Annotated in this window: 46 protein-coding genes and 2 pseudogenes (1 of these 48 cut by a window edge); 18 read left to right on the forward strand and 30 right to left on the reverse strand. The window is 70.5% G+C overall.

Translation table 11 applies throughout. From position 1 onward, the window contains the following. The 3 genes from AN216_RS06065 to hemG form a co-directional block, all read right to left on the reverse strand. Nucleotides 1-690: ABC transporter ATP-binding protein (locus AN216_RS06065; RefSeq protein WP_070195560.1), on the reverse strand; the 690-nt coding region annotated here is incomplete at its 3' end. 89 nt (nucleotides 691-779) lie between these two features. Next, complete coding sequence (gene hemQ / locus AN216_RS06070; protein ID WP_070195561.1) at nucleotides 780-1,496, reverse strand: hydrogen peroxide-dependent heme synthase; 717 nt, start codon at nucleotides 1,494-1,496, stop codon at nucleotides 780-782. Nucleotides 1,497-1,500: 4 nt separating this feature from the next. Continuing rightward, nucleotides 1,501-3,003 (reverse strand): protoporphyrinogen oxidase, encoded by a 1,503-nt coding sequence (gene hemG / locus AN216_RS06075; RefSeq protein ID WP_070195562.1) that lies wholly within the window; start codon nucleotides 3,001-3,003, stop codon nucleotides 1,501-1,503. A gap of 153 nt (nucleotides 3,004-3,156) precedes the next feature. Here hemG and AN216_RS06080 point away from each other — a divergent pair, with 153 nt between their 5' ends. Then, nucleotides 3,157-3,792: a LysE family translocator gene (locus AN216_RS06080; protein WP_070195563.1), complete on the forward strand. Its 636-nt coding sequence runs from the start codon at nucleotides 3,157-3,159 to the stop codon at nucleotides 3,790-3,792. Nucleotides 3,793-3,923: 131 nt separating this feature from the next. Here AN216_RS06080 and hemE read toward each other — a convergent pair whose 3' ends face one another. Further along, nucleotides 3,924-4,988 carry a uroporphyrinogen decarboxylase gene (hemE, locus tag AN216_RS06085; protein WP_070195564.1) on the reverse strand — a complete coding sequence of 355 codons (1,065 nt, stop codon included), beginning with the start codon at nucleotides 4,986-4,988 and terminating at the stop codon, nucleotides 3,924-3,926. An 85-nt stretch (nucleotides 4,989-5,073) separates the two neighbouring features. On the opposite strand from hemE, the gene AN216_RS06090 reads away from it, so the two are divergent. From AN216_RS06090 to AN216_RS06110, 5 genes are all read left to right on the forward strand, one after another. After that, nucleotides 5,074-5,772 (forward strand): DUF3000 domain-containing protein, encoded by a 699-nt coding sequence (locus AN216_RS06090; protein ID WP_070195565.1) that lies wholly within the window; start codon nucleotides 5,074-5,076, stop codon nucleotides 5,770-5,772. A gap of 222 nt (nucleotides 5,773-5,994) precedes the next feature. Beyond that, nucleotides 5,995-6,666, forward strand: a complete 672-nt coding sequence (locus AN216_RS06095) for a helix-turn-helix transcriptional regulator (protein WP_070195566.1) — start codon at nucleotides 5,995-5,997, stop codon at nucleotides 6,664-6,666. Between the two features lie 281 nt (nucleotides 6,667-6,947). Continuing rightward, a complete protein-coding gene (locus AN216_RS06100; RefSeq protein ID WP_070195567.1) occupies nucleotides 6,948-8,222 on the forward strand; it encodes an HRDC domain-containing protein in 1,275 nt (424 codons plus the stop codon). A gap of 141 nt (nucleotides 8,223-8,363) precedes the next feature. Continuing rightward, nucleotides 8,364-9,578: a thiolase family protein gene (locus AN216_RS06105; RefSeq protein WP_070195568.1), complete on the forward strand. Its 1,215-nt coding sequence runs from the start codon at nucleotides 8,364-8,366 to the stop codon at nucleotides 9,576-9,578. Then, on the forward strand, nucleotides 9,575-11,704 hold the full coding sequence (locus AN216_RS06110; protein WP_070195569.1) for a 3-hydroxyacyl-CoA dehydrogenase NAD-binding domain-containing protein: 2,130 nt from the start codon (nucleotides 9,575-9,577) through the stop codon (nucleotides 11,702-11,704). The genes AN216_RS06105 and AN216_RS06110 overlap by 4 nt, the downstream gene beginning before the upstream one ends. A 142-nt stretch (nucleotides 11,705-11,846) precedes the next feature. Here AN216_RS06110 and dxs read toward each other — a convergent pair whose 3' ends face one another. The 9 genes from dxs to acnA all read right to left on the reverse strand — a co-directional run bounded on the left by dxs (nucleotide 11,847) and on the right by acnA (nucleotide 25,836). Continuing rightward, nucleotides 11,847-13,763 carry a 1-deoxy-D-xylulose-5-phosphate synthase gene (gene dxs / locus AN216_RS06115; protein WP_070195570.1) on the reverse strand — a complete coding sequence of 639 codons (1,917 nt, stop codon included), beginning with the start codon at nucleotides 13,761-13,763 and terminating at the stop codon, nucleotides 11,847-11,849. A 305-nt stretch (nucleotides 13,764-14,068) separates the two neighbouring features. Beyond that, nucleotides 14,069-15,433 carry a sugar ABC transporter permease gene (locus AN216_RS06120; RefSeq protein WP_079166317.1) on the reverse strand — a complete coding sequence of 455 codons (1,365 nt, stop codon included), beginning with the start codon at nucleotides 15,431-15,433 and terminating at the stop codon, nucleotides 14,069-14,071. Next, nucleotides 15,430-16,209 (reverse strand): ATP-binding cassette domain-containing protein, encoded by a 780-nt coding sequence (locus AN216_RS06125; protein WP_070195571.1) that lies wholly within the window; start codon nucleotides 16,207-16,209, stop codon nucleotides 15,430-15,432. The genes AN216_RS06120 and AN216_RS06125 overlap by 4 nt, the downstream gene beginning before the upstream one ends. A gap of 179 nt (nucleotides 16,210-16,388) precedes the next feature. Then, nucleotides 16,389-17,483 (reverse strand): sugar ABC transporter substrate-binding protein, encoded by a 1,095-nt coding sequence (locus tag AN216_RS06130; RefSeq protein WP_070195572.1) that lies wholly within the window; start codon nucleotides 17,481-17,483, stop codon nucleotides 16,389-16,391. Between the two features lie 279 nt (nucleotides 17,484-17,762). After that, a complete protein-coding gene (locus tag AN216_RS06135) occupies nucleotides 17,763-18,956 on the reverse strand; it encodes an ROK family transcriptional regulator (RefSeq protein ID WP_070195573.1) in 1,194 nt (397 codons plus the stop codon). Nucleotides 18,957-19,260: 304 nt separating this feature from the next. Then, the gene (locus tag AN216_RS06140; RefSeq protein WP_244502344.1) at nucleotides 19,261-20,190 is read right to left on the reverse strand and encodes a carbohydrate ABC transporter permease; all 930 of its coding nucleotides are present in this window, start codon (nucleotides 20,188-20,190) and stop codon (nucleotides 19,261-19,263) included. Between the two features lie 19 nt (nucleotides 20,191-20,209). Further along, entirely contained in the window at nucleotides 20,210-21,310 is a 1,101-nt protein-coding gene (locus AN216_RS06145) for a carbohydrate ABC transporter permease (protein ID WP_244502345.1), read from the reverse strand. 37 nt (nucleotides 21,311-21,347) lie between these two features. Next, the gene (gene ngcE / locus AN216_RS06150) at nucleotides 21,348-22,769 is read right to left on the reverse strand and encodes an N-acetylglucosamine/diacetylchitobiose ABC transporter substrate-binding protein (protein WP_070195575.1); all 1,422 of its coding nucleotides are present in this window, start codon (nucleotides 22,767-22,769) and stop codon (nucleotides 21,348-21,350) included. A 349-nt stretch (nucleotides 22,770-23,118) separates the two neighbouring features. After that, complete coding sequence (gene acnA, locus AN216_RS06155; protein ID WP_070195576.1) at nucleotides 23,119-25,836, reverse strand: aconitate hydratase AcnA; 2,718 nt, start codon at nucleotides 25,834-25,836, stop codon at nucleotides 23,119-23,121. A 451-nt stretch (nucleotides 25,837-26,287) separates the two neighbouring features. Between acnA and AN216_RS06160 the strand changes: the two genes are divergently transcribed. Beyond that, on the forward strand, nucleotides 26,288-26,896 hold the full coding sequence (locus AN216_RS06160) for a hypothetical protein (protein ID WP_070195577.1): 609 nt from the start codon (nucleotides 26,288-26,290) through the stop codon (nucleotides 26,894-26,896). An 89-nt stretch (nucleotides 26,897-26,985) separates the two neighbouring features. Further along, on the forward strand, nucleotides 26,986-28,515 hold the full coding sequence (locus AN216_RS06165) for a helix-turn-helix domain-containing protein (protein WP_070195578.1): 1,530 nt from the start codon (nucleotides 26,986-26,988) through the stop codon (nucleotides 28,513-28,515). A 24-nt stretch (nucleotides 28,516-28,539) separates the two neighbouring features. On the opposite strand, the gene AN216_RS06170 is transcribed toward AN216_RS06165, so the two are convergent. The 3 genes and pseudogenes from AN216_RS06170 to AN216_RS06180 form a co-directional block, all read right to left on the reverse strand. Then, nucleotides 28,540-28,953, reverse strand: a complete 414-nt coding sequence (locus AN216_RS06170) for a P-loop NTPase family protein (protein WP_070195579.1) — start codon at nucleotides 28,951-28,953, stop codon at nucleotides 28,540-28,542. A 306-nt stretch (nucleotides 28,954-29,259) separates the two neighbouring features. Further along, nucleotides 29,260-29,457 (reverse strand): DUF397 domain-containing protein, encoded by a 198-nt coding sequence (locus tag AN216_RS06175; RefSeq protein ID WP_070195580.1) that lies wholly within the window; start codon nucleotides 29,455-29,457, stop codon nucleotides 29,260-29,262. Next, a pseudogene (locus tag AN216_RS06180) lies at nucleotides 29,454-30,282 on the reverse strand (helix-turn-helix domain-containing protein). Before AN216_RS06180 ends, AN216_RS06175 begins: the two are co-directional and overlap by 4 nt. A 243-nt stretch (nucleotides 30,283-30,525) precedes the next feature. On the opposite strand from AN216_RS06180, the gene AN216_RS06185 reads away from it, so the two are divergent. Both AN216_RS06185 and AN216_RS06190 read left to right on the forward strand, forming a co-directional pair. Continuing rightward, on the forward strand, nucleotides 30,526-31,164 hold the full coding sequence (locus tag AN216_RS06185) for an ATP-binding protein (protein ID WP_079166319.1): 639 nt from the start codon (nucleotides 30,526-30,528) through the stop codon (nucleotides 31,162-31,164). Nucleotides 31,165-31,418: 254 nt separating this feature from the next. Continuing rightward, nucleotides 31,419-31,826, forward strand: coding sequence for a VOC family protein (locus AN216_RS06190; protein ID WP_070195581.1), 408 nt, complete (start codon nucleotides 31,419-31,421; stop codon nucleotides 31,824-31,826). Between the two features lie 259 nt (nucleotides 31,827-32,085). On the opposite strand, the gene AN216_RS06195 is transcribed toward AN216_RS06190, so the two are convergent. Beyond that, a complete protein-coding gene (locus AN216_RS06195; protein WP_070195582.1) occupies nucleotides 32,086-32,484 on the reverse strand; it encodes a RidA family protein in 399 nt (132 codons plus the stop codon). Then, nucleotides 32,481-33,617: an acyl-CoA dehydrogenase family protein gene (locus AN216_RS06200; RefSeq protein ID WP_070195583.1), complete on the reverse strand. Its 1,137-nt coding sequence runs from the start codon at nucleotides 33,615-33,617 to the stop codon at nucleotides 32,481-32,483. The genes AN216_RS06195 and AN216_RS06200 overlap by 4 nt, the downstream gene beginning before the upstream one ends. Before the next feature lie 129 nt (nucleotides 33,618-33,746). Between AN216_RS06200 and AN216_RS06205 the strand changes: the two genes are divergently transcribed. The 4 genes from AN216_RS06205 to AN216_RS06220 all read left to right on the forward strand — a co-directional run bounded on the left by AN216_RS06205 (nucleotide 33,747) and on the right by AN216_RS06220 (nucleotide 38,468). Continuing rightward, nucleotides 33,747-35,465, forward strand: a complete 1,719-nt coding sequence (locus AN216_RS06205; protein WP_070195584.1) for an AMP-binding protein — start codon at nucleotides 33,747-33,749, stop codon at nucleotides 35,463-35,465. A 9-nt stretch (nucleotides 35,466-35,474) separates the two neighbouring features. Then, nucleotides 35,475-36,317: a PaaX family transcriptional regulator gene (locus tag AN216_RS06210; protein ID WP_070195585.1), complete on the forward strand. Its 843-nt coding sequence runs from the start codon at nucleotides 35,475-35,477 to the stop codon at nucleotides 36,315-36,317. A gap of 29 nt (nucleotides 36,318-36,346) precedes the next feature. Beyond that, a complete protein-coding gene (locus AN216_RS06215; RefSeq protein WP_275522171.1) occupies nucleotides 36,347-36,604 on the forward strand; it encodes a DUF3099 domain-containing protein in 258 nt (85 codons plus the stop codon). Between the two features lie 484 nt (nucleotides 36,605-37,088). Then, a complete protein-coding gene (locus tag AN216_RS06220; RefSeq protein WP_070195768.1) occupies nucleotides 37,089-38,468 on the forward strand; it encodes an MFS transporter in 1,380 nt (459 codons plus the stop codon). A 121-nt stretch (nucleotides 38,469-38,589) separates the two neighbouring features. On the opposite strand, the gene AN216_RS06225 is transcribed toward AN216_RS06220, so the two are convergent. Beyond that, a complete protein-coding gene (locus tag AN216_RS06225; protein WP_070195587.1) occupies nucleotides 38,590-40,059 on the reverse strand; it encodes an FAD-dependent monooxygenase in 1,470 nt (489 codons plus the stop codon). A gap of 66 nt (nucleotides 40,060-40,125) precedes the next feature. On the opposite strand from AN216_RS06225, the gene AN216_RS06230 reads away from it, so the two are divergent. Both AN216_RS06230 and AN216_RS06235 read left to right on the forward strand, forming a co-directional pair. Then, the gene (locus tag AN216_RS06230) at nucleotides 40,126-40,749 is read left to right on the forward strand and encodes a TetR/AcrR family transcriptional regulator C-terminal domain-containing protein (protein WP_070195588.1); all 624 of its coding nucleotides are present in this window, start codon (nucleotides 40,126-40,128) and stop codon (nucleotides 40,747-40,749) included. Between the two features lie 178 nt (nucleotides 40,750-40,927). Continuing rightward, entirely contained in the window at nucleotides 40,928-41,344 is a 417-nt protein-coding gene (locus AN216_RS06235) for a hypothetical protein (protein ID WP_070195589.1), read from the forward strand. Nucleotides 41,345-41,435: 91 nt separating this feature from the next. Here AN216_RS06235 and AN216_RS06240 read toward each other — a convergent pair whose 3' ends face one another. Then, nucleotides 41,436-43,712: a bifunctional salicylyl-CoA 5-hydroxylase/oxidoreductase gene (locus tag AN216_RS06240; RefSeq protein WP_070195590.1), complete on the reverse strand. Its 2,277-nt coding sequence runs from the start codon at nucleotides 43,710-43,712 to the stop codon at nucleotides 41,436-41,438. Further along, the gene (locus AN216_RS06245; protein WP_070195591.1) at nucleotides 43,709-44,557 is read right to left on the reverse strand and encodes an enoyl-CoA hydratase family protein; all 849 of its coding nucleotides are present in this window, start codon (nucleotides 44,555-44,557) and stop codon (nucleotides 43,709-43,711) included. The genes AN216_RS06240 and AN216_RS06245 overlap by 4 nt, the downstream gene beginning before the upstream one ends. Before the next feature lie 621 nt (nucleotides 44,558-45,178). On the opposite strand from AN216_RS06245, the gene ygiD reads away from it, so the two are divergent. Next, nucleotides 45,179-46,048, forward strand: coding sequence for a 4,5-DOPA-extradiol-dioxygenase (gene ygiD, locus AN216_RS06260; protein ID WP_212732675.1), 870 nt, complete (start codon nucleotides 45,179-45,181; stop codon nucleotides 46,046-46,048). A gap of 133 nt (nucleotides 46,049-46,181) precedes the next feature. Here ygiD and AN216_RS06265 read toward each other — a convergent pair whose 3' ends face one another. From AN216_RS06265 to AN216_RS06310, 9 genes and pseudogenes are all read right to left on the reverse strand, one after another. Further along, nucleotides 46,182-46,535 carry a nuclear transport factor 2 family protein gene (locus tag AN216_RS06265; protein ID WP_212732676.1) on the reverse strand — a complete coding sequence of 118 codons (354 nt, stop codon included), beginning with the start codon at nucleotides 46,533-46,535 and terminating at the stop codon, nucleotides 46,182-46,184. A 502-nt stretch (nucleotides 46,536-47,037) separates the two neighbouring features. After that, nucleotides 47,038-48,048 carry an ornithine carbamoyltransferase gene (argF, locus tag AN216_RS06270; protein WP_070195596.1) on the reverse strand — a complete coding sequence of 337 codons (1,011 nt, stop codon included), beginning with the start codon at nucleotides 48,046-48,048 and terminating at the stop codon, nucleotides 47,038-47,040. A 112-nt stretch (nucleotides 48,049-48,160) separates the two neighbouring features. Then, complete coding sequence (locus AN216_RS06275; RefSeq protein ID WP_070195597.1) at nucleotides 48,161-49,387, reverse strand: arginine deiminase; 1,227 nt, start codon at nucleotides 49,385-49,387, stop codon at nucleotides 48,161-48,163. 81 nt (nucleotides 49,388-49,468) lie between these two features. After that, nucleotides 49,469-52,267: a polynucleotide kinase-phosphatase gene (locus tag AN216_RS06280; RefSeq protein ID WP_070195598.1), complete on the reverse strand. Its 2,799-nt coding sequence runs from the start codon at nucleotides 52,265-52,267 to the stop codon at nucleotides 49,469-49,471. Beyond that, nucleotides 52,264-53,948 (reverse strand): annotated as a pseudogene (locus tag AN216_RS06290) (3' terminal RNA ribose 2'-O-methyltransferase Hen1). Before AN216_RS06290 ends, AN216_RS06280 begins: the two are co-directional and overlap by 4 nt. Before the next feature lie 207 nt (nucleotides 53,949-54,155). Further along, on the reverse strand, nucleotides 54,156-55,061 hold the full coding sequence (gene mmuM / locus AN216_RS06295) for a homocysteine S-methyltransferase (protein WP_070195599.1): 906 nt from the start codon (nucleotides 55,059-55,061) through the stop codon (nucleotides 54,156-54,158). Beyond that, a complete protein-coding gene (locus tag AN216_RS06300) occupies nucleotides 55,058-55,978 on the reverse strand; it encodes an LLM class F420-dependent oxidoreductase (RefSeq protein ID WP_070195600.1) in 921 nt (306 codons plus the stop codon). The genes mmuM and AN216_RS06300 overlap by 4 nt, the downstream gene beginning before the upstream one ends. Nucleotides 55,979-56,063: 85 nt before the next feature. After that, complete coding sequence (locus AN216_RS06305) at nucleotides 56,064-56,522, reverse strand: DUF6099 family protein (protein WP_070195601.1); 459 nt, start codon at nucleotides 56,520-56,522, stop codon at nucleotides 56,064-56,066. 106 nt (nucleotides 56,523-56,628) lie between these two features. After that, nucleotides 56,629-57,009 carry a nucleotide pyrophosphohydrolase gene (locus AN216_RS06310; RefSeq protein WP_244502346.1) on the reverse strand — a complete coding sequence of 127 codons (381 nt, stop codon included), beginning with the start codon at nucleotides 57,007-57,009 and terminating at the stop codon, nucleotides 56,629-56,631. 126 nt (nucleotides 57,010-57,135) lie between these two features. On the opposite strand from AN216_RS06310, the gene AN216_RS06315 reads away from it, so the two are divergent. Continuing rightward, nucleotides 57,136-57,671, forward strand: partial view of an ATP-dependent Clp protease ATP-binding subunit gene (locus AN216_RS06315; RefSeq protein ID WP_170843045.1) — the beginning only. Its footprint extends 2,017 nt past the window's final position; only the first 536 of its 2,553 coding nucleotides appear in the window; its start codon is at nucleotides 57,136-57,138; its stop codon lies beyond the right edge, outside the window.

Below are 57,671 nucleotides of genomic sequence, written 5' to 3' on the forward strand. Positions count from 1 at the left end.
GGCCCCCGGCGGGCCGGAGACGGTGACCTGGACCCGCGGGCCGGCGGGTCCGCCGTCCGGGCCGTCCGTGCCGGTCGACTCGACGTGGAGTCGGCCGTCCGCCACCCGCCAGCTCTGGCCCACGGAATCGGCCAGCCGCTCCGCTTGGTGGTCGACGTAGACGACGGTGCCGCCGGCGGCGACGGTCTCGGCCACGACCCGGTCGAGCTCCTCCCGGGCCGCCGGGTCGAGACCCGTCCACGCCTCGTCCAGGACCAGCAGCCGCGGCCGGACCAGCAACGCCTGGGCGACCGCGACCTTCTGACTGGTGCCCTTGGACAGCTCGGCCATCGGGGTGTGGGTGTGGCCCGCGGCGCCGAACCGCTCCAGCCACTCCCGCGCCGTACGGGCCGCCGCGCGCCGCCGCATGCCGCGGATGCGCGCCTGGTGGGTCAGATAGCCCAGCGGCCCGAAGGGCAGTGCCACGGGGAAGCGTTCCGGTACGTAACCGACAGGGCGCGGCACCTCGGTGACGCGCCCTCGGGAGGGGGCGTCGATGCCGGCCAGCAGGCGCAGCAGCGTGGACTTGCCGCTGCCGTTGTCGCCGGTCACCCGGAGGACGGTGGCTTCCGGCAGCGCGGCGTCGACCTCGCGCAGCACCCACGGGCTGCCCGGGCCGCCGTACCGCCGGCCGACCGCACGCAATTCCATGCCGCCACACCGTAGTCGACGGGCGCCCCACCGGACCCGTGCGAACTCCGATTCCTCGCCGGCGGGCGCGCTCACGCCGGCGGGCGCGCTCAGGCCAGCTCTGCCACCAGTTCGGCGACGGGCTTGCGGCGCCCGGTGTAGAACGGCACCTCCTCGCGCACGTGCAGACGGGCCTCGGAGGCGCGCAGGTGCCGCATCAGGTCGACGATCCGGTGCAGTTCGTCGGCCTCGAAGGCGAGAATCCACTCGTAGTCGCCCAGCGAGAAGGCCGGCACGGTGTTGGCCCGTACGTCCGGGAAGCCGCGGGCCATCTTGCCGTGGTCCGCGAGCATGCGGCGCCGGTCCTCGTCCGGCAGCAGATACCAGTCGTACGAGCGCACGAACGGGTAGACACTGACGTACTCCCGCGGCTCCTCGTCGGCGAGGAAGGCCGGGATGTGCGACTTGTTGAACTCCGCGGGCCGGTGCAGCGCCATGTTCGACCAGACCGGGTCCAGGGCGCGGCCCAGCTTGGTGCGACGGAACCGGTTGTACGCCTCCTGCAGCGCGTCCGACGTCTCCGCGTGCCACCAGATCATCACGTCCGCGTCGGCGCGCAGCCCGGAGACGTCGTACGTGCCGCGGACCACCACGTCCTTCGCCGCGAGCTGCGCGTACAGCTCGGTCACCTCGTCCGCGTAGCCACCGCGATCCTCCGGAAGCTGCTCGCGCAGCCGGAAGACGGACCACAGGGTGTAGCGGAGAGTGTCGTTGAGGTCCTTGGCCTTCTTGCCCGCGTTGGAGGTCTTCTCCGGTTCGACAGTCATGCGTCTATTCTCCCGCGCTCGCTCCGCTGCCCGGCGGCCGGGTCGTCGACGTACGGTCCGCTGACGTGCGGGTGACCTCCGCCACCGCCGCGTCGGCGCTCCCGACGCAGGCCGGGATACCGACCCCGTCGTACGCCGCGCCGCACACCGCGAGCCCGGGCAGCGCCCCGAGCGCGCGGCGTACCCGCGCGACGCGGTCCTGGTGGCCCACCGGATACTGCGGCAGGCCGCCCTCCCAGCGGCTGACCACCGTGGCCACCGGCTGGGCCGAGATGCCGACGGCGGCGCGGAGGTCCCCGCGCGCGGCGGCCACCAGCTCCGCGTCCGGACGCTCCAACCGCTCCGCCTGGCCGTACCGCCCGATGGAGGCGCGCAGCACGAACAGTTCCGGGTCCTGCGCCCCGGTCCACGCCCACTTGTTGGCGGAGAACGTCGCGGCCTTGATCACCCGCCCGTCCACCGGCGGGACGAGGAAGCCGCTGCCCTCCGGCACGGACTCGCACTCCGCGCGCCGGAAGGCCATCGTGACCAGCGCCATCGAGGCGTAGTCCACCGCCGTCAACTCGGTCGCCGCCCCGGGCGCGACGGGCCGGAGCACTCTCGCCGCCGCGGGAGCCGGTGCCGCCACGATCACGGCGTCCGCGTCCAGCGTCTCCCCCGTCTCGGTCACCACCCGCCAGCCGCCGACCGCCGCCTCGCTGGTCTCCGCCTGGCGCGCCGCCCCGACCTCCCCGCCGTCCGCCGGCAGCCGGTGCACGGCTCGTACGGTCACGCCCGTACGCAACGTGCCGCCAGCGGACCGGCAGGCTTCGGCGACCGCCTGGGGCAGTCGCCCGATCCCGCCCTCGATGCCCTGGAAGACCGGGCCGGTGGCGGCCGTGCCGGCCTCCCTGGCGGCGGACTGCCGCTCCAGGGCGGCGCGTACGCCGGTCAGCAGGGAACGCTCCGCGCGCGCCGCCTCGTACAACTGCGGCACGGTCGCGCGCATCGAGAGTTGGTAGGCGTCGCCCGCGTAGACCCCGCCGAGCAGCGGCTCGACCAGCCGGTCCACCACCTCGCGGCCCAGCCGCCGTGCGACGTACTCGCCGATCGCGGTGTCCTCGCCGACCTCGGTGGCGGGCAACGACGCGTCCCGCGCCATCCGTTCCCGACCCTCCCGGGAGACGATCCCCGTCAGGGTGTCCGGGTCAGCCGGTACGCCCATGAGGTGGCCCTTGGGCATGGGCTGGAGCGCGCCGCGGGTCCAGATCGCGGACCCGGCGCCGGTCGGGGAGCGCAGATCCCCCCCGAGTCCCACGGCGTGCGCGAGCCCGACGGCCTCGGGACGCCGGGCGAGCATCGCCTCGGCACCCAGGTCGACGGCCAGGTGCCCGGCGATGTCGCCCACCCGCAGCTTGCCGCCGAGTCGCGCCGTGGACTCCAGCAGCGTCACGAAGTGGCCCTGGCCCAGCAGCCGGTGGGCCGCGGCGAGTCCGGCGATACCGCCGCCGATCACGATCACCTGCATACCCTCACCCTAGTACCGCGCGCACGAAGCCCTGACCTACGAAGGAGGCGCTCGGGAGCGACCTCTCCCGCCTGGACCACCGGTCATGACGCCGCCGGCTGAGGTGGCGCAAAAGCGCTCCCGGTGTCACGCGGTCGGAAGTACGCTCCGCGCATGATGGGATGGGACCAGTTAGCCGCCTTTGTCGTCGTTGTCGCCGCCTTGATCGTCGTACCGGGTCCGAGTGTGCTGTTCGTCGTGAGCCGTGGGGTGGCCCTGGGACGGCGGGCGGCGGTGTCCACCGCGGTGGGCAACGAAGCCGGGATGCTGGTCCAGGTGCTGCTGGTGGCCGTGGGGCTCGGCGGCATCGTCGAGCGGTCCGCGCTCGTCTTCTCCGTGCTGAAGTTCGCCGGCGCGCTGTACCTCGTCCATCTGGGCGTGCACGCGTGGCGGCATCGCAAGGAACTGGCCGTCACCCCGGAGCAGGAGCGGACGACGCGGTCATCCGCGCAGATCCTGCGCGAGGGCTTCATCGTCGGGGTCAGTAACCCCAAGGGTTTCCTTATCTTCACCGCCGTGCTGCCGCAGTTCGTGAGTCCCGACAGCGGCAGCGTTCCCGTTCAGCTGCTCGCGCTCGGCCTGATCTGCGTGATCATCGCGCTGATCTCGGACGCCGCCTGGGGGGTGCTGGCCGGCACGGTGCGCGGCTGGCTGGGGCACTCCCCGCGTCGGCTCTCCTTCATCGGCGGCGCCTCCGGCGCGGTCATGGTCGGGCTGGGCGTCAAGCTGGCGTTCAGCAGCCGGCCCTGACCCACCCGAACACCGTCAGGGCCGGCGGCTGCCGCCGTGGACCATCGACGCCGCCAGCGCCCGCGAGTTCGCGAACCCGTGGAGATCCGTACGGCGCGGGGAGCCATCGGTCGCCGCGCACTACGGAGTGGTCAGCGCGCGGTGCGCTCGTGCACGTACGCGGTCAGCCGGGTCAGCGAGTCCGGGTCGGTGTCCGGCAGGACACCGTGCCCCAGGTTGAAGATGTGCCCAGGCAGTCCGTCCGCCGCCCGCAGCACGCTCTCCGCCTGTTCCTCGACGGCCTCCGGCGGCGCGAACAGCACCGCCGGGTCGAGGTTGCCCTGTACGGCCTTCCCCGGACCGACCCGGCGGGCCGCCTCGTCCAGCGACACCCGCCAGTCCGCCCCGACCACGTCGGCCCCCACCTGCCCCATCAGGCCGAGCAGTTCGCCGGTGCCCACCCCGAAGTGGATACGCGGGATGCCGTACTCCGCGACCGCCTCGAAGACCTTGGTGGAGGCGGGCAACACGGAGTGGCGGTAGTCGTACGGGCGCAGGGCGCCGGCCCAGGAGTCGAAGAGCTGCACCGCGGAGGCGCCGGCCTCGGCCTGCACCCGCAGGAAGGCGGCGGTGATGTCGGCAAGCCGGTCCAGCAGGTCGGCCCACAGCTGCGGGTCGCCGTACATCAGCGCCTTGGTGTGCTCGTGGTTGCGTGAGGGCCCGCCCTCGACGAGATAGCTGGCCAGCGTGAAGGGCGCGCCGGCGAAGCCGATCAGCGGAGTCCCGCCCAGCTCCTCGGTGAGCGCACCGACGGCCTCGGTGACGTACGCCACGTCGTCCGGCTCCAGCGGACGCAGCCGCTCCAGGTCGGCCCGGCTGCGGAACGGCCGCTCGACGACCGGTCCGACACCGGGCTTGATGTCCAGTTCGACGCCGATCGCCTTGAGCGGCACCACGATGTCGCTGAAGTAGATGGCCGCGTCCACGCCGTGCCGACGTACCGGCTGCAGGGTGATCTCGGTGACCAGGTCCGGACGCGTGCACGCCTCCAGCATGCCGGTGCCCTCCCGCGCCTTGCGGTACTCCGGGAGCGAGCGCCCGGCCTGCCGCATGAACCACACCGGGGTGTGCGGCACCGGCTGGCGTCGACACGCCTGCAGGAAGGGGGAGTTCCGGGTGGCGAGGGGTGGGCCCGCGGGCGGCTGGTTCGCAGTCACATCCCGAAGTCTCGCATGGGATACGAAGCGACCGTGACTCGTGTTCCTACCGGACGCGCCCCCGCCGTACGCCTACCCTCGGCGCATGGCAGCGGCTGGGACACACGAGGCGGGGGGCTCCGACGGCACCCGGGACGGTACGGACGCGCACCTGGCGGTGTTCCGCCGGGCCGTCACGGCGCTCGGGGAGGTGACCCACCGGCCGGAGTTGCGGCTCGCCGAGCTGCCCGCGCCGAAGCGGCTGGCGCCGTACGCGTACGCGCTCGAGGCGAGCGTACGGGACCCGGAGGCAGGGGCAGGAGCGGGAACGGGGACGGAGGCCGAGACCGACGACATGGACACCGAGCTGGCGGACGGACGCTTCGTGCTGCTCCACGATCCGGCCGGGCAGGAGGGCTGGCAGGGCACCTTCCGGGTGGTCACCCTGGCGCGCACGGAGCTGGAGGCGGAACTGGCGGTCGATCCGCTGTTGCCGGAGGTCACCTGGTCCTGGCTGACGGGGGCGCTGGAGGCCGGCTCGGTGCGTTACGGGGCGCCGAGCGGCACGGTGACGCGTTCCGGTTCGTACTTCTTCGGGGAGCTGGCCGGCCGCGGGACCCAGAGTGAACTCGAACTCCGGGCCAGCTGGAGTCCGTTGGAGCCGGAGGCGGGCGTCATCCCGGACGTGGCCGCTCATCTCACCGTCTGGTGCGACGTGTTGTGCCAGTGCGCGGGCCTGCCCCAGCACTCCGACGGTGGGCCGGTCGTGCCGCTGCCGCAGCGCCGAGGGCCGCGACGTGGGTGAAACGTGCCGGTGAGGCAGCGGGCGGGGCGACGAACACCGTCGAGCGACTGTCCGAATTGCACCATTTGTTATCACTGATTCGTGATCATTCTCTAAAGCCTGAGATGCCAGCTGCCGAAGCACGTGGTGACCCTTCCACCAGGGAACGTCCCGGCTCGATCGTTGATCCGCAGCTGCGTGTCCACGAGCCGGCACCGTCCCAGCCACTGCCCAGGAGGCCCGGTGTCCGTTCTCCTCGAGCACCCCACAAGCCTGGTCGCCTACCGCCCGAACAAGCCGACCGCCATGGTCGTCGTCGCCGACCCCCGAGTCCGTTCCACCGTGACCCGGCACCTCTGGGGACTCGGCGTACGGGACGTGATCGAGGCGTCGTCCATCGCGGAGGCCCGTCCCCGAATCGGTAAGCCACGTGACATCTGCGTGGCCGACGTCCACCTGCCCGACGGATCCGGCCTCACTCTGCTCTCCGAGACCCGTAACGCGGGCTGGCCGAACGGCCTGGCGCTGTCCGCCGGGGACGACGTCGGCGCGGTCCGCAACGCCCTTGCCGGCGGCGTCAAGGGATACGTCGTCACCGGCACCCGCACCAGCATCGGTGGCGGCCTGCCCACCCGGCACGGCGCCGCGTCCATCGGCGCCGCCCGGCTGCACCGCCGTCCGGGCGGCGGCCCCGGCGGACCCGGCCACCCCGGCAGCCACCGGGAGCTGTCCGGACGGGAGGTCGAGGTGCTGCGACTGGTGGCGGAGGGCCAGTCGAACAAGGCGATCGGCGTCTCCATGGGACTGTCCGCCCTGACGGTCAAGTCCCATCTCGCGCGGATCGCCCGCAAGCTCGGCACCGGCGACCGGGCAGGCATGGTCGCGGTCGCCCTCCGCACCAGCATCATCCACTGACACCCCCATCGCGCGGCAGCACAGCAGCAGAACCGCACGCCCGCACCGTCGCGACACCGTGAGGCCGTCCGTCGCACGGCCGCACCAACGCACCGTCACAGGGCACGCCGCTGCCCCAGCACCAACCCCACTCCGTGACAACCCGCCCGACCGGACAGCCAACCGGTCCACATGCGCCCGCAAGCGCCCGTCAGCGCCCGTCAGCGCCCGTCAGCGCCCGTCAGCGAGACGCAACCGCCGACGGGCGCTTCGCGGTACGCACACACCGCTACCCTGGATCGGTGACCGACGCCCAGGAGACCGCACCAGCGGCCGCAACTCAGCCCCGCACCGAGGACCCCGACTCGACGGCGCCGATCCCGTTGTTGGAACCTCGCGAGGGCGTCCCCCCGGTGATCACCACAGCGGAGGAACTCGCCCGAGTCACCGCTGAGTTCGCCGCCGGCAGCGGCCCGGTCGCGGTGGACGCGGAGCGCGCCTCCGGATACCGCTACGGGCAGCAGGCGTATCTCATCCAGCTGCGCCGGGCAGGGGCGGGAAGCGCCCTCATCGACCCGGTCAGCTGCCCGGACCTCACGTCCCTCGGCGTGGCGCTGGAGAGTACGGAGTGGGTGCTGCACGCCGCCAGCCAGGACCTGCCGTGCCTCCGCGAGATAGGCATGGCCCCGCGCGTGGTCTTCGACACCGAGCTGGCCGGCCGGCTGGCCGGCTTCGCGCGCGTCGGTCTGGGCGCCATCGTGGAGAACGTCCTCGGGTACGCCCTGGAGAAGGGCCATTCGGCCGTCGACTGGTCCACCCGCCCGCTGCCCGAACCCTGGCTACGGTACGCCGCGCTGGACGTGGAGCTGCTGGTCGACCTGCGCGACGCGCTGGCCGAGGAGCTGCGCCGGCAGGGCAAGCTGGACTGGGCGCTCCAGGAGTTCGCCGCCATCGTGGCGGCCCCGCCACCGGCTCCGCGGAAGGACCCCTGGCGGCGCACCTCCGGGATGCACAAGGTGCGCCGCCGGCGCCAGTTGGCGATCGTACGGGAGCTGTGGACCGCGCGTGACGAGCTGGCGCGCCGGCGTGACGCCTCGCCCGGCAGGGTGCTCGGCGACGCCGCGATCATCGCCGCCGCCCTGAACCAGCCCTCGGACGTCCAGGGCCTGGCGGCACTGTCCGGGTTCGGGCATCGGATGAGCCGCCGCCAGCGGGAACAGTGGCAGGCGGCGATCGATCGGGCGCGCGCGCTGCCCGAGGAGGAGCTTCCGCAGCTCGGTCAGCCCCCCGGCGGCCCGCCGCCGCCACGGTCCTGGGCGGACAAGGAGCCCGCCGCGGCCGCCCGGCTCAGCGCGGCGCGCGCCGCCGTCACCGCCCGGGCAGGGGAACTCAACCTCCCGCAGGAGAACCTCCTCACACCGGACACCGTACGGCGACTGTGCTGGGAACCGCCGACGGAGATCTCCCGGGAGACGGTGACCAGCGCGCTGCGTGGGTACGGCGCCCGCGAGTGGCAGCTCGAGCAGACCGTCGACCTGCTGGTGACCGCGCTGGCGGCGACCGCGCCAGCGGACTGATCGGCTGGTTCACCCGCGCGCCACCCTCCACGAGCGAAGGCCGCACCCGGGCCGCCCTTGCCCACGTGTTACCGGCAAGTAGCATGTACCCCGGGAAGCGCGCCGTACGGCGTCACCACCGCACCCTGGAGGAGAGCCAACGTGCCTCGTACCACTAGGGACGTCGTCTTTGTCGACGGCGTCCGAACCCCGTTCGGCAAGGCGGGCCCCAAGGGCATCTATCACGAGACCCGCGCCGACGACCTGATCGTCAAGTGCATCCGGGAACTGCTGCGCCGGAATCCGGATCTGCCGCCCGAGCAGATCGACGAGGTCGCGGTCGCCGCGACCACCCAGATCGGCGATCAGGGACTGACCCTGGGGCGCACCGCGGGCATCCTGGCCGGGCTTCCGAAGTCGGTGCCCGGCTACTCCATCGACCGCATGTGCGCCGGCGCGATGACCGCCGTCACCACCACCGCCGGCTCGCTCGCCTTCGGCGCGTACGACCTCGTGGTGGCCGGTGGCGTGGAGCACATGGGCCGGCACCCGATGGGCGAGGGCGTCGACCCCAATCCGCGGTTCGTCTCGGAGAAGCTGGTCGACGAGTCCGCGCTGTTCATGGGCATGACGGCGGAGAACCTGCACGACCGGTTCCCGCACCTGACCAGGCAGCGTGCCGACGAGTTCGCCGTACGCAGCCAGGAGAAGGCCGCGAAGGCGTACGCCGACGGCCGTATCCAGTCGGACCTGGTGCCGATCTCGGTACGCCGCACCAACTCCGAGGCCGGAGAGGTCGGTTGGGGCCTGGCCACCGAGGATGAGCCGATGCGTCCCGGCACCACGCTGGAGAACCTGGCCGGCCTGAAGACGCCCTTCCGCGCGCACGGCCGCGTCACCCCGGGCAACGCCGCCGGCCTCAACGACGGCGCCACCGCTTCCCTGCTGGCCGCCGAGGACACCGCCCGTCAGCTGGGGCTGCCGGCGAAGATGCGCCTGGTCGGATACGCCTTCGCCGGAGTGGAGCCGGAAGTCATGGGCGTCGGGCCGGTGCCGGCCACCGAGAAGGCCCTGCGCCGGACCGGCCTCAGCATCGAGGACATCGGCCTGTTCGAGATCAACGAGGCGTTCGCGGTGCAGGTCCTCGCCCTGCTCGACCACTACGGCATCGCCGACGACGACCCGCGCGTCAACCAGTACGGCGGCGCGATCGCCTTCGGCCACCCGCTGGCCTCCTCCGGGGTGCGTTTGATGACGCAGTTGGCCCGGCAGTTCGAGGAGCAGCCGCACGTCCGCTACGGCCTGACGACGATGTGCGTCGGCTTCGGCATGGGCGGGACCGTCATCTGGGAGAACCCGCACTGGGAGGGCAAGTGAGTAACACCGCCGAACTGCTGAAGGGCGCGGCCACGCTGTTCCCTGACGAGGTCGTCACGCACGCGCACGTACGCCATCTGGATCTGCCGGCCGGGGCGGGCCGGTTCGCCCTGATCACGCTCGACAACGGGCACGACCACAAGAAGCCGAGCACCTTCGGCCCGCAGTCGCTGGCCGAGCTGGACGCCGCGATCAACCAGGTGGAGACGGAGGCCGCGGCCGGCGAGATCGTGGCCGTGGGCATCACCGGCAAGCCGTTCGTCTTCGCGGTGGGCGCCGACCTCAAGGGCGTCGAGCTGCTGCGGAACCGGGAGGACGCGCTGGCCATCGGCCAGGGCGGGCACGCCGTCTTCAAGCGGCTCGGCTCGCTGGCGGTGCCCAGCTTCGCCTACTACAACGGCGCGGCGATGGGCGGCGGCGTCGAGGTCGGGCTGCACTGCACGTACCGTACGGTCAGCGCGGCGCTGCCGGCCTTCTCGTTGCCGGAGGTGTTCCTCGGCCTGGTGCCCGGCTGGGGCGGCTGCGCGCTGCTGCCGAACCTCATCGGCGCCGACCGGGCGGTCAGCGTCATCATTGAGAACTCGCTGAACCAGAACAAGCAGCTAAAGGGCCGTCAGGTGCACGAGCTGGGCATCGCCGACGCGATCTTCGAGGGGGCCGACTTCCTCGAGGAGTCGCTGAGGTGGACCGCCTCGGTGGTCAGCGGCGCCACGGAGGTCGTACGTCCGGAACTCAACCGGGACGAGGCTTGGGACCAGGCCGTCCAGCGCGGCAGGGAGATCGCCGACAGCAAGGTGCACGGCGCGGCCCCGGCGGCGTACCGCGCGCTGGACATCATCTCGGCGGCGAAGAGCGGTGACCTGCGTGCCGGTTTCGACGCCGAGGACCAGGCGCTGGCCGACCTGATCATGACGGGTGAGCTGCGCAGCGGCCTCTACGCCTTCGACCTGGTGCAGCGGCGTGCCAAACGGCCGGCGGGCGCGCCGGACAAGTCGCTGGCGCGGCCGGTGACGAAGGTCGGGATCGTGGGCGCCGGCCTGATGGCCAGCCAGTTGGCGCTGCTGTTCGCGCGCAGGCTCCAGGTGCCGGTGGTGCTCACCGACATCGACCAGGAGCGGGTCGACAAGGGCGTGGGGTACGTCCACGAGGAGATCGACAAGCTGCTGCTGAAGGGGCGGCTGAACCAGGACCAGTCCAACCGGCTCAAGGCGCTGGTGACCGGTTCGCTGGACAAGTCGGCCGCCTTCGCGGACGCGGACTTCGTCATCGAGGCCGTGTTCGAGGAGATGAGCGTCAAGCAGCAGGTGTTCGCCGAGGTCGAGGCCGCGGTGCCGGAGCACGCGATCCTGGCGACCAACACCTCGTCGCTGTCGATCTCCGAGATGGCCGCCAAGCTGAAGCACCCGGAGCGGGTCGTCGGATTCCACTTCTTCAACCCAGTGGCCATCCTGCCGCTGCTGGAGATCGTACGCGGCGAGCGCACCGACGACGCGTCGCTGGCCACCGCCTTCTCGGTCGCCAAGTCGCTGAAGAAGACCGCGGTGCTGGTGAAGGACGCCCCGGCGTTCGTCGTCAACCGGGTGCTGACGCGCTTCCTGGGCGAGGTGCTGGGCACCATCGACGAGGGCACGCCGGTCGAGGTCGCGGACCGCGCGCTCGCGCCGCTCGGGCTGCCGATGTCGCCGATCATGCTGCTGGAGCTGGTCGGTCCGGCGGTGGCGCACCATGTCGCGGGCACGCTGCACGGCGCCTTCCCCGACCGGTTCGGCCAGTCGGAGAACCTGGGCCGGATCGTGGCGGCCGGCAAGCGCACCTTCTACGTGCACGACTCCGGCAGCCCGGAACTCGACCCCGAGGTCGCGGAGCTGTTCCAGACCGGCGACACCGTGCTGACCGAGGAGCAGGTACGGGATCGGGCGCTGGACGCCATCGCGCAGGAGATCCGCCTCATGCTGGACGACGGCGTGGTCGCGGAGGCCCAGGACATCGACCTGTGCCTGATCGCCGGCGCCGGTTGGCCGTTCCACCTGGGCGGCATCACGCCGTACCTGGACCGGGAGGGCGTCAGCGAGCGGGTCACCGGCCAGCGGTTCCTGGAGCCCGGTGTGGCCAGCGTGCCGGCCTGACCGACGCGGCACGGAGCAGGGGTGCGCCACGGCGATCGTGGCGCACCCCCTCTCGTATGCCCGTCAGCGGACACCCGCAGCGTAAGGACGGTGGCGTACGGCGCTGGCGTGCGGTCGCACGTACGGGCACCGCCGCACCGGCTCAGTCGTGGGCGACCTCGGCGGCGGCGGTCTCCAGCTGGCCGTCCAGCCGTGCCACCAGGCCGGTGACCTGGCGGGCGATGTCCGGTGCGGTGAGGCCGATCTCGCCGAGCACCTCGCCCCTCGAGGCGTGGTCCAGGAAGCGCGGGGGAATGCCGAAGTCCCGCAGCGGCACGTCGACCTCGGCGTCGCGCAGCGCCTGCGCCACGGCCGAACCCACCCCGCCGGCCCGGCTGTTGTCCTCCACCGTCACCACCACCCGGTGGATCCCGGCCAGCGAGGGCAGCTCCGGGTCGACCGGCTTCACCCAGCGCGGGTCGACCACCGTCGTCGAGATGCCCTGCTTCTCCAGGAGTTGGGCGACATCCAGGCACATCGGTGCCAGCGCCCCCACGGACACCAGCAGCACGTCCGGCCTGTCGTCGTCCCCGGCCTCGCGCAGCACGTCCATCCCGCCGATCCGACGCACCGCCGGCACCGCGGGGCCGACCGCGCCCTTCGAGTAACGCACCACGGTGGGCGCGTCGTCCACGGCGACGGCCTCGCGCAGCTGCGCGCGCAGCTGGTCGGCGTCGCGCGGCGCGGCGAGGCGCAGCCCGGGCACGCACTGCAGCACGGACATGTCCCACATGCCATTGTGCGAGGCCCCGTCGGAGCCGGTGACACCCGCCCGGTCGAGCACGAAGGTGACGCCGCAGCGGTGCAGCGCCACGTCCATGAGCACCTGGTCGAAGGCACGGTTGAGGAAGGTCGCGTAGACCGCGAACACCGGGTGCAGGCCGCCGGTGGCCAGTCCGGCGGCGGAGGTCGCGGCGTGCTGCTCGGCGATGCCCACGTCGTACACCCTGTCGGGGAACTTCTCGGCGAACTTGTGCAGGCCGGTGGGACGCATCATCGCGGCGGTCAGCGCGACGACGTCCTCCCGCTCCCGACCGAGTTCGACCATCTCCTCGCCGAACACCGAAGTCCAGTCGGCTCCGGAGGACTTCACGGGCAGCCCGGTGTCCGGGTGGATGACGCCGATCCCGTGGAAACGGTCCGCCTCGTCCTCCAGTGCCGGCTGGTAGCCGCGACCCTTCTCGGTGATGCAGTGCACGATCACCGGCCCGCCGAACCGCTTGGCCCGTTGCAGGGCGAACTCCAGCGCCTCCAGGTCGTGTCCGTCGATCGGGCCGACGTACTTCAGGCCCAGGTCCTCGAACATGCCCTGCGGGGCGACCAGGTCCTTCAGGCCCTTCTTCGCGCCGTGCAGCGTCTCGTACAACGGCTTGCCGACCATGGGGGTGCGGTTGAGCACCTCCTTGCCGCGGGCGAGGAAGCGTTCGTAGCCGTCGGTGGTACGCAGGGTCGCCAGGTGGTCGGCGAGACCGCCGATGGTGGGGGCGTACGAACGCTCGTTGTCGTTGACGACGATGACCAGCGGGCGGTCCTTGGCGGCGGCGATGTTGTTCAGCGCTTCCCAGGCCATGCCGCCGGTCAACGCGCCGTCCCCGATGACGGCGACGACATGGTCGCCCGTGCGCCGCACCTCGTTGGCCTTGGCGATGCCGTCCGCCCAGCCGAGGACCGTGGAGGCGTGTGAGTTCTCGATGACGTCGTGCTCGGACTCCGCCCTGGACGGATAGCCGGACAGCCCGCCCTTGGCCCGCAGCCGCGAGAAGTCCTGGCGGCCGGTGAGCAGCTTGTGCACGTACGACTGGTGCCCGGTGTCGAAGAGCACCTTGTCCCGCGGAGATTCGAACACGCGATGCAGCGCGATCGTGAGTTCCACGACGCCCAGGTTCGGCCCCAGGTGTCCCCCGGTCTTGGCCACGGAGTCGACCAGGAACTCCCGCACCTCCCCGGCCAGCTGCTCCAACTGCTCCGGGCTGAGCCCATCGAGATCGCGCGGTCCCGTGATAGCGGTCAGCAGCGCCACCCGTGCCTCCTCGTGCTGTCGAGCTGTGCCGATCGCGGGAAAGTCTAATGTTCCACTCGCGGATCCGTTCGCTCGGCCGTACCTCCGAGCGCCCGGGTTCGCTCACCGGACGTCCGGGGAGGCGGGTCGCGCGGCTCGGAGGCCGGCGCGGGGCACGCCCGTACGGGTGAGGACGTGCCGTCTGGCTCTTCCGAACGGCACCGTCTGGGAGGGCACGCCGTACGCCCCGGCCGCGGCGTGTCCGAACTGGCCGGATCGCGGCGGCCGGGGCCGGAATCGTACGAGGGCTGCCGGGGCGAGGACGCCTAGGTTCTGCCGGCCGTCTTCTGGGTCCGGCGCGACACGGAGTCGATCACGACAGCGGCGAGCAGCACCGCTCCGGTGATCATGAACTGCACGTCGCTCTCCATCCCCTGTAGGTTCAGACCCTGTTGGATGGAGGTGATCACGAGCGCGCCGAGCAGCGCCGACCAGATCTTGCCGCGCCCGCCGAACAGGCTGGTGCCGCCGATGACCGCGGCGGCGATCACGTTCATCAGCGTGTTGTCTCCGCCCAGTCCCTTGTTCGCGCCGCCGGACTGGCTGGCGATGAACAAGCCACCGACCGCGGCCAGCATCCCGGCGATCCCGAAGACGGTGATCCGGATCTTCTCCACGTTGATGCCGGCCCGGCGAGCCGCCTCCGCGTTGCCGCCGACCGCGAAGACCTGCCGCCCGTAGGTCGTACGCCGGGCCACGAAGTCCGCGCTCACCAGGATCACCAGGAAGATCACCAGCGCGAGCGGCAGCCCCCGTGCGCCGGCGGGCTCGTTGAGCACGTAGGCGACGGCGTACGCGAGGACGGCGACGGCGGTGGCCCGGAGGGCGATCTCGCTGTTCGGGCGGTACGGCAGCCGGGCCGCGCGGCGCCGCTTCGCGTCCAGCAGCAGTGAGCCGACATACCCCAGCACGGCCACCGTGGCGACGGCGTAAGCCGCCGCCTTGTCGGAGAAGTAGTAGCCGGTCAGGTCAGCCACGACACTGTCCAGCGGGGTGTTGATGGTGCCCTCGCCGCTCATCAGCCAGAGCTGTACGCCGCTCCAACCCAGGAAGCCGGCCAGGGTCACCACGAACGCGGGCACTCCCACGCCGGCGAAGAAGAAGCCGTGTATGAGCCCCATCACGCCACCGGCGGTGATCGCCATGAGCACGGCCAACCAGTCGTTCATGCCGTGCGTGACGCTGAGCATCGCCCAGAGTGCCGCGCTGGCGCCGGCCACCGAGCCGACCGACAGGTCGATCTCCCCGAGCAACAGCACGAACACGATGCCGACGGCCATGATGCCGAGCCCCGCCGTGTACACGGCGATGTCACTCAGGCTGCTGGCCGACAGGAAGCTGTCGTTCAGGGACTGGAAGGTGATGGCGATGACGATCAGGCCGACGATGACCGGCAGTGAGCCGAGTTCACCACCCCGCACCCGGCGGGTGAACTCGTGCAGGAAGCCCTTCAGGCCCTCCTGACGCACCAGCAACCTGGGGTCGACGGCGCCGGTCGGCGATACGGGCCCGTCAGTGCCGCTGGCGCCGTCAGTGCCGCTGGCGCCGTCAGTGCCGCTGGTGCCGTCAGTGCCGCCCGGACCGTCCGGCTCCGATGCCGTCCCGGATGCCGTGTCCTTGAGATCGCTCATGGGTTCTTCTCCGTCGTACGAGCCTGGCGACGGGTGACCGCGTTGTCCGAGGCACCTGTGATCGCGGCGATGATCTCTTCGTGTGAGGTCTCCCGCACCGGGAAGACGCCGTTGTTCCGGCCCAGCCGAAGCACCGCCACGCGGTCCGCCACGGCCTGTACGTCCGCCATGTTGTGGCTGATCAGCAGGACTCCGAGGCCCCGCTCGCGTAGCCGCTCGATCAGGTCGAGCACCTGGGCGGTCTGCTCGACCCCCAGTGCCGCGGTGGGCTCGTCCAGGATGACCACCTGCGGCTCGCCGATGAGGGCGCGGGCGATCGCCACCACCTGACGCTGACCACCGGAGAGCGAGGCGACCGGGACGCGCACGCTGGGGATGCGGATCGACAGGGTGTCCAGCAGCTCCTGCGCGCGCTTCTCCATCCCGACCTCGTCCAGGATCGCGGCGCTGCGCAGCTCGTTACCGAGGAAGAGGTTGGCGACCACGTCGAGGTTGTCGCACAGCGCGAGGTCCTGGTAGACGGTGGCGATTCCCAGGCTCTGCGCGTCGTGTGGCCGATGGATCTGCACCGGGGCGCCATGCCGTTCGATGGTGCCCTCGTCGATGGTGTGCACCCCCGCGACGGTCTTGACGAGGGTGGACTTGCCGGCGCCGTTGTCACCGACGAGAGCGAGCACCTCGCCGGGTCGGATCTCCAGGTCCACCTCGGTGAGGGCCTGGACGGCGCCGAAGCGTTTGGAGATGCCGCGCAACGCCAGCACGGGTTCGTTCGGCACGGGGCCAACTCCGATCTGTGCGGGAGCCGGAGTCGCCGTACGTACGAGACACGGGCGGCTCCGGCGCCGTTGGGCTCAGGGGGTGGCGGCGCACCGTGGGTGGCACGGTGCGCCGGCGTCGACCACCCCGCGCCGCGCCGGTGCTATGGGAGGCGCGTGCGGCGCGGGGTGGTCGGAGGTCACTTCAGGCCCGCCTCGGCGCACGCCTTCGCGTAGGCCTTCGTGCAGATCTCACTGGTCTTGTAGACCTTGTCCTTGATGACCGTTTCCTTGATGTTGTTCTTGGTCACGACCTTGGCCTCGAAGAGCTTGGCCGGGATGTCCTTCTTGCTCTCACTGTCGATCGAGCCGGGAGTGAACTCGTCAATGTCCTTGCCGTTCAACAAGGCCACCGCGATCTCGGCGGTGGTGTACGCCTCGGGCTTGATCGCCTTGTAGATCGTGTAGCTCTGGGTGCCGCTCACGATCCGCTGCAGGCCGGCGAGTTCGGCGTCCTGGCCGCCCAGCGGCAGGTCCTTGATCCCAGCGCCCTTCAGTGCCGTGGCGACGCCGCCGGCCATGCCGTCGTTCGCGGCGTACACCCCGTCGAAGCCGTCCTTGCCCAGCGAGGTGATCGCGGCCGACATCTTCTTGTTCGCCTGGTCCGGCGACCAGTCGGGGATGTCCTGCTCGTAGACGATCTTCTTGACCTTCTCGTCCAACACCGAGTGCGCGCCCTTCTTGTACAGCGCGGCGTTCGGGTCGGTCGGCGAACCGTTGATCATGACGACCCGGGAGTCGCCGGCCTCCTCACCCAGGGCCTCGACCATGGCCTTGCCCTGGAGTTCGCCGATCTTCTCGTTGTCGTACGAGACGTAGGCGGAGACGTCGCCCTCGGCCAGCCGGTCGTACGCGACCACCTTGACGCCCCGCTCGGCCGCCCGGTCCACCCACGACCTGGTGGCGGTGGCGTCCACCGCGTCCAGGATGATCACCTCGACGCCCTGGGTGATCAGGGCGTCGAACTGCTTCTTCTGCTTCTGGGTGTCCTGCGAGGCGTTGCTGTACTTGACCTCGCACTCGTCACAGAGTTCGTTGATCTTCTTCCGCATCAGCGGCTCGTCGAAGGTCTCGTAACGAGTGGTCTTGTTCTCCGGCAGCAGCAGGCCGATGGTCTTGTTGTCGCCACCGCCCTCGTCCTCACTGCCGCCGCCGGCCTCACCACAGGCGGCGAGGGCCAGGGACATCGAGATCGCGGCCGTACCGATGACCATACGGCGCGTCAGCGTCTTCATGGAAATGGGAACCTCCCTGACGAGGCCGCGTCAATGCGGCCGAGGTGGCAGGAAGTCAACTCCCACTGACAGCTACCGTCAAGAAGTAAACACTTAACGAGAAGGCAACGATGCCATTCGTTACCACTGTGAAGGCATATCGGGATCAACCACCGACCGGGCAGGACCCGTTGTCGCGTCCGTCCGCCTGCGGAGGGCCGACAGCGGGCCGGACCGCGAACCGACAACGAGTCCAAGGCGCACTGACTTCCTGGCGTACAGGGGGCGCCGACCCACGGCCTACGGGCTCGCCGCCTCCGCACCCGTCGGGTCCAGCAGCGAGGCGTCACCCATCTCGTTCAGCACGAGCGCCAGAGCGCCCAGCACCTCCGCGCGACTGCCCAACGTCCCCGGCACCACCGAGAGCCGCCGCGCCGCGCTCGGGATGGCGTAGCGCGCGACCGAGTCCCGCACCGGATCGAGCAGCAGGTCGCCGGCTTCCGCGAGGTCGCCGCCCAACACCGCCCGGCAGGGGTTCAGCAGGTTGCACAGGCTGGCCACGCCGCTGCCGATATGTCGACCGATATCCGCGACCAACCGGCGGCAGCCCGGGTCCCCTTCGAGGGCGAGCCGCACCACCGTGGCCATGTCGATGTCCGCGCCATGGCTGGAGCCGAGCAGCGGCAGGACGTACCGCGCGGCGGTGAAGGTCTCCAGGCAGCCGCGGTTGCCGCAGCGGCAGACCGGGCCCGACTCGTCCAGCGTGATGTGGCCGATCTCCCCGGCCGTGCCGCCGGGCCCGCGGTAGATCCGTCCGTTGATCACCAGCCCGGCACCCACTCCGCTGCCGATCTTGATGTACGCGAGGTCGCTCGATCCTCGCCCGCTGCCCCAGACGCGCTCCCCGAGCGCGCCGAGGTTGGCGTCGTTGTCGACGTACACCGGTACGCCGAGTCGCCCGGACAGCTCCTGGCTCGGGCGGGTCCCTGCCCAGCCCGGCAGGATGGCGGTGGAACCGAGTTCGCCCGATTCCACGTCGATCGGCCCGGGGACGCCAAGACCCACCCCGACGACCTTCTCCCGACTGACCCCCGAATCCGCGACAAGCCGCTCCACCAACAACTCCGCGCGGTCGAAGCCCTCCGCGGCGGACGCGTCCACATCGATCGGCTCGGACTCCTCGGCCAGCACCTGATGGGCGAGGTTGCCGACGGCCACCCGCATGTGCGCGTGCCCGAAGTCCACACCCACGACGATTCCCGCGTCCGAGGACAGCGAGACGCTGCGGGCCCGACGTCCGCCCGCGGAGGTCGACGCCACCTCCACGGTGCCGCCGTCCTTGAGTTCCCGCACGATGTTGGACACCGTCGCCGCGGAGAGCCCGGTACTCCGGGCGATCTCCGCCTGGGTGAGAGATCCGGCCAACCGGACGGCTCGTACGACCCGTGCCAGATTGGCCCGGTGCAGCGAGGACTGCGATCCCGGAGTCTCCACCTTTGCTTCACTCCCGCCCTGGTGCGGCACGACCACCGGCCCGTCTGCCGCATCACGGCGGCGGATGCGGTCTGTTTCCAACATCTGAAACTCAAGCAGAGCGTTCCGGGTCAACTCCCGTCAAGACCTTGAGCGAACTTGCGCTCACATGTGAGGCATCGTACGAACTTGAGCGCCCTCGGCGACGAGCCCCCGGACAAGGACCGTCCCGGACCCGGTGGTCGCGCCACCGGGTCCGGGACGTGTGTGCCCGGCGCCCGCCACGCGGGGACGGCTGGACGAGCCGACACCCGCGCGCCGCGGCTTACTTGACCGCGCCTGCGGTCAGTCCCTCCTGCACCTGACGCTGGAAGATCATGTAGACGATCAGGATCGGGATCATGGCGATGGAGAGCCCGGCGAACAGCGCGCCCCAGTCGCCCTCGTATCCCTGGTTCACGGAGAGTTCGGCGAGCCCCTGGGTGAGCAGCGCCTTGTCCTTCTCCGTGGAGTTCAGTGCCAGTGGCAGGAAGTACTGGTTCCACTGGCCGAGGAAGTTGAAGATGCCGATGCTGATGAGTCCCGGCTTCGCCATCGGCAGCATGATCTGGAAGAACGTCCGCATGTGGGACGCGCCGTCGATGGTGGCCGCCTCCGCGACGCTGCCGGGGAGCGTACGGAAGAAGGAGGTCATGAAGAAGGTGGTGAAGGGCAGCGAGTAGGCGATGTACGCCAGCATCAGCCCGTGCCGGGTGTCCAGCAGCGAGAAGTTGTCCATCACGAAGAACAGCGGCACCACGGCCAGGATGATCGGGAACATCATCCCACCCGCGAAGAGCAGGTAGACGAAGCGGTTACCGCGGAAGCTGAACCGCGCGATGACGTACGCCGCCATGGACCCCAGCAGCATCGTCCCGGGCAGCGAACCGCACAGGATGATGACCGAGTTGAGCGTGTACTTCCCGATGTTGGCGTCGGACCAGGCGTTCGTGAAGTTCTCGAAGCTCAGCGAGGTCGGCCAGCCGAACGGAGTGCCGGTAATGTCCGCGGAGTCCCGCAGCGAGTTCACCATGACCCAGATCAGCGGGCCCGCCGCCATGACGACCCAGAGGATCAGTATGCCGATGGAGAAGACGTTGAGGACCCCGCCCTGGGTGCGCTTCGGCGTCCGCGCCGGCGCCTGTGGCTCCGGGGTTCTCCCGACCGGGGTGACCGCCTCGTCGTCCTCTTCGGCGCGCTCGGTGGTGCTCGTCACCTGAATCTCCCCGCTCATCTCAGAACTCGATCCGCTCGCGCCTGCTGAGCAGCATCATGATCCCCGAGAAGATCATGGTGATGATCAGCAGTACGACGCCGACCGCGGTGGCGTAGCCCGCCTGGCCGACATCGAACGCCTTCTTGTACAGGTAGACCGGAGTGACGAGGGTGCTGTTACCCGGTCCGCCCGCGTTGATCGTCATGATGTGCACCACGGCGAATCCGTCCAGGGCCTGGATTCCCATGTAGATCCATCCGGTCTGCACGGTGTCCCAGATCAGCGGGAGCGTGACCCGGAAGAACGTCGTCGGCCTGGAGGCTCCGTCCAACAGCGCCGCCTCGTAGATGTCCTTCGGTACGGAACCCATCGCGGCCGAGAAGAGCACCACGTAGAAGCCGACGAACATCCAGCACATCACGAACAGCACGCAGAACATGGCGATGTCCGGATTGGCCAGCCAACTCTGCGTCAGCGAGCCCAGCCCGAAGGTGCGCAGCAGCTCGTTGATCGGGCCGGTGATGGGGTCGAACATCGCGCCCCACACGACGCCGATGATGGCCACCGACAGCACCTGCGGGAAGAAGTACACGACCTTGTAGAACTTCGCGCCGGTGACGCCCGAGATCGCGTCGCTCTTCTTACGACGCCCGCCGGCCTGCAGCATGAAGGCGAAGAAGAGCCCCAGCCCCAGGGTGATCACCGGGGCGACGACGAGCAGCAGGAGGCTGTTCCGGATCGACGCCCAGAAGTCGTCGTCCTCCAGCATCCGGGAGTAGTTGTCCAGGCCGACCATGTTGAAGTCGCTGCTGAACCCGGACCAGTCCGTCAGCGAGTAGTAGAACGCCTGGAAGAAGGGCGAGATCACCAGGATCGCGTAGATGATCAGCGGCACCAGCAGGAACCAGCTGATGAAACGGTACTTGTCCAGCGTGCGGTACCGCCGGTCGTACCGCACCCGCTCCGGCGTGTACCGGGGCGGCAGCACCAACGTCAGCGCGAACAGCAGATAGTCGCCGAGACCGGTGCGCTTCTCGTCCTTTACGGGTGTCGGTCCGGTGGGCTTCCTGTCCACCGTCCGCACGTCGTTCGCCATGCCGCCCCGCTCCGTACTCGTCACGAGCTGATGAAACCGATGGGTTCGCGACCGCTACCGGTCAACGCTTGTACTTCTTGATCGCGTCGTCCTTGCGCACCTCGTCGGTGGCCTTCTGACACCGCTTCATGGCCTCGGACGGGCCGATGTCACCGGACATCAAGGAAGCCAGCGCGCCGCCCACCTTCTCGTTGTGCAACTGGAGGTACCAGTCCTTGTGCCGGGGGCTGAGGATGTTGTCGCCGGCCGCCTCCACCACCTTCTTGGCGGAACCGAGCCCGGGCCCGAGATCCAGACCGTCAGCCGCACCGTCCACGCAGGTCAGCGCCGAGACCAGCTCGGTGAAGTTCTTGGTGGACTCCTTGCCCATCATGATGCGCAGGAACTCCAGCCCGCCCTCGACGTTCTTCGCCTTGGCCGGCACCATGAACGGCTCGCTCGCCTCCGCCCAGACGGTCTCGAAGGGCATCTTGTCCGAGGAGTCCAGGCTGGGGTTAGGGGCGACCGTCATCTCGAAGTCGTCCGGGGTGGTCTGCTTGGCCTCGTTCTCCACCCAGGAGCCGTTCGGGATGAACAGCGCGTTGCCCTTCGTCCACTGGGTCTGCGACTGGATGTGGTCGAGACCCGAACTGCCCTTGAGGATGTAGCCCTTCTTCTGCAGCTCCGCGTAGGCCTCGAAGGCCTGCTTGACAGCGTCGTGCTCCCAGGCGTCCGGCTCCAGGTTGTCGATCGCCTTCAGTCGGTCCGCCCCACCGATCTTGCCGATGAAGGCGAACATGGTGAAGGCCAGGTAGTACGGGTGCTTGCCCGCGTAGGTCCAGGCCTCGATGCCTTGCTTCTTCGCCTTGGCGCAGACGTCCAGCATCTCGTCCCAGGTCTTCGGGTACTCGACGTCGAGCTTCTCCAGCGCCGACTTCGAGTACCAGAGGCCGTAGACCGTGTACGAGTAGTTCAGCTGGTAGACCTTCTCGCTGCCGAACTGGCCCTTCTCCACCGTCCCGGGGCGCAGCGTCTCCCGGACCGTCTTGGAGGGGTCGAAGAGCGACGGGGCGTCCAACAGCGGCCCGAGGTCGGTGACCTGTTTGTCGTCGATCAGGCTGGCGATGTCCATGTTCTCGGCGCCGGAGTTGTTGATGACGTCCGGCGGGCTGCCCTTGACCATCCGCGGCTGCATCTTGGTGCGGATCTTCTGCGTCTTGGCGTGCTTGACCTTGCCGTACGACTCCGCGTAGATCTTCTCGGCGTCCTTGGCGTACTGGTCGCCGTAGCCGCCGTTGAAGATGACGACCTCGAGGCCCGCCTTCTTGTTGACCGCGAGCGGATTGTCCTTGGTCTTCTTGCCCTTCTCGACCTTGTTCTCGTTGCCGTCGTCGCCTCCGCTCGCGCAAGAGGAGAGCGCGGTCATCCCGGGCACGGCCACGAGGCCGAGCGCCGCTGCGCGCTTCATCACATCACGGCGGTTGACATCGGAGGTGTTTCCCATGCTCAAGTCCTCGCCTTCTCCAGGACTCAGGCGGTGTAGCGGCTCCCCGTCAAGTCGCCACCGGCGCAGGGCCCGACACCGCGGGTCGTATGAAGCTCAGATCGTGCGGGTTCATGCTGTGTGCGGAAAGCCTTGTGGGCTATGGATTGTGTCGTACGGACCGTCGCCTGTGCGCGGTATCACCCAGAGGTGCGCACAGGTATAGTCCACTTGCCGCCGGCAGGGCAAGATCGAAGACAACTTAGGCCACGAGTCTTTCCCGAGTTGAGACCTCTCGGACACAATGACGGCGCCGCATCTCGCGAAGACGAGATGCGGCGCCGTGTTCAGACAGTGAAGTCTCGGACTATCACTCCCGAATCAGGGAACGCAGGACGTACTGCAAGATGCCGCCGTTCCGGTAGTAGTCCGCCTCGCCGGGCGTGTCGATGCGCAGGGGCGCGTCGAACTCGACTCCGGTGTCCGTCGTCACCCGTACGGTCTCCGGGATTCCGTCGTTCAGCGCGCTGACACCGGTCAGCTCGAAGGTCTCCTCCCCCGTGAGGCCGAGCGACTCCGCGGAGGCGCCCTCCGGGAACTGCAGCGGGAGCACGCCCATGCCGATGAGGTTCGAGCGGTGAATGCGCTCGTAGCTCACCGCGATGACCGCGCGCACGCCCAACAGCGCGGTGCCCTTGGCCGCCCAGTCCCGGGACGATCCCGAGCCGTACTCCTTGCCGGCCAGCACCACCAGCGGAGTGCCCTGGGCCTGGTAGTTCTGCGAGGCGTCGTAGATGCTGGTGACCGGCCCGCCCGCCTGGGTGAGGTCCCGGGTGAAGCCGCCCTCTGTGCCGGGGGCGAGGTGGTTGCGCAGCCGGATGTTCGCGAAGGTGCCGCGAATCATCACCTCGTGATTCCCCCGCCGGGAGCCGTAGGAGTTGAAGTCCCGGCGCTGCACGCCGTGTTCCGAGAGGTACGTGCCCGCCGGCGAGTCCGCCTTGATGGCACCGGCCGGTGAGATGTGGTCGGTGGTGACGGAGTCACCCAGCAGTGCCAGCACCCGGGCGCCCGAGATGTCCTCGATCGGTGTCGGCTCCATGCCCATGCCGTCGAAGTACGGAGGCTTGCGGACGTACGTCGACTCCGGGTCCCACTCGAAGGTGTTCCCGGTCGGCACGGCCAGGGCCTGCCACTGGGCGTCCCCGCTGAAGACGTCGGAGTAGCTCTCAGTGAACATCTCCTGGCCGATGGCCCCGGCCACGACCTCCTCGACCTCCTGCTCGGAGGGCCAGATGTCCCGCAGGTAGACCGGGTTGCCACTCTGGTCGGTGCCGAGCGCCTCGGTGGTGATGTCCACCTTCATGGAACCGGCCAGCGCGTACGCCACGACGAGCGGCGGGGACGCGAGGTAGTTCATCTTGACGTCCGGGTTGATCCGGCCCTCGAAGTTCCGGTTTCCGGAGAGCACCGAGGTGACGGCCAGGTCGTGGTCGTTCACCGCCTGGGAGATCTCCTCCGGCAGCGGCCCGGAGTTGCCGATGCAGGTGGTGCAGCCGTAACCGACCAGGTTGAAGCCCAGCTTGTCGAGGTACGGAGTGAGTCCCGCCCGGTCGTAGTAGTCCATGACGACCTGGGACCCGGGCGCGAGGGTGGTCTTGACCCAGGGCTTCCTGGCGAGGCCCTTCTCCACGGCCTTCTTGGCCAGCAGCGCGGCACCCACCATCACCGAGGGGTTGGAGGTGTTGGTGCAGGAGGTGATGGCGGCGACGACGACGGCGCCGTGGTCGATCTCGTAGACCGCCCCGTCCGCACCGGTGACCTGCACCGGCTTGGTCGGCACGCCGTTGGAGACGGCCGGCGCGTCGGAGGCCGGGAAGGACTCCTTGCCCGCCTGGTCCTGGTCCGGCTCGGTGACGTAGTCCTGCACGTCGTGATGGAACTGGTGCTTGGCGTCGGACAGCGCGATCCGGTCCTGCGGACGCTTGGGGCCGGCGATCGACGGGACCACCGTGGCCAGGTCCAGCTCCAGCAGCTCGGAGTACTCCGGCTCGTTGGCCGGGTCGTGCCACAGGCCCTGCTCCTTGGCGTACGCCTCCACCAGGTCGAGCTGGTGCTGGTCGCGGCCGGTGAGACGCAGGTAGTTGATCGTCTCCTCGTCGATCGGGAAGATCGCCGCGGTGGAGCCGAACTCGGGCGACATGTTGCCGATCGTCGCGCGGTTCGCGAGCGGCACCGAGGCGACGCCGTCACCGTAGAACTCCACGAACTTGCCCACCACGCCGTGCTCACGGAGCATCTCGGTGATGGTCAGCACCAGGTCGGTAGCGGTGGTGCCGGTGGGTAGCTGGCCGCGCAGCTTGAAGCCGACCACCCGCGGGATCAGCATGGAGACCGGCTGGCCGAGCATCGCGGCCTCCGCCTCGATGCCGCCGACGCCCCAACCCAACACGCCGAGCCCGTTGACCATGGTGGTGTGCGAGTCCGTGCCGACCAGGGTGTCCGGGTACGCCTGACCGCCGCGCACCATCACCGTACGAGCCAGGTGCTCGATGTTCACCTGGTGAACGATGCCGGTGCCGGGCGGCACGACCTTGAACTCGTCGAAGGCGGTCTGGCCCCAGCGCAGGAACTGGTAGCGCTCCTTGTTCCGCCCGTACTCCAGGTCGACGTTCTGGCTGAAAGCGTTCGCCGTGCCGAACTTGTCCGCGACGACGGAGTGGTCGATGACCAGCTCGGCTGGCGCGAGCGGGTTGATCCGATCCGCGTCACCGCCCAGCTCCTTGACCGCCTCCCGCATCGTGGCGAGGTCCACCACGCACGGCACCCCGGTGAAGTCCTGCATGATCACCCGGGCGGGGGTGAACTGGATCTCCTGGCTGGGCTGCGCGTTGGGGTCCCAACCGCCCACCGCCCGGATGTGCTCGGCGGTGATGTTCGCGCCGTCCTCGGTACGGAGCAGGTTCTCCAACAGCACCTTCAGGCTGTACGGGAGACGGGCGGAGCCCTCCACCTTGGCCAACCTGAAGATCTCGTACGACTCGTCGCCCACCGGCAGCGTGCTGCGGGCGTCGAAGCTATTCGCCGACACGACAGTCTCCTTCAGTGCATGAATTGCCGGTCCGCTCACAGGTGAACATGGCTCGGTGCGACAAGCCCGCCCGGGCGGCGGCGTGTGTGCTTCCCAGGTATCTCGATGTCGAGATAATTCTAGTACACCGCCGACGGCAGTTCATGCCGGGTGCAGGCCTGATCCCTCGCGGTACAGCACGAACACCGCCGGCGAAGTCGGTGACCGCTGATCGTGGTACCCCGCCCGCCCGCTGATATGTGGGCACACGAGCCGCGACACGGAGGCGCAGTCGGGCGACGGCTCTCAGCCGCGCTGACCCCGCCGCCCCGGGACGGCTGGTCGACGCCGGGCTGACGGTGCGACGGGGGACGCCCGACCGCCGGACGGCGGACCGGCCGCCCCTACCCTGCCCCGCAGAAGTTTCGCCTTCCCCGTCCAGCCGGCCGGGACGTCACGCGGAGGAGAGCCAATGATTTCCAGGTACCAGAAGCAGCTGCGTGAGAAGTTCCTGTCGGCCCCCGAGACTCCGCCACCCGCCCCCTGGCGTCCCGTGCTGGACGCCCCCGTGGGTGGCCTTCTCGGCATCGGCTTCGCCGCCGCCCCCGGCACCGACCGCGACCTCGTCATGGTGGTCTCCTGGTCCGGGCACGGCCTCTTCGACACGGTCACCGGGGAGAAGCTCGACCGCGACCACGACCCAGCCCCTGAGGACAGCACACCGAACGCCGTGCCTGATCTCACCTGCCCCGGGCTCGGGCCTGTCGCCGGGACCCCGGTGAGTATCGCCGGGCTCTTCGGAGGCGGCCTCCACACCACCACCCGCGACGGCTGGACCCTGGAGGTCGTCAGCCCCGAGTGGCCTCACCACCGCGTGCTGCTCTCCGGAGACGGAGGAACGCCGCACAGCACACCACACGGCGAGGGCTGGTGGCACGTCTACGACTCCCGCTTCTCCGAGCTCCGGGCCGCCGGCTTCTCCCCGTCCGGTCGTACGCTCGCCGTCGCCACCAGCAGCGACCTCACGCTCTGGACCCGCCCGGCTCCCGAAGCGGGTCCGACGAACGACGCCACGACGTGACCACACGGTGCGCGGTCCTCGCACCGCGCCTCACCCGATCAGCGCACCCCCTGTCACATCTATCTCAGATCTGAGATAGCGTTTCACGCATGAGCGATGACTACCTCGCCCGTATCGGGCAGTTGATCCGTGACGCGCGTCAGCATCGTGGCTGGACGCAGTCGCATCTCGCGGAGGCACTGGGGACCAGCCAGAGCGCGGTCAATCGCATCGAACGGGGCAACCAGAACATCAGCCTTGAGATGATTGCCCGTATCTCAGAGGCACTTGACAGCGAAATCGTCTCGCTGGGCTACTCCGGACCGATGCACCTGCGAGTGGTCGGCGGACGTCGACTCTCCGGCAGCATCGACGTGAAGACCAGCAAGAACGCCTGTGTGGCGCTCCTTTGCGCCGCGCTCCTCAACTCCGGCCGTACGGTGCTGCGTCGGGTGGCGCGCATCGAGGAGGTCTACCGCATCCTGGAGGTTCTCGGCTCGATCGGCGTACGCACCCGCTGGATCAACGACGGCGCGGACATCGAGATCGTGCCGCCCGCCGAGCTGGAGCTCGACTCCATGGACGCGGACGCGGCGCGCCGCACCCGCAGCATCATCATGCTGCTCGGCCCGCTGCTGCACCGCACCGACCGGTTCCGCATCCCGTACGCGGGCGGCTGCGACCTGGGCACCCGTACGGTACAGCCGCACATGATCGCGCTGCGGCGTTTCGGCCTGGACATCACCGCCACCGACGGCATCTACCACGCGCGGGTGGATCGTTCCGTCACCCCGGACCGGCCCATCGTGCTGACCGAGCGCGGCGACACCGTGACCGAGAACGCGCTGCTGGCGGCGGCCCGGCACCCGGGCACCACGGTGATCCGCAACGCCTCGTCCAACTACATGGTGCAGGACCTGTGCTTCTTCCTGGAGCAGTTGGGCGTACGGGTCGAGGGCGTGGGCACCACCACGCTGACCGTGCACGGCCTCGCGGACATCGACGTGGACGTCGACTACTCCCCCTCCGAGGACCCGGTGGAGGCCATGAGCCTGCTGACCGCGGCGGTGGTCACCGAGTCCGAGCTGACGGTGTGCCGGGTGCCGGCGGAGTTCCTGGAGATCGAGCTGGCCGTGCTCGAGGAGATGGGGCTCGACTGCGACCGCAGCCCGGAGTACCGGGCGGGCAACGGGCGTACCAGGCTGATCGACCTGACCGTGCGCCCCTCCAAGCTGGAAGCGCCGATCGACAAGATCCACCCGATGCCCTTCCCCGGCCTGAACATCGACAACGTGCCCTTCTTCGCCGCCATCGCGGCCACCGCGCAGGGCCAGACGCTGATCCACGACTGGGTCTACGACAACCGCGCGATCTACCTCACCGACCTCAACCGGCTGGGCGGTCGCCTGCAACTCCTCGATCCGCACCGGGTCCTGGTGGACGGCCCGATCCGCTGGCGGGCCGCGGAGATGATCTGCCCGCCGGCCCTGCGGCCCGCGGTGGTCGTGCTGCTGGCGATGATGGCCGCCGAGGGCACCTCCGTACTCCGCAACGTCTACGTGATCAACCGCGGGTACGAGGAGCTGGCGGAACGGCTCAACGAGGTGGGCGCCCAGATCGAGACCTTCCGCGACATCTGACCGGGGCCTCGTCGCGGGAAGAACTCAGGGTGCCGTGACGCAGTCGGAGAGTTCCCGGAACGCCTGGGAGAGGTCCGCGACCCGCACGGTGGTGATCTCCGAGCGGGTGAGCGTGCCGGAGTCACCGTGGGTCTCGTAGCGGCGCAGGTCCCGTAACGCGGCGGCCTTACGGCACAGTTCGCGCGCGAGACGGCCTTTGCCCAGCCGATCGACGAGACCCTCTTCCACGGCACGCTTGCAGCACGCCTCCAGCACGGTGACCGCGTCCTCGTCCATGACGTCCCCGTGTTCCTCCAGGACACCGTGGTCGATCTGTGCGAGTTCCTCGGCGGAGTAGGAAGGGAAGTCCACGCGGGTGGTGAACCTGGAGACCAGTCCAGGGTTGCTCGCGAGGAGTTCGGTGATCTCGTGTGGATAGCCGACCAGCACCACGACCAACTGGTCGCGGTCATCCTCGGCGAGAAACGTCGGGTAGTGGTGGCAGAACCTCTATTCATCGGACACTTGCAGGAGAGTGGCCGTGCTTTCTTCGAGCAGATGAAGAACCTTGTCCCACTTAACGCTCACGCATACAACGATGCCCTCTCCCGGCTGATTCCGGGAAACACAGCGTAAGAACTGACTCAGGACTGCGGCCTTCCCGTGATCGGTTCAGTCCAACCGCGTTACGCCCCTAGCGCCACACACCGCGCATGGCTGTGCCGCCCGCACCGGTGATTCCGGTGGCGGGCGGCACACCGACCGCTACTCCCCCGCTGCGTACCGCAGGAAGGTCCCCCAGCCCGCCCGGCCGACCGTGAAGGCCGGACCCGTCACGTCCTTGGAGTCCCGTACGTGGACCGCCTGTTCGGCGATCGCCACCTCCACGCAGCTGTCGCCCTCACTGCCGCTGTAGCTGGACTTGAACCAGGCGAGTTCCGCCGTACCGCCGCCGCTGCTCATAGCTCTCCTCGCAGTCGCTCCAGCAAGGCCCGGGATTCCAAGGGGTTCAAGGCCTGCGAACGCAGTGTGTCATAGCGCAGACAGAGCACACTCGTCTCTTTCGCGTCAGAGATGAGCCGGCCGTTCTTCTGGCCCTCGGAGTACGCCAATCGCTGCCCCACGGGCGTCTCCAACAGCTGAAGCGGCCCGTCCAGGCAGGAGTGCAGGCCCGCGCTGAGCGGCACCACCTGAAGCGTCACGTTGCGCGGCGCGCTCAACTCCAGGACGTGGTCGATGAGCCGGCGCATCGCCTCCGCGTCACCGAACCGCCGGCGGAAGACGTGCTCCTCCACTATGAAGCTGAACGGCACGCTCGGCCGCTCCCGCATCATCCGCTGCCGGTCCAGTCGGGCGACCAGCTGCTCCTCCAACTCCTCGTCGTACGCAGCGGGATCGTGCCCTCGAACACCGCCCGGGCGTACGCCTCCGACTGCAACAGACCCGGCACCAGCCGGCACTCGTACGTGCACAGGCTCATCGCCTCCCGCTCCAGCCGCGCCCAGCGCCGGAACCACACCGCCAGTCCCGCCTCGCCCCGGGTGAGATGGCGAGCGGCCCTCCGGAGCGCGCCGGTGTTGCCGAGCGCTTCCTCCGCCCGCTCCACGAAGGCCCCGTCCGGCATCCGCCGCCCCAACTCGACCGAGGCGACGGTGTGTTTGGAGTACCGCACCTCGGTGCCCAGTTCCGCCCGGCTGAGCCCGGCAGCTCCCGCAGCCCGTGGACGACCGCACCGAAGGTCCGCAGGCTGTCCGAGGGATGCGGCTCCCGCTCCCCCGCCGGGTCCATGCGTACGCCGACGTCCTCGGCGACTTCCTCTTCGGCCACTTCGCCCTCGGCCGCTGCCGCTTCGACACTGTCCATCCGCGGCCCTCTCTCCGTGTCGCTTCGCGACGGCTCCGCACGCCCTCGCGCTCCGCAACACCCTGCCGACAGCGGGTTCGTACCGTCCACCGATTGTGCTCACACGAGGACTCTGCGTACGCGGCATGGTGCTCGCACCCGACGCTCGCCGGACGCCACGCTGACCGAATGCAACACGTCATCCCCGAACACGACCTGCCCGTACCCACCTTCAGGCAGTCGCTGTCGTCCACGCCGCGCGGGGCCCGGCTCGCCCGGCTGCTCGGCGTGGCCGAACTGCGCTCCTGGGGCGTCCCGCTGGAGCTACGCGAGCGGGCCGAACTCGTCATCGCGGAACTTGCGTCGAACGCCAGCCGCCATGCCCGGTCGCCGGGCCGGGACTTCCGGCTCGGGCTGATCTACACACCGTCCATCGGCCGTCTGAGGGTCGAGGTCACCGATCCGTGCGGCGATCTCCCGCCGCAGGTCGCTCCTCCGGAGGCGGAGGCGGAGACGAAGTCGGGTACGGAGACGGAGTCGGGTACGGGGGCGCAGCCGGATACCGAGTCGCCACACCCCGGCGGGTGGGGCCTGTCGCTGGTCACCGAAGCTCGCGGACAGCTGGCAGGTCGTACGCCACCCGCCGAGCGGCAAGACGGTCCGGGCGGTGCTGACAGCCACGGGCGGAACCGCCGGTCCGTACGGGACGCCACGCCGCGTGGATTGAGGCTCTTCGCTCGGACCGCGAAGACCCTGGCTGCCAGGGCCAACGCCGAGGTCGTCAGCATTCCCGCTACTGGATCCCAGGCGCTGCCTCGGGCCACGTGACGCCCGCGACGGGAGTGCCTTCCCGAGATTGCGACACCCACCCCAACGTGACAGTGTGCACTCTGTTCTGATTGCCAGTCAGCCTCGCGGTGTCCCTGGCGGGTATGCTGGCGCCCGAGTGGCGTCCTGGAATCGTCCGGGGCGAGAACTGCCAGCGCTCCCCCGCACCGCGATCCGCGACGAGTTCCGGTCCGGGGCACCGTCTGTTCTCTCCGCAAGGCTGATGGGCGAAGCGCACACCCTGGAGACACATCATGGCCAAGAGCATTTTCGTCAACCTGCCGGTTCGGGACCTCGCCCGCTCCCGGGACTTCTTCTCGAAGCTGGGCTTCTCGTTCAACGAGCAGTTCTCCTCCGAGGAAGCGGCGAGCCTGGTAATCGACGGCGAGAACGGCATCTACGCCATGCTGCTGGTCGAGTCCTACTTCCAGTCCTTCACGGGCAGGGACATCCCGGACACTTCGAAGTCCTGCGAAGCCATCACGTGCCTGGGGCTGGACAGTCGGCAGGAGGTCGACGACATCGCCGACCGAGCCCTTGCCGCCGGAGGCCAGGGGCCGACCGAAGCCAAGGACCACGGCTTCATGTACGGCCGCCACTTCGACGACCCGGACGGTCACCGCTGGGAGCTGGTGTGGATGAACCCGGAGGGACAGGGCTGACGGTTCGGCGCCGACCCGCACGTGCCACCCGCCCCGGTGGGAGCCGGCCGGCACCGTCTCCGCCCTCGAGGGGTACGGCCCGCCGGCCGCCCTGAGGGGCGGCCCGTGCTCCGTTGGGCAACGCGCGGGCCGGCGGATCGCGTGCGGGTCGTCCGCACGGGCACGCGCCACCGAAAACCCGACAGCGGGACCTTCGCGCCCCATCCGCGGGACGCGCCCTCCAAGGCCCTGTTCGCCCCGTCCCGCAGCCGGTACGAACTCACTCCAGCACGGCGATCCCGTCCAGCTCCACCAGGGCCTCCTCGTCCCACAGTCGCGCCACTCCGATCAGCGCCATGGCCGGGTAGTCGCGGTCGGCGTGCCGGCGCCACACCCGGCCGATCTCCCGGGCCGCCTCCCGGTAGGCCGGCACGTCCGTCGTGTACACGGTGACCCGGGTGAGGTCGGCCGGCGTGCCACCGGCGGCCTCCAGCGCGGTGAGGAGGTTGCCCAGCGCCTGGTCGAACTGCGCGGGCAGGTCCGCGCCGACCACCTCGCCGGCGGCGTCCAGCGCGGTCTGGCCGGCGAGGAACACCAGTCGGGAGCCGGTGGCCGTGACGGCGTGCGAGAAGCCGGTGGCCGGGGCGAGCGAGTCGGGGTTCGTGCGACGCAGGCTCAACGGTAAAGCTCCTTCGCGATGATCGAACGTTGGACTTCGGTGGCGCCCTCGTAGATGCGGGGGGCGCGCACCTCGCGGTAGAGGTGTTCCAGCGGATGTCCCCGCTGGAGGGCGGTCGCGCCATGGATCTGGACCGCGGTGTCGACGACGTACTGCGCGGTCTCGGTGGCCAGCAGCTTCGCCATCGCCGCACGCCGCGCGATGCCGTCGTCGCCCCGGTCGTACGCCGCCGCGGCGGCGTGCACCAGCAGTCGGGCGGCTTCGGTACGGGTCGCCATCTCGGCCAACTGGTGCGCCACCGACTGCATGTCCCGCAGCCGGCCGCCGAAGGCGGTGCGCCGGTCGGCGTGCGCCAGCGCGGCCTCCAGCGCCGACTGGGCCATGCCCACGGCGAAGGCGCCGACGCTCGGCCGGAACAGGTTGAGCGTGCGCATCGCGACTCCGAAGCCCGCACCGGGCTCCCCCAGCACGTCCGCCGCCGTGACCGGCACCTCGTCGAAGCGCAGGGTGCCGATCGGGTGCGGGGACAGCATCTCCAGCGGCTCCCCGGTCAATCCGGCGCGATCGCCGGGTACGAGGAACGCGGTCACCCCGCGTGCGCCCGCCGCCTCACCCGTACGGGCGAACACGGTGTAGACGTCGGCGTACGGCGCGTTGGAGATCCAGGTCTTGGTGCCGGTCAGTCGCCAGCCCCCGCCACCGTCCGGGGTGGCGGCCAGCTCCAGCGCCGCCGCGTCCGAACCGGCGCCCGGCTCGCTGAGTGCGAAGCCCACGACCGTACGACCGCCGGCGATGCCCGGCAGCCAGCGCTCGCGCTGTCCGGCGGTGCCGAACTGGGCCAGCGGACTGCCGCCCAGTCCCTGCAGGGCGAGCGCGGTCTCAGCCTCGGTGCAGCCGTGCGCGAGCGACTCTCGCAACAGGCACAGGTCGAGTGCCGAGGCGGCGGTGCCGTCCGGCGGGAAGACCCGGTCCAGCAGCCCCCGCTCGGTGCCGAGCGCGGCCAGCAGCGGGCGGTTGAGCCGCCCGTCCGCGCCGTGCTCGGCGAGTGGCCGGAACCGTTCCGCCGCCAGGGTGCGCAGGCGCGCGCACCAGTCCAGTTGTTCCGGTTCCAGACAGAACGCCCGGGTGGTCATCGGCACCCTCCTCGTTTATCGCGGACCGTTGACTGTCGTCACTAACACGTTACGCTCATCCGCACACCGGCACGCCAGGAACCACCCGCCCCGCCACGCCTTCTGGAACGCCGCAAGGGGGCCGCCGCCATGCACCTGAGCCCGTCCGCCCACACCGACACCTTCGCCCGGGACCAGCTGCCGCCGGCGGATCAATGGCCGCAGCTGCGCTGGGAGTTGCCCGAGCTGCGCTACCCGGACCGCCTCAACTGCGGCGCGGAACTACTGGACACGACCATCGAGCGGCACGGCACCGAGCGGCCCGCCTTCGTCCATGCCGAGGGGACGTGGACGTACGGCGAGCTGCGCACTCGGGTCGACCGAATAGCCCACGTGCTGACCGGCGAACTGGGCGTGCGCCCCGGCAACCGGGTGCTGTTGCGCGGGCCCACCACGCCGCAGCTGGCCGCCTGTTGGCTGGCGGTGATGAAGGCCGGGGCGGTGGCGGTGACCGTACTGGCCGCACAGCGCCCGCACGAGCTGCGGACGATCTGCGAGATCGCCCGGGTCAGCCACGCGCTGTGCGATGTCTCGGCCCTCGACGACCTGACGAAAGCCGACGCTCCCGGCCTGCGGATCGTCCCGTACGGCGGTGCCTCGCCGGACGACCTGCTGTGCCGCGCGGAGGGGCGGCCGGAGCGGTTCACGGCGATACCGACGGCGGCCGACGACGTGGCGTTGATCGCCTTCACCTCCGGGACCACCGGCCGTCCCAAGGGGTGCATGCACTTCCACCGCGACGTGCTGGCCATCGCCGACACCTTCTCCGCGCGGGTGCTGCGCCCACGGGCGGACGACGTGTTCGCCGGCAGCCCGCCGCTCGGCTTCACCTTCGGACTGGGCGGGCTGGTCGTCTTCCCGCTGCGGGCGGGCGCGGCGACGGTGTTGCAACAGTGGCACGGCACCGAGGAGTTGCTGGCGGCCGTCGGCCGGCACCGGGTCTCGGTGCTGTTCACCGCGCCGACGGCCTATCGGGGCATTCTCGCGAAGCTCACGACGGAGGGCACGGGCGGCGGGGAGAGCACGGACGACGGCGGGGAGCCGGCGTACGACATCTCCTCGCTGCGGCGCTGCGTCTCGGCCGGTGAGAACCTGCCGGCCGGCACCTGGCAGGAATGGCACGAACGCACCGGACTGAAGCTGATCGACGGCATCGGCGCCACCGAGATGCTGCACATCTTCATCTCCGCCGCCGACGACACCATCCGCCCCGGCACCACCGGCGTGCCGGTGCCCGGCTTCGAGGCCCGGGTGGTCGAGGAGGACGGGACGACTCCGGTGCCGGACGGGGTGCCGGGACTGCTCGCGGTCCGCGGCCCGGTCGGCTGCCGCTATCTGGCGGACGAGCGGCAGCGGGAGTACGTACGGGGGGGCTGGAACCTCACCGGCGACACGTACGTACGCGAACCCGGCGGGTACTTCCGGTACGTCGCCCGCGCCGACGACATGATCATCTCCGCCGGCTACAACATCGCGGGCCCCGAGGTCGAGGGGGCGCTCCTGCGGCATCCGGACGTGCTGGAGGCGGCGGTCGTCGGCCGCCCGGACGAGCGACGCGGCCAGTCCGTCGTGGCACACGTCGTGCTGCGGGCGGGAGTGACGCGGGGCGAGGCGAGGTCCGAGGAACTGCGCGACTTCGTCCGGGCGGAGCTGTCGCCCTACAAGTGCCCGCGCGAGATCGTCTTCGCGGAGGCCCTGCCCCGCACGCCCACCGGCAAACTGCAACGCTTCCGGCTGCGGGCCGCCGGGTCGGACGCCAGGGCGGGCGGTGATGGCGGTGACAGCGGTGACAGCGCCGGAGAATCGTAGGGTGGGCGGGTGCCAGAGTCCGAGCCCCACATCCCGTCCCCCCGGTCGCTGATCATCACCTTCTACGGCGCGTACGGGCGCGAGTTCGGCGAGGACGGCACCGTCCCGATCGCCGTGCTGATCCGGCTGCTGGGCGCTGTCGGTGTCGACGCGCCCTCCGTACGCTCCGCGGTGTCCCGGCTGAAGCGGCGCGGCCTGCTGGTCCCGAGGCCCGCGACTCGTACGGGCGCCCGCAGCGCCGCGTACGCCCCCTCGGAGGCGGCATGGCAACTGCTGCGGGACGGCGACCGGCGCATCTACGACCGCCCGTCCCCGGACGGCGACTGGCTGCTCGCGGTCTTCTCCGTGCCGGAGAGCGAGCGCCGGCAGCGCCACGTGCTGCGCTCCCGGCTGTCCCGGCTCGGCTTCGGAAACGCCGCACCGGGCGTGTGGATCGCGCCCGCGCAGTTGGAGAAGGAGACCCGGCACACCCTGAGCCGCCTCGAACTCACCGGCTACGTCGACCTGTTCCGCGGGGCGCACGCCGGGTTCGAACCGACCGCGAGCGGCGTGGCCCGCTGGTGGGACCTGCCGGCGATCGCCGCGCTGCACCGGGAGTTCCTGGCCGCGCAGGAACCGGTGCTGCGCTCCTGGGCACACCGGCGGGAGGTGCCCGCGCGGGAGGCCTGTCGGGACTATCTGCTCGCGCTGGACGCGTGGCGGCGGCTGCCGTACGCCGATCCGGGGCTGCCCGCACGGCTGTTGCCGGCGGACTGGCCCGGCGAGCGGGCGGCGGAGGTGTTCGCCCAGCTGCACCGGCGACTTCGGGACGCGGGTGCCGGTTACCCGGCCAAGCTGTGGGAGGAGGCTTGACCGGCGTCCGAGCGGGTGGGACGTGGCCCCTGTGGACGCGGGACGAACAGCGTACGCGCGCCCGGGCGACGTACGCTGAAGGCATGTACGCCCGTCGGCGGCGACGATACCTCGCCCTGATGACCGTAGCGCTGGTGCTGTTCGTCAGCGCGTGGGCCTTCGTGCGGCTGTGGTCGGTGCCGGCCGCGGTGGGCATGTGCGTGGTGGCGATGGTGATTCCACCGGCCGCGGCGATCGTCGGCAACCGGCGGGAGCCGGACGACCGCTGGTGGGACGAGGGCGACTGACCGGGCTGGTACGGAGCGCCGCTTCCGGCCGAGTGCCGAGCCGCCGACCGGTTGTGGCGGAGCCGGCATCTCCTTCCCGTCCGGACACGCGGCGAACCAGCGCGATGCCCCCTCCTGCGCCGGCTCGCGCCGGAAGGCGTACCACGACGTGTCCCCCACGCTCGGGCGGCCCTGCTCAGCGCGAGTACGCGGCCGGATTCGGGAGTCGGCGAGAGCTGAGGCGGGGCCTCTTCCTGGTAGCCTGCGCGGCATGTCAGCAGCCTCATGCGCGGCCTCGTGCGCCGCGGTGACCCGGACGTCCCGCTAGCGGCGGGCGTTCGACTCACCTTCTTCCGGGACGTCCAGTCGCTTCGTGATCAGTTGGAAGCGGCACGTTCGTGCTGCTCAGTACTTTCTCTGAGCGGAGCACCCGATGTTCTCAGGCATCCTTTCCCCGGACGGGCACGGCCCGTCCCCGGCACGCGCACGGCTGGTGCTGTGCGCGATGTCCCTGTTGCAGTTCTTCGTCGCGCTCGACGTGACCGTCGTCAACATCGCCCTACCCTCGATCCGCGCTGACTTCGACGTCGACGGGCACACTCTGGCCTGGGTCGTGGTGGGATACACGATCACCGGTGGCGGGATGTTGATGCTCGGCGGGCGGCTGGGCGACCTGCTCGGGCGGCGGCGCGTACTGGTGCTCGGCACCAGCGTGTTCGGCGCCGCGTCGCTGCTGGCGGGCCTGGCTCCCACCTTCGGCCTGCTGGTGGTCGCACGTCTGTTGCAGGGCGCCGGCGAGGCCATCGCGCTGCCCGCCGCGATGGCCGTCATCGTCCTGCTGTTCCCCGAGGGTCCGCGCCGATCGCGGGCGCTGAGCGGGTGGGCCGCGGTGGCCAGCTGCGGCCTCGTGCTCGGATTCGTCCTCGCCGGCGTCATCACCGACCGGCTGGGCTGGCGGTGGATCTTCCTGATCTCGGTCCCGTTCCTGGTGATCGTGCTGCTGGCGGCCGTCTTCCTGGTCGAGGGCGACCGGTCCGAGGGCGACCGGTCCGTGGCCAAGGACTCCAAGCCGCTGGACCTTCCGGGCGCGGTGCTGCTGACGGCCTGCCCGCTGCTGTTCATCTTCGGGGTGGTCGAGGCCGGCGAAGCCGGTACGCCGGCGTGGGTGGTCGTGGGCGCGTTGACCGGGGCGGTGGTCGCGGGAATGGGGTTCTCTCGGGTCGAGGCACGCTCGCGCGACCCATTGCTGCCGCCGCGCTTCTTCGCCAACCGCACGCGGGTGGCGGCGAATCTGGCGACGATGCTGCTGAGCGGGGCGTTGTCGACCTCGTTTCTGCTGTTCACCTTCTATCTACAGGACCGGTTGGGCATCGGCCCGCTCGGCACGGGGCTGACGATGCTGCCGCTGGCGCTCTCGCTGATCGGGTTCTCCCTGCTCGTGCCCCGGCTGCTGAGCCGCTGGGGAGCACGCGGGTGCGTGCGCGCCGGTATCGGCTTCACCGCCGCCGCGATGGCCACGATCGCGCTGGTCGCGAACCTGCGGGCGGAGGGGGTCGCGATGATCCCGGCCATGGTCCTGATCGCGGCCGGGATGGGCTTCGGCATCGTGGGGCTCCAGTATCTCGCGGTCAGCGGTGTCACCGAGGACGACGCCGGTATCGCCTCGGGCATCCAGCGCGCGGCTGACCAGTTGGGCGGTGCGCTCGGGGTGGCGGTCTGCGTGGGGATCGGGTTCGCCCCCTCCCGGCACGCCTTCGATCCGTTCCTGGTGGCGAGTCTGCTGGCCGGCCTGGGGCTCGTGGTCGGCGCCATCGTGGCCTGGCGCATGCCCGCGCCCGCCGCCGTACCGACCCCCGTGACGGACCCGCGGCAGCAGGCGGCGTGACCTCCGCCCCACGGGGTGGGTCGCCTCGGCGGTCGAGGGGACCCACCCCGCGGGGCTTTGCGGCGCTCCCCGCTGTCGCCGTATGAACGACGCGGTGGCCGCCGTAAGTGGTGTGCGCTGCCTACGTCCGGTGAGTGGTGGCGAGGGTCGCGGTGAGGCCGTCCGGGAGACTGGTGGGATCGTGGTCCATGCTGGCCCAAGCGACATGGCCGTCGGGGCGGATCAGCGCGGCGCTGATGTCGGTCCAACCGGTCGGGGGCCGGCGAAGCGTGCCGGTGCGCACGCGCAGACCGGTCCGGGCGAGTCGGTCGAGTCGCTGGCCGTGGGTGAGGTCGAGCAGGAGGTAGCCGTCGACCCGCAGCAGGGCGTACAGCTGATGGTCGTCGATGGCGAGGTCGGGAGCGCGGCTTCCGGTGAGCGGGTGCGCGTCGGGGTCGGCGGGCGGGTAGGTCACGTCGAGGGAGCTGACGTGAGCGGCGAGCGCGTCATTGAGGTCAGGCAGTGTACTGATGAGCTGGGCGAACAGGCCGCGCAGGCTGAGTCCTTCGGGGGTGAAGGCGGTCATCAGGGCGACCTGGGCACGGCTGGACTCGGTGAGGCGGACGCCGACCGGGTGGCGTTCGTGATGGTAGGTGTCCAACAGGGCGTCGGGGGCCCATCCGTTGAGGGTGGCGGCGAGCTTCCAGGCGAGGTTGGCGGCGTCCTGGATGCCGACGTTCATACCGACGCCGCCCGCGGGGAAGTGCTGGTGAGCGGCGTCGCCGGCGAGGAAGACGCGGCCGTGGCGGTATCGCGCGGCGAGACAGGTGGCGTTACCGAAGCGAGAGAGCCAGATCGGGTCGCGCATGCCGAGGTCGGTGCCGGTTATCGCGATGATGTTCTCGCGTAGTTCGTCCAGAGTGAGGTCGCCGGGCCAGGTGGTGGTGAGGTCGCGGGGGGTGATGCCGACCAGGCGGTGGATACCGCCGGGCATGGGGACGACCATGAGCAGGCCCTCGGGGCCGAAGTGGCTGAAACCGGGGGCGGGGGGCTGGTCGAGGACGACATCGCCGAGCCAACCGAGCACGGTGGCGGGCGTGCCGGGGAAGTCGATGCCGGCCGTGTCGCGGGTGGTGCTGCGGGCGCCGTCACAGCCGACCAGGTAGGTCGCCGCAAGGACGGAAGACCCCCGCGGTCCGGTCACGTGCACGGCCACCTCGTCGGCGCCCTCGATGAAGCCCGTGACCTGGTGCCCCCGCAGGACGACCGCGCCCAGGTCGCGTGCGTGCTGCTCCAGCAGTGCCTCGGTGCGTTCCTGGGGCAGGGCGAGGGTGTGGGGGAAGGGGCTTGGCAGGCGGCCGAAGTCCAGCTTGGACTCCAGTACGCCGAAGTGCCCGCCGGGCAGTGGCATGCCCTCCCGTACGAAGGGCTCGTGCACGCCACGGGAGGCGAACGTCTCGATGGTGCGGGGGTGCACGGTCAGGGCGCGGGAACGGGTGTCGCGCTCGGTGCGGCTCTCCAGGACGACGACCGTGATGCCGGCGCGGCGGAGTTCACCCGCCATCCACAGGCCCACGGGGCCGCCGCCGACGACGGCAACCTGGTAGTTCATGGCCTTCCCCTCCCGCCAGTCCTTCTTGGTCGGCGACCAAGATGCATGATGCAGTAAACTAGGTCGGTGACCAAGATTCAAGGGGGAGTGGCGTCGGCCCGTCTCACTCGCGCGGACGTGATCGATGCCGCGCTCCAGGCGCTGGCGGAGCGTGGCCTGGAAGGACTCTCGACCCGGGCGGTGGCCGACCGCCTCGGGGTGCGCATGAACACCGTTCTGTGGCACGTGAAAACCAAGGCTCGGATGCTGGAACTCATGGCCGACGCCGTCCTCGCCGGCGTCCGCTACGAGAACCTGCCGTCCGCACCACACGAACGCGTGGGGGAGCTGGCGGGCCGCTACCGGCAGGCGCTGCTCGCACACCGCGACGGTGCCGCCCTGGTGACCGGCACCTACCCGGCCGAACCTCACACGCTGCGCTTCGCCGACTGCCTCATCGACGCACTGCTCCAGGCGGGAGCGGACGAGAAGCAGGCCACGTGGACCGTTTGGACGGTCAGCTACTTCACCCTCGGCCTGACGCAAGAGGAGCAAGCCGCGCCCGGCCAGGCCGACGAACGCCTCACGCCGGCCGTGCACTCAGGGGCGTACCCGGCGCTCGAGCGGGTCCTGCCCCACCTGGGTCCCGGCTCCTTCGAGGACCGCTTCGACTTCGGACTGCACGCGATCCTCTCCACCTTGCCCAAGTAGGTGGGTCACCAAGGCAGTCGGGGTGGGTCGAGGCGGCACGCCGCTGCGGGCCTCCGCCGTCCCGTACCCACCACGCGTCCCGCACGACGGACCGTCGGCACGTCCCGTACGCGGAGGCGCCCGCGGGGGTTCGCCATCACGCCTGACACCTCTCCGCACGACCTCTAGGCTGCTCGGCATGACGGAGGGAGTCGCGCCGCTCGTGGCGCTCATCGGATTCAAGCGCAGCAAGTGGGCCTGGATGGGCGGCCATCGGGTGCTGACCGTCCGGGACGGCAGGGTGCGCGTGCTGGGCCGGAAGGGCGTCGACCTCGACGTCCCGGTGCGGGAGATGACGGCCCGGCTGACGAGGGCGCGTGCGATCGAGGTGCGCGCCCCTGAGCAGTCGGCGATCATCTTCGGAGTCCTGGAGCTCGGCAATCTCCACACCGAGCTGCGACAGATCCTCGTGGCCGAGAGCGAGGGAGCCGAACTGATCGGCCCGGCCCCGACCGGCTTTCTGGGCGTCTACTCGCCGAAGGCCGTAACCGGCCAAGCCCAGGTCGGCCGCGCCATCACGGAGGCGCTGCACGCGCGGGGGGTCGGTCAGGGCTGAGGGCCGGATCGGCGGGTTGGCGTGAGTGGGACCTCAGGACCGCCTCTGCCGGTCTACGAGATACCGACCGGGCACGAATACGGGTTCCTCTTCAGAGGGTGAGGCGCGGTTTGGGTGCCTCCGTCCGACCGGTGGGTGGCTTACGGCTGCCGGCCTGGTAGGGCAACGGCCAGCGCGCTCCGGGCCCTTGGTAGCCCTGTTCGGCCGCGGCGTGCAGCGTCCAGTGCGGGTCGTAGAGGTGCGGGCGGGCCAGCGCGCACAGGTCGGCGCGGCCGGCGAGGATCAGCGAGTTCACGTCGTCCCAGGAGGACAGGGCACCGACCGCGATCACCGGGACGCCCACCGCGTTGCGGACGCGGTCGGCGTACGGCGTCTGGTACGAGCGGCCGTAGGCGGGGCGTTCGTCGGAGACCACCTGTCCGGTGGAGACGTCGACCGCGTCCACGCCGTGGGCGGCGAACGCGGCGGCGATGTCCAGGGCGTCCTGCCCGCTCGTGCCGCCCTCCGCCCAGTCGGTGGCGGAGATGCGTACCGTCAGCGCGCGTTCGGCGGGCCACACCTCGCGTACGGCGTCCAGCACCTCCAGCGGGAAACGCAGCCTGCCGGCGAGGTCGCCGCCGTAGCGGTCGGTGCGGTGGTTGGTCAGCGGGGAGAGGAAGCCGGAGAGCAGATAGCCGTGCGCGCAGTGCAGTTCCAGCAGGTCGAAGCCGGCCTCGGCGGCGCGGTGGGCGGCGCCCCGGAACCGCTCCCGGATCGTGCGGAGTTGCGCCCGGTCCGCTTCCCTTGGGAGCTGGCTGACGCCGGGGCGGTACGGCAGCGCTGAGGGCGCGACCAGCGGCCAGTTGCCGTCCGGCAGGGGGTCGTCGATGCCCTCCCACATCAGTCGGGTGGAGCCCTTGCGGCCGGAGTGGCCGAGCTGGACCCCGATGGCGGTCCCCGGGGACTGGGCGTGCACGAAGTCGGTGATCCGACGCCAGGACTCGGCCTGCCGGGCGTTCCAGAGGCCCGTACAGCCCGGCGTGATGCGGCCCTCAGCGCTGACGCACACCATCTCGGTCATCACCAGGCCCGCGCCGCCCAGGGCGCGGGATCCCAGGTGTACGAGGTGGAAGTCCCCGGGCACGCCGTCCTGGGCGGAGTACATGTCCATGGCGGAGACGACGATCCGGTTGGTCAGGGTCAGCCCGCCCAGCCGGAAGGGCGTGAACATCGGGGGCGTGCCCTCGGGGACGTCCGCCGCCTGTTCCACGGCTCGTACGAACTCCGGGTCGCGCAGGCGGAGGTTGTCGTGGGTGACTCGGCGGCTGCGGGTGAGCAGGTTGAAGGCGAACTGGTGGGCCGGCTGGTCCACGTACGTCGGCAGGTCCTCGAACCACTCCAGGCTCGCCCGCGCCGCCCGTTGGGTGGAGACCACCACCGGGCGCCGTTCGGCTTCGTACGCCGCGAGCGCGGTCGGCAGGTCCTCGTGCTCCTCGACACAGGCGGCCAGCGCCAGCGCGTCCTCCACGGCGAGCTTGGTGCCGGAGCCGATGGAGAAGTGCGCGGTGTGGGCGGCGTCGCCGACGAGCACCACGTTTCCCCGGACCCAGCTGTCGTTGACGACGGTGCGGAAGGCCGTCCACTGCGAGTTGTTGCCGCGCAGCCGGCGGCCGGCGAGGGTTTCCGGGAAGAGCTTCGCGCAGTAGTCAGCGCAGGCGTCCTCGTCCATCCGGTCCAGCCCGGTGGCCCGCCAGACCTCCTCGCGCAGCTCGACGATGACGGTGGAGGCGTCGGGGGCGTACGGGTACGCGTGCAGCTGCGCGACGCCGTGCTCCGTCTCGGCGATCTCGAACCGGAAGGCGTCCAGGGCGAAGTCGGCGGCGAGCCAGACGTACCGGCAGTGGTGTTCGGTCAGCTGCGGCCGGAAGTCCGCGGCGAAGGCGTCCCGGGTCTCGCTGTGTACCCCGTCCGCGGCGATCACGAGGTCGTGCCCGGCGGACAGTTCGGCGGCGGAGGGTGCCCGGGTGCCGAAGCGGAGCGTCACACCCAGCTCCCGGCAGCGTTCGTGCAGCACGGCCAGCAGGCGCTTGCGGCTGAGTGCCGAGAAGCCGTGGCCGCCGGAGGTGTGGACCTGGCCACGGTGCACGATGTCGATATCGTCCCAGCGCACGAACTCGTCCCGGAGCGCGGCGTAGACGACCGGGTCGGCGTGCTCGATGCCGCCGAGCGTCTCGTCCGAGAGCACCACGCCGAAGCCGAAGGTGACGTCGGCGGCGTTCTTCTCGTAGAGGGTGATCTGCCGAGCCGGGTCCAGGCGCTTGAGGAGCGCCGCGGCGTACAGACCGCCGGGGCCGCCACCGATCACCGCGATCCGTGGGCCGCCGGTCACTTGGCGGCCCCTCCGGCCTCCCCGTGCTGCCACTTCGGTGGGCGTCGCTCGACGAACGCGGCGTGGAACTCGGCATAGTCCGCGCTGTTCATCAGCAGCGCCTGGGTGGCGGCGTCCATCTCCACCGCCGCGGACAGCGGAAGGTCCAGCTCGGCCGTGAGCAGCGCCTTCGTCTGCGCGTGGGCGAGCGAGGGGCCGTCCGCGAGCCGCCGGGCGAGCGTGGCGGCGCCCTGGTGTGCCTGCTCCTCCTCGGTCAACTGGCTGAGCAGGCCGATGCGTTCGGCCTCAGCGCTGCGCACCGGTTCACCGAGCATCAGGATGCGGGTGGCGTGCCCCAGGCCGACCACCCGCGGCAGCAGGTACGCCGCCCCCATGTCGCCGCCGGAGAGGCCCACCTTGGTGAAGAGGAACGCGAAGCGCGCCGTCGGGTCCGCGACCCGGAAGTCCGAGGCGAGAGCCAGGACGGCGCCGGCGCCCGCCGCCACTCCGTGCACCGCGGCCACCACTGGGAACGGCGCCTCCCGGATGGCGCGTACGACCTGTCCGGTCATCCGGTTGAAGTCGAGGAGTTGGGTGGTGTCCATGTCGAGGGTCGCGCCGATGATCTCGTCGACGTCGCCACCGGAACAGAAGCCGGCCCCTTCGCCACCCAGCACCAGGGCGCGGGCGCCTCGCGTACGGGACAGCTCGGCGAGCAGGTCACGCAGGTCGGCGTAGGACTGGAAGGTCAGGGCGTTGAGCTTGTCGGGCCGGGCGAGGGTGACCGTGACGACGCCGTCCTCCTCGGTGACCCGGATGTGCTCCCAGCGCTCGGTGGTACGGGCGGAACCGGTGAACGGGCTCATGGACGTCTCTCCTCCGGCCGTGGGGCGGCGTGCGCCAGGGCCCGGGCGCCCCGGTTCTCCGCGACATCCACGCGGTTCGCGGTTCACGGTAAGTGGGCGCCCCAACCCGTCGCCATCGAAAATATCACGGTCTCATGACTACCGTCACGAGAACGCGATACAACACGACTGAACGTAGGACTCGAACGCGCCGCCGCCGTCCAGGCCGTGGTCGCGCACCCGGTGATCGGTGCCCGTGGCCGCCGTACTGCTCGTGTGCCCGGTCCCGCGGTCGCTGCGACCGTGCCACGGTCGCCGTCTCACACGTCGCTCCTGCGCGTCGACGGGCATAGAGTCCGGCGCAGCACGAATCCGTCCCGGAAGGGGAGATCGAGATGAGGCTGGCCGTGCCCGGCGCCCGCGACGTCGGGCGGATCCTCGCCCGTGTCGGGCGTACGTCCGAGCGTGATGTCGAGAAAGGCGACGTGCCTCAGCGGCAGGGCCGTGTGCGGGCCGCCGACACCGCACGGGGCATCGCCGACGGCGGGCAGCGGCTCGGCGACGGTCCCGCCGCCCGGCCATGGTCCTGCCGCCCGGCTTGGAAACTCGTGGGCTCGCATGGTTGAGCTGGAGAGCACAAGCGTGCCGACGCCTGAGGACACCCTCATGCCCGCGGCGTTCCTCGGGCACGGGAACCCGATGAACGCGCTCGCGGACAACCGCTACACCACCGCTTGGCACTCCCTGGGCTCGACGGTCCCGCGCCCGCGGGCGATCCTGGTGATCAGCGCCCACTGGTACGTCAACGCCACGGCCGTGACGGCGATGCCGCGACCGCGCACCATCCACGACTTCTACGGCTTCCCCCGCGAGCTCTTCGACGTGCAGTACCCCGCGCCGGGACTCCCCGAACTCGCCGAGGAGATCAGCGACGTCGTGCACCCGACCTGGGTCGGCGCCGACGTGGACAGCTGGGGCATCGACCACGGCACCTGGTCGGTGCTGCTGCACGCGTTTCCCGACGCTTCCATCCCGGTCGTGCAGCTGAGCATCAACGCCGACAAGCCGCTGGACTACCACCTTGAGCTCGGCGCCAAGCTAGCCCCGCTGCGCCGGCGAGGGGTGCTCGTCATCGGCAGCGGCAACGTGGTCCACAACCTGCGGGCGATGGACTGGAACCTGGCCGACGACGGCTACGACTGGGCCCGCCGGTTCAGTGACGTGTCCCGCGAGCGGATGCTCACCGCGCCCGCCGAATTCGCCACGCTCGACGCGCACTCCGATTTCCGCACCGCGGTGCCGACCCCCGACCACTTCATTCCGGCGCTCTACTTCGCGGGGCTGGCCGGTGCGACGGCGACATCCGAGATCGACGTCCTCGTCGACGGCTACGCCTACGGGTCACTGTCCATGACGGCCTACACCCTCGATGCGTCCTGCCCGACGGCCACCGACGGGGCCGGGGCTCCGCAGCCCCCCGGCGAGCTCCCACCCGACGCGTCGAACATCTGAGACACGGTCACGACAGGGACCGGGCCAACGGCCGGCACAGGCCGCGGACGAGCGCCCCCGCACGAAGTCCGCCACGGCCAACGCGGCGGAACGCTGACCGCGCACGGTTCGGCTCCGCAGCCTCACACGGCGATCAGCGCACCTCGTCTTCGTACAACGGCAGCACCCACGCACGCCGTTCGCGGATGAGTCCATCACGGAGCACGAAAACCTCAGCCATCGAAAGGCGCTGTACGGAACCGTCTTGTTGCGGTACCCGCCCGACCAGCTCGGCCATGATCGTGTCGCCCTCCTCCACCATCCGAACGACCTCCAGGTCCGGGTCCCCGGCGAACCCTGGACCTTCAATGGCCGCGTCATAGGCTTCCTTGCCCTCAATATGGAAGGCGCCGAAGACCGTCCAGGTGATGTCGTCGGTCAGACACCCGAGAATCTGGGCGTGGTCGGTGCGACGGAATCCGTCGAGGTAACGCTCGACGGTCTTCACGTTCCGGCTAGGGGACATTCCTGCTCCTGGTGTCGGGGGTATACACGTACTTCGACCGTCCGCGAGCCCGAAAGTCATCGCGGCGCATATCGGCGCCGTTGCCGTGAACGAGACCTTTGAAGCAGAGGAATGACGGTGCGCCGGTTCGCGTTGGCGACCCAGAGACCTGTGGAAGCCGAGCTCCGGACCAGGAATCGACTTCACGCTGCCCGTCGGCGTTGTTCCCTGTGGTCACGACTGTGCCGTTGGCACGCGGGGCAAGGGTGCGCGTCGGACCTGCCACCACGGCGACCATGCCGCGCCAATCGCCGACTCCCGCACTGTCCGTAGCAGTTGTCTCCCGCCGCGAGGACCCGCTCTGAACGGTGGGATCAGCCGGGTCACGTCGTGGCGGTTGCCGCCGGTCCGCGTGTGGTGGCCAGCGGGATGTCGTGGGCCTGGACGGTCACGTGGTGCTTGCTGCTGGTCTTGCGCCGGTCCACCAGGGACGGGCCAGTGGGACTCAGCTGGCGTTTCCGGCCAGTGTGGCGACGAGGACGGCCTTGATGGTGTGCATCCGGTTCTCCGCCTGGTCGAAGACCACCGAGTGCGGCGACTCGAAGACCTCGTCGGTCACCTCCAGGGAGTCCAGGCCATGGTGACGCTGGACCCGCTGGGCGACCTCCGTACCCAGGTCATGGAAGGCGGGCAGGCAGTGCAGGAAACGGACTTGGTCGTTCCGCGTGGCTCGCAGTACGTCCATGGTCACCGCGTACGGACGGAGCAGTGCGATCCGCTCGTCCCACGCCTCCTCCGGCTCCCCCATGGAAACCCATACGTCCGTGCCGACGAAGTCCGCGTCCCGGACCCCCTCTGCCACGTCCTGGGTGAGCGTGAGGCGGGCGCCCGTCTCCTCGGCCAGCGCCCGCGCCCGCTCGACGACCGACCGCTCGGGCCAGAGGGCGCGCGGCGCGACGATACGCAGGTCCATACCCAGTAGGGCCCCGGTGACCAACGTGGAGTTGCCGGTGTTCCCCCGGGCGTCGCCGACATAGGCGTATCGCGTCTGGTTCAGCGGGCGCTCGCCGTACTCGGTCATGGTGAGCGCGTCGGCGAGCATCTGGGTCGGATGCCAGTCGTCGGTGAGGCCGTTGTAGACCGGGACGCCGGCGTGGCCGGCCAGCGTCTCGACAGTCGCGTGCACGCTGCCCCGGTACTGGATGCCGTCGTACATCCGCCCGAGCACCCGCGCGGTGTCCTTGACGGACTCCTTGTAGCCGAGGTGCGAGCCAGCCGGGTCGAGATACGTGGTCATGGCACCCTGCTGGGCCGCGGCCACCTCGAAGGCGCAGCGGGTGCGGGTGGACGCCTTCTCGAAGAGCAGCGCGACACCGCGGGAGCGCAGCCGTTGGCGCTCCGCACCCGCGGCACGCTCGGCCTTCAGGTCACCGGCCAACTCGATCAGATGGCGGAACTCCGCTGGTGTGAGGTCCGTCTCCTTGAGGAAGTGGCGGCCCGTGAGGTCGATCGCCATGTGTGCTGCTCCTCGATCGCGTGCGTCTACCCGGCAAGCATATACGATCAATCGCAACTATATACAGCACTGCCGTGCTGTCGGCTCCCTCACGGACACCGTCGTCAGCTCCTCACCGCACCGCGTCGCGCTCCAGCGGGCAGCTCATGCACCGAGGGCCACCACGCCCCCGGCCCAGCTCGCCACCCTGCACCTCCAGCACCTCGATGCCCTTCTTGCGCAGGAAGGTGTTCGTGGTCACGTTCCGGTCGTACGCCAGCACCACGCCCGGCTCGACCGCCAGCACGTTGCAGCCGTCGTCCCACTGCTCCCGCTCGGCAGAGTGCACGTCCTGGGTGGCGGTCAGCACCCGGATGGTGTCCAGGCCGAGCGCCGCCGCGATCGCCCGGTGCATGTGCTCCGGCGGGTGGTCGGTGACCTTGAGCTCGTGCTCGCTGCCCCCGGGCTCGATGGTGTACGACCGGAGCATGCCCAGGCCCTCGTACTGGGTGAAGGTGTCGCCGTCGATCATGGTCATCACGGTGTCCAAATGCATGAACGCCCGGCGCTTCGGCATGTCGAGCGCCACGATGCAGTTCGCCGAGCCCGCGGCGAACAGGCCGCGCGCCAGCGTCTCCACCGCCTGCGGCGTGGTGCGTTCGCTCATCCCCACCAACACCGCGCCGTTGCCGATGACGAGTACGTCGCCGCCCTCGATCGTGGACGGGTAGGACACCCGGCCCTCGGACCAGAAGCGGAAGTCGTTCTGGCGGAACAGCGGGTGGTGCCGATAGATCGCCTCGAAGTGCACCGTCTCGCGGCGGCGCGCGGGCCAGCGCATGTCGTTGATGGACACGCCGTCGTAGACCCAGGCCGAGGCGTCCCGGGTGAAGATGTGGTTCGGCAGCGGCGCCAGCAGGAAGTCGTCCGGCTCCATGACGTGGAAACGGACCGAGGTCGGCTCCGCGTGCCCTGCCAGGTACTCCCGCTTGGTCATCCCGCCGATGAGGACCTCGGCCAGCTCCGGCGCGGGCAGTTCGTCGAAGGACTCCCGGAGCCGGTCGGTGGCGAGGGGGCCGTACTCCCGCTCGTCGAACACCCGGTCCAGGACCAGCGAACGTGCCTCGGGCACCGCCAGGCTCTCCGTGAGCAGATCACGGAAGAGATGTACGTCCACCCCGCGGTCCCGCAGGGTGTCCGCCAACGCGTCGTGCTCCTGCCGGGCACGCCGCACCCAGAGAACATCATCGAACAGGAGATCGTCCTTGTTCGTGGGGGTGAGCCTTTTGAGCTCGAGATCTGGCCGGTGCAGGATGACCCGGCGGAGCCGGCCGGCCTCAGAATCAACATGGAAACCCATGGGCCCATCCTGTCCGAAACCAGCCGGCCCCGCCCAGTCTCCGCGGCCGGACTGTGATGTCCCGCCCCGGATCGTCGTCCGTCAAAGTCGCGGGTCCACCGGCTCGGACTCGAGCGCGAGCACAGCGAACACCGCCTCGTGCACCCGCCACAACGGCTCACCCTCGGCGAGGCGGTCGAGCGCCTCGAGGCCCAGGGCGTACTCCCGCAGGGCCAAGGAGCGCTTGTGTCCCAAGCTGCGTTCCCGAAGCCGCGCGAGATTGTCCGGGCGGGTGTACTCCGGGCCGTAGACGATGCGGAGGTACTCCCGGCCACGGCACTTCACGCCGGGCTGCACCAGGCCCCCGTCCCCCTTGCGCGGTCCTGGCTCCAGCGGCTTGGCCACCATGCCCTCACCACCCGACTCGGTGAGATCCGGCCACCACCGCACGCCCTCGGTGACGGAGGCTTCGTCGTGCGTGTCGACGTACTGGCGACGGGTCGTGGCGAGCAGCCGGTTCCACCACACCCGCCCCTCCCCCGGGGTAGCGCTCTCCCGCCCCTCCGGGGTGGGGTGGGCCCGTTCCACCATCGCCCGCTCGGCGTCGATCAAGCGGTCCATCAGCTCCAACTGCCTGTCGTGCGCCAGCGTCGCGTGGCTGTGCCCCTCGGTGGCGAGCACCTGGAACGGCGCAATCCGGATACCGTCCAGACCATCCGACACGAGCCCGTCCACGCCGCCCGCGCTGTCCGCCACGACCGGACGCGCCTTCCCCGACTCGGCCGCCTCCCCCGGCCAGCCGCGCGTACGGTCGCCGACCGGCCAGCAGTACCGGCGGTACGCGGCGGTGAACGCCGAGGCGTCCGCGGCGCGTTCCCGCTGCCGTCCGAGCAGTTCGGCGGTGTCGACGCCCCGGGTCCCGGCCCGCTCCAGCGCTTGGAGCGCGTCGGGCAACGCCGCCCCGGCGGCTGCCCCCACGGAAGCGTACTGGCTGCGCAGCAGGCCGGCCGCCTTCAGCGACCAGGGCATCAACTCCGTGTCGAGCAGCATCCAGTCGGTGCCCAACTCCTCCCACAGTCCGGTGTCCTCCGCGCAGCGGGCGATCCGGCCCAGCACCCGGGCGGTCGTCTCCAGGGCTCCCGCGCCGCCGTGGCCCGTGTCCGCGCCGAGGAACGGCCGACGCGTACGCGTGTACAGCGCCCCCGGCACCTCGCCGGCGACCCCGAACCGCTCCCGCGCCACCGCCGCGTCCCGGCACACCAGCGCCACCACCCGGGAGCCCATGTGCTTCTCCTCGCACACCACGTGCCGCACGCCGTCCTTGCGGTAGTCGGCGAACGCGTCCACCGGGTGCTCCAGATACCCCTCCCCGGCCATCCGCCCGCCACCGTCCGCCCGGGCGGTGGCGCAGGGCGCCATGGTCGGCGGCAGGTAGGGCAAGGCACGAGGATCGGTGGCGAACCTGCTCATCACCTCCAGGGCAGCGGCAGCGTTCTCCTCCCGGACGGCCAGCCGACCCATGTGCCGGGTCTCCACGACCCGACGGCCCTGCACGTCCGTCAGATCCAGCGGTCGGCCGTCCACGCCGCCCGGCGCCTCGGCGACGAGGGGCCGCACCGGCTCGTACCAGACGCGTTCTGCGGGAGTGTCCACGATCTCGCGCTCCGGCCAGCGCAGGGCGGTCATCGCGCCGCCGAAGACACAACCGGTGTCCAGGCACAGGGTGTTGTTGACCCACTCGGCCCGCGGCACGGGCGTGTGACCGTAGATCACCGCCGCCCGCCCACGGTACTCCTCTGCCCAGGGGTAGCGCACCGGCAGACCGAACTCGTCCGTCTCGCCGGTCGTCTCGCCGTACCGCGCGTGCGAACGGACCCTGCCGGAGGTGCGGCCGTGGTACTTCTCGGGCAGGCCGGCGTGGCACACGACCAGCCCGCCGCCGTCCAGGACGTAGTGGCTGACCAGGGAGTCGACGAAGGCACGCACCCGCTCGGCGAACTCAGGCTCCTCGCCGACCACCCGCTCGAACTGCTCGACGGTCTCGACGAGCCCGTGTCGGTGCTGCACCTTACGGCCCTTGAGCCAGCGGCCGAACTTGTTCTCGTGGTTTCCGGGGACGCACAGCGCCGTGCCGTCCTCGACCATACCCATCACCAGGCGCAGCACCCCGGGGCTGTCCGGACCGCGGTCCACCAGGTCACCGACGAAGACCGCCGTACGGCCCGCGGGATGCGTGGCGGACACCGCACGGCCCCGGTCGTCGTGCCGCAGGGGGTAGCCGAGCCCTTCGGTCAGCAGTGTCTCCAGCTCCGCCCGACAGCCGTGCACATCACCGATCAGGTCGAACGGTCCGGTCAGGTGCCGCAGGTCGTTGTACCGGCGCTCGCGTACGATCCGTGCCGCCGCGGTCTCCTCCACGTCCCTCAGGACGTGCACCCGCCGGAACCCCTGACGCTCCAGACCCCGCAGCGAACGGCGCAGCTCCCGACGCTGCCGGGGCAACACGTGCGCGGGCAGGTCGGCTCGGTCCGGGCGCAGGGCGTTTCGCTCCCGGCACGTCGCCTCCGGAGTGTCCAGCACCACGGCGACCGGCAGGACGTCGTGCTCCCTGGCCAGGTCGACCAACTGCCGACGGGCCTCGGACTGTACGTTCGTGGCGTCCACGACGGTGAGCCGGCCCGCGGCGAGGCGTTTGCCCACGATGTAGTGCAGCACGGCGAAGGCGTCCGCGCTGGCGCTCTGGTCATTCTCGTCGTCGGCGACCATCCCCCGGCAGGCGTCGGAGGACACGACCTCGGTGGCCCTGAAGTGCTCCCGGGCGAAGGTCGACTTCCCGGAGCCGGTGGTTCCGATCAGCACGAGGAGCGAGAGGTCGGGCACGGCGAGCGTACGCGTGGTCATGCGGCAGCGCCGCCCTTCCTCGGAATCGGTGTGAAGGCACCCCTCGGCGCGGGAAACAGGGTGAACAGCGCGAGTTGGGTGGGTGGGCCCACCTCCGGATCATCAGGGCCGACCGGCCGCAACTCGACGGCGTACCCGTGTCGGGCGCCGACACCCTCGGCCCAGTCACGGAACCGCGCGCGGTCCCACTCGAAGCGGTGGTCGGCGTGCCGGGCCTGGCCCGCCGGCAGGCTCTCCCAGCGCACGTTGTACTCGACGTTGGGTGTGGTCACGAGGACCGTGGTGGGGCGGGCGAAGCCGAAGACCGCGAACTCGAGGGAGGGCAGGCGCGGTTCGTCGACATGCTCGATCACCTCGCTCAGCACCGCGGCGTCGTACCCCTTCAGCCGTCTGTCGGTGTACGTGAGGGAGCCCTGTAGGAGTGTGACCCTGGAGGATTGCCGCTCACCGAGCTGGTCCAGACGCAGGCGCCGGGTCGCCGTCTGCAAGGCGCGCATGGCCACGTCCACCCCGGTCAGCTGGGTGAACTGCCGCTCCTTGAGCAGCAGGGAAACCAACTGTCCCTGGCCGCATCCGAGATCCAGCACCCGGGCGGCGCCACTGTGTCGCAGCGCGTCCGCGATCGCCTCGCGCCGTCGCACCGCCAGTGGAACGGACTGGCGGCCCGCCTCCGGTGGCTGTTCGCCCGGGGTGGGCACGGCCTCGACGCGCGTGCCGCCGTCCTGGGAGGCGCTCCGGGGGTCCGGCCCGGCCAACGTCCGCGGTGGCGTGCCCGCTTCCCTGACGGTGGCGGTGCGTCGGAGTCGCCAACGCCGTCCGCGCTGTCAGCGCCTCCCGCGCCACGAGCGCCGTCAGCGGGTGTCCCGACGAACGCGTCCGGCACGGCGTTGTCGATCGCCTCCACCTCGGCGTCGTCCGACTCCGCCAGTCGCGCCAGCTCGAGGCGCTCCATCGCCTGCCGGGCGAGCCGACCCCGGCGCGCGAGATAACGGCCGGCGATCAGCTGCTGTTCCGGGTGTGTCTCGAGCCATCCGGAGCCGGCCCGCAGCAGCTTGTCGACCTCGTCGTCGGAGACCCGGTAGTGCTTCGTGCCGTCGAGCACCGGGAACAGGACGTACAACTGGCGCAGGGCCTCCGACAGCCGGCGTTCGCCCAGCAGCGTCAGACGTACGTAACGGGAGTCCCCCCACTCCGGGAAGTGTTCGTCCACCGGCACAGGGGAAGCGCGCACCGTCCACCCCAGGGGCTCGAAGAGCCGGCCGCACCATCTCGCAGCCGCCGCTGGCGGAGAGCGCGGGGACCTCGATCCGCAGCGGCAGTGCCCGGGAGGGCAGCTCCGGTCGCTGTCCGCACTGACCACTCAGCGCGCTGCTGAAGACCTTGCCCAGCGCGACCGCGAACAGCGAGGAGGCAGCGTACGGCCGGTCGTTGACATACCGTGCGAGGGAGGAGTCGGGAGCGGTCCGCCCCTTGCCCTGCCCCCACGGACGAGGGCGACGGGGTCGACCTCCAGCAGCATGGCGGCCGTGCACTCCGTGACGTCCGCCTCGGGGTAGAAGACATGCGCGGTGCCGTGCGCGGTGGGGAAGCGCTACGCCTTGTCCGGGTGTTCGTGCAGCAGGAAACCGAGGTCGGTCGCTGGCCGCTGCTGCGTACCAGTGGTGGAGATGGTCATGAACACTTGCCCGAGTATCCTTTCGCCTCAGCTCAACGGCCAGGCATTTTGTCTGGTGAAGCGGACACGGTGCCCTCGCCCGCGCTACGGGCTCGCCGGTCCGGCCCGCTCTTCCTCGGTCCCGCCGCCCCGGATCGGTGACGTGGCATCATCGGGCGGACCCTGGTTCCGCGCCTCCGGCTCAGCCGTGCGCTGCCGGGGCGCGACCCGTCATCACGGCATCGACGCGAGTTCGCGGGCCAGTTCGGTGATCTCGTCCGGACCCACCCGGCAGCAGCCTCCGACCAGCCTGGCGCCTCGCCGAACCCAGTCACGCACCCGCCGGGCGGGGAAGTCGGCCGGTCCGTGCCACCGCCGCCCGTCCGCGTCCCATCGCTCGCCGCTGTTCGGGTAGACGACGACCGGCTTCCCGGCCCAGGTCGCCGCTGTCTCAACCGCTCGGTCCGCGTCCTGAGCGGTGCAGCAGTTCACCCCGGCCGCGAGCACGTGCGGGTGTCCGCGCACCATGTCGAAGGCCTCGTCAAGCGGTTGCCCCGCACGGGTCCGGGTGCCCCGGACCGTGTAGCTGAGCCACACGGGCACCCCACAGTCCTCCGTGGCCCGCAACAGCGCCGCCGCCTCCACGACATCGGGGACCGTCTCCAGCGCGAGCACGTCGGGCTCGGCCGCGACCAACGCGCTCACCCGCTCCCGGTGGAAACGGGTCAAATCCCACTCGCTCAGGCCGTATCGGCCCCGATACTCACTCCCGTCAGCGAGCACCGCGCCATACGGCCCCACCGAGGCCGCAACCCATGCCCGGGTGTCCTCGGCCGCGGCGCGGGCCAGCCGTACGCTGCGGCCGAGGAGTGCCGCCGCTTCCCGCCGCGTGACGCCCCGCTGCCCGAAGCCCTCGAACGACGCCTGATAGCTGCTGGTGATCACGACCCGCGCGCCAGCCCGCACGTACGCCCGATGGGCTGCCTCGAGCCGCTCCGGGGCGTCCGCCAGCAGACGTGCCGACCAGAGGTCGCCCGTGAGGTCGCAGCCCTGCGCCTCAAGCTGGTTGGACAGCCCACCGTCGAGGAGCACCGGGCCGGACTCCAGCGCACGGCGGAGCTGAAGCGCGGGACGGGTCATGAGAGTTGGCTCTGCACCTGGTCCGCGATCAGTGCCAGATGGTCGAGGTCGTGCAGGTCCAGGATCTGGAGGTAGATCCGGGAGGCCCCGATCTCCTGGTAGCGACCGATCTTCTCGACCACCTCGGCCGGGGAGCCGGCGAGGCCGTTCTCCTTCAGCTCCGGCACTTCGCGTCCGATGGCCCGCGCTCGACAGGCGACTTCGGCGTCGTCTCTGCCGACACAGGCGATCAGGGCGTTGGAGTACACCAGATCCGCCGGCTTCCGATCCTGCGCCGAGACCGCGTCGCGCACCCGCTGGAACTGTCGGTCCGAGTCCTCCAGGGAGGCGAACGGGATGTTGAACTCGTCCGCGAACCGGGCCGCCAGGCGTGGCGTACGCACCGCGCCGAGCCCGCCGATCAGCACGGGCACCTTCGGTTGGGCGGGCTTCGGCAGCGCGGGGGAGTCGGCGAGTTGGTAGTGCGTGCCGTCGAAGGCGAACCTCTCCCCGACCGGGGTCTCCCAGAGCCCGGTGACGATCGCGAGTTGCTCCTCCAGCCTGGCGAACTTGGCTTCCGGGAACGGAATGCCGTACGCGGTGTGTTCCTCCTCGAACCACCCCGAGCCGAGACCGAACTCGACCCGGCCACCGGACATGGCGTCCACCTGGGCGACCTGGATGGCAAGCGGCCCCGGCAGCCGGAAGGTGCCCGCCGTCATGAGGGTACCCAGTCGGATCTGGCTGGTCTCACGGGCCAGCCCGGCCAAGGTCACCCAGGCGTCGGTCGGTCCGGGCAGACCGTCGCCGCCCATGGCGAGGTAGTGGTCCGATCGGAAGAAGGCGCCGAAGCGGAGGTCCTCGGTGGCCTTGGCGACGGCGAGCAGTGTGTCGTAGTCAGCGCCCTGTTGTGGTTCGGTGAAGATGCGCAGTTCCATGGGTCCATCCTGCCTGGTTCTTGGTTCGCTGCGGCGCCCGCCGCCCACCGGACGTCACGGGAGCGGGCGCTCCGCGCCGGCTGCCTCAGCCGACGGCACCCCGCTCCGGAAGCGCCAAGCACCGCAGCACTCCGGCGGCTTGGTCGCCGGACTCGTCGGCCGCGTCGATGGCCTCAATGCACTGCCAGTACAGCCCCTCCTCCTCCGCCCGCACGGCCACTCCCACCAAGGCGGCCGCCGCGTCGGCCAGCAGCCCGGAGAGTGCGAGCAGGACGGCGTGCGCGTCCTGGATCACGGACAGGCGCGCGGCGCGTATCCCGTCCGCGTGCCGCCCGCGATGCCGCATGGCGCTACGGCCCGTCCGGCCCGCCTCGCTCAGCCCGATGGCTTCGGCCCGGACTCCCGGTGGCCCGCTGACTGCCAACCAGGTGCCCACCGCCTCCGCGAGCGCCTGCGCCTGACACGCTTCGGCGACGATCTCGGACAGGCCGCTGCTGCGCGCGAGCGCCTGTCGCGTGGTTTCGATGAGACGTACGGCGTCCATCGGTCATCCCCCTCCACTGGTCGCTACCCAGCGTGACCATCAACAGAGCCCTACGCCAGGGAGTATGGGAAATCTGTGGATAATACGGCACCTGTGGAAAACTTCCTCACTTCATAGAGTGACCGTTTCCGGGTGCCGGGAAACGCTTCTCGTTCCTCTCGATCTTCGCTTCCAACGCGGCGAGCGCGTCGACACCCAGCACTTCGCAGAACTGGAGCAGATAAGCGAGGACATCCGCGACCTCGTCCCGCACCCGCGCCGCGGCGTCCTCCTCGCTCATCACCTGGAGTGACTCCGCTGGGGTCAACCACTGGAAGATCTCCAGCAGTTCGGCCGCCTCCACGCTGAGTGCGGCTGCGAGGTTCTTCGGGTTGTGGTAGAGGCCCCAGTCCCGCTCGGCCGCGAAGTCGGCCAGGGAACTCTGCAACCCGGCGAGGTTTCGGGGACCGTTCCGGTCATTCACGTCGTCGTCCTGTGATTCGCGCACGCCCCAGACCTACCAGCCTCCCGTGCCAAGGATCAGGTGTCGGCGGGGCTCGCAAGGGAACCCGGTCGCTCCGACGTACCCGTGACATATCGAGGCGGGCCCGGCCCGCCCGTGGGGATGGCAGCGATGGCAAGCGGCTACATGGGCCCGGAGCAGTCCGGCCAGGACGATCCGCTCGGAGACTTCCTCGCCCGGTTCTTCGGCGCCGGAGCGTCCGGTCGCCAGCGGCGCCCGGACCCGCGCTACTACGACTTCGTCCGGATGATGAGCGAACCCGCCCGCGGCCTCCTGTCGTACGCGGCCTCGGACGCCGCACAGCACGGAAAGCCCGATCTGGCCACCGACCACCTGCTACGGGCGGCGCTCACCATGGAGCCCACCCGCTCGATGGTCGCGCAGTCGGGCACCGACCCGGACGCGCTCGCCGCTGAGATCGACCGACAGGCGGGTGAGGGTCCGCCCGTGCAGTCGATCGCGGTGAGCCCGGCCGCGAAACGGGCGCTCATCGACGCACACGAGATCGCGCGGAACCGCGGCGCCTCGTACATCGGGCCCGAGCACATCCTGCTGGCGCTGGCCGCGAACCGCGACTCGACGGCCGGGCACCTGCTCAACACCTCGCTGTTGGACCAGCAGAGTCCGCCCGGCGCCCGTCCCGAGTC

Origin of the sequence: Streptomyces oceani, assembly GCF_001751245.1 — a bacterium.
Taxonomy (GTDB): domain Bacteria; phylum Actinomycetota; class Actinomycetes; order Streptomycetales; family Streptomycetaceae; genus Streptomyces; species Streptomyces oceani.

Excerpts from the sequence above, each read along its gene's own strand:
- AN216_RS06305 (WP_070195601.1), bottom strand. The coding sequence starts at position 56,522 with ATGGACGCCGTACGTCTCATCGAAACCACGCGACAGGCGCTCGCGCGC.
- AN216_RS06090 (WP_070195565.1), top strand. The coding sequence starts at position 5,074 with ATGGCAGCGGCTGGGACACACGAGGCGGGGGGCTCCGACGGCACCCGG.
- hemG (WP_070195562.1), bottom strand. The coding sequence starts at position 3,003 with ATGCAGGTGATCGTGATCGGCGGCGGTATCGCCGGACTCGCCGCGGCC.
- AN216_RS06200 (WP_070195583.1), bottom strand. The coding sequence starts at position 33,617 with ATGACCACCCGGGCGTTCTGTCTGGAACCGGAACAACTGGACTGGTGC.
- AN216_RS06205 (WP_070195584.1), top strand. The coding sequence starts at position 33,747 with ATGCACCTGAGCCCGTCCGCCCACACCGACACCTTCGCCCGGGACCAG.
- AN216_RS06130 (WP_070195572.1), bottom strand. The coding sequence starts at position 17,483 with ATGAAGACGCTGACGCGCCGTATGGTCATCGGTACGGCCGCGATCTCG.
- AN216_RS06165 (WP_070195578.1), top strand. The coding sequence starts at position 26,986 with ATGAGCGATGACTACCTCGCCCGTATCGGGCAGTTGATCCGTGACGCG.
- AN216_RS06175 (WP_070195580.1), bottom strand. The coding sequence starts at position 29,457 with ATGAGCAGCGGCGGCGGTACGGCGGAACTCGCCTGGTTCAAGTCCAGC.
- mmuM (WP_070195599.1), bottom strand. The coding sequence starts at position 55,061 with ATGACCCGTCCCGCGCTTCAGCTCCGCCGTGCGCTGGAGTCCGGCCCG.
- AN216_RS06185 (WP_079166319.1), top strand. The coding sequence starts at position 30,526 with ATGCAACACGTCATCCCCGAACACGACCTGCCCGTACCCACCTTCAGG.
- AN216_RS06080 (WP_070195563.1), top strand. The coding sequence starts at position 3,157 with ATGATGGGATGGGACCAGTTAGCCGCCTTTGTCGTCGTTGTCGCCGCC.
- AN216_RS06220 (WP_070195768.1), top strand. The coding sequence starts at position 37,089 with ATGTCCCTGTTGCAGTTCTTCGTCGCGCTCGACGTGACCGTCGTCAAC.
- AN216_RS06235 (WP_070195589.1), top strand. The coding sequence starts at position 40,928 with ATGACGGAGGGAGTCGCGCCGCTCGTGGCGCTCATCGGATTCAAGCGC.
- argF (WP_070195596.1), bottom strand. The coding sequence starts at position 48,048 with ATGGCGATCGACCTCACGGGCCGCCACTTCCTCAAGGAGACGGACCTC.
- AN216_RS06280 (WP_070195598.1), bottom strand. The coding sequence starts at position 52,267 with ATGACCACGCGTACGCTCGCCGTGCCCGACCTCTCGCTCCTCGTGCTG.
- hemQ (WP_070195561.1), bottom strand. The coding sequence starts at position 1,496 with ATGACTGTCGAACCGGAGAAGACCTCCAACGCGGGCAAGAAGGCCAAG.
- AN216_RS06245 (WP_070195591.1), bottom strand. The coding sequence starts at position 44,557 with ATGAGCCCGTTCACCGGTTCCGCCCGTACCACCGAGCGCTGGGAGCAC.
- AN216_RS06160 (WP_070195577.1), top strand. The coding sequence starts at position 26,288 with ATGATTTCCAGGTACCAGAAGCAGCTGCGTGAGAAGTTCCTGTCGGCC.
- AN216_RS06190 (WP_070195581.1), top strand. The coding sequence starts at position 31,419 with ATGGCCAAGAGCATTTTCGTCAACCTGCCGGTTCGGGACCTCGCCCGC.
- AN216_RS06225 (WP_070195587.1), bottom strand. The coding sequence starts at position 40,059 with ATGAACTACCAGGTTGCCGTCGTCGGCGGCGGCCCCGTGGGCCTGTGG.
- ngcE (WP_070195575.1), bottom strand. The coding sequence starts at position 22,769 with ATGGGAAACACCTCCGATGTCAACCGCCGTGATGTGATGAAGCGCGCA.
- AN216_RS06300 (WP_070195600.1), bottom strand. The coding sequence starts at position 55,978 with ATGGAACTGCGCATCTTCACCGAACCACAACAGGGCGCTGACTACGAC.
- AN216_RS06275 (WP_070195597.1), bottom strand. The coding sequence starts at position 49,387 with ATGGGTTTCCATGTTGATTCTGAGGCCGGCCGGCTCCGCCGGGTCATC.
- AN216_RS06120 (WP_079166317.1), bottom strand. The coding sequence starts at position 15,433 with ATGAGCGATCTCAAGGACACGGCATCCGGGACGGCATCGGAGCCGGAC.